The sequence below is a fragment of the Polynucleobacter cosmopolitanus genome (assembly GCF_002224225.1).
Classification (GTDB): Bacteria; Pseudomonadota; Gammaproteobacteria; order Burkholderiales; family Burkholderiaceae; genus Polynucleobacter; species Polynucleobacter cosmopolitanus.
Genome location: NZ_NJGG01000001.1, coordinates 1 through 56924, shown reverse-complemented (window position 1 = coordinate 56924; position 56924 = coordinate 1). Strand labels below are relative to the sequence as shown.

At 40.0% G+C, this 56924-nt stretch carries 65 protein-coding genes (1 of these 65 running past the window's edge); 25 read left to right on the top strand and 40 right to left on the bottom strand.

What is annotated here, in order from left to right:
• Window positions 1–132: the 3' portion of a lycopene cyclase family protein gene (locus AOC33_RS00335; protein ID WP_089514624.1), read on the top strand. It extends 1041 nt beyond the left edge of the window; the window shows 132 of its 1173 coding nt (coding positions 1042–1173); its start codon lies off the left edge, out of view; the stop codon is at window positions 130–132.
• Window positions 133–223: 91 nt separating this feature from the next.
• On the top strand, window positions 224–1021 hold the full coding sequence (locus tag AOC33_RS00330; protein ID WP_180738067.1) for a Brp/Blh family beta-carotene 15,15'-dioxygenase: 798 nt from the start codon (window positions 224–226) through the stop codon (window positions 1019–1021).
• A gap of 3 nt (window positions 1022–1024) precedes the next feature.
• On the opposite strand, the gene AOC33_RS00325 is transcribed toward AOC33_RS00330, so the two are convergent.
• From AOC33_RS00325 to flgA, 12 genes are all read right to left on the bottom strand, one after another.
• Window positions 1025–1936: a helix-turn-helix domain-containing protein gene (locus AOC33_RS00325; RefSeq protein WP_089514622.1), complete on the bottom strand. Its 912-nt coding sequence runs from the start codon at window positions 1934–1936 to the stop codon at window positions 1025–1027.
• Between the two features lie 26 nt (window positions 1937–1962).
• Window positions 1963–4119, bottom strand: coding sequence for a response regulator (locus AOC33_RS00320; protein WP_089514621.1), 2157 nt, complete (start codon window positions 4117–4119; stop codon window positions 1963–1965).
• Between the two features lie 3 nt (window positions 4120–4122).
• A complete protein-coding gene (locus tag AOC33_RS00315) occupies window positions 4123–4512 on the bottom strand; it encodes an Hpt domain-containing protein (RefSeq protein ID WP_089514620.1) in 390 nt (129 codons plus the stop codon).
• Between the two features lie 25 nt (window positions 4513–4537).
• Entirely contained in the window at window positions 4538–5284 is a 747-nt protein-coding gene (locus AOC33_RS00310) for an RNA polymerase sigma factor FliA (RefSeq protein WP_089514619.1), read from the bottom strand.
• Window positions 5284–6132 carry a MinD/ParA family ATP-binding protein gene (locus AOC33_RS00305; RefSeq protein ID WP_089514618.1) on the bottom strand — a complete coding sequence of 283 codons (849 nt, stop codon included), beginning with the start codon at window positions 6130–6132 and terminating at the stop codon, window positions 5284–5286. The genes AOC33_RS00310 and AOC33_RS00305 overlap by 1 nt, the downstream gene beginning before the upstream one ends.
• Complete coding sequence (gene flhF, locus AOC33_RS00300; RefSeq protein WP_089514617.1) at window positions 6119–7336, bottom strand: flagellar biosynthesis GTPase FlhF; 1218 nt, start codon at window positions 7334–7336, stop codon at window positions 6119–6121. Before flhF ends, AOC33_RS00305 begins: the two co-directional genes overlap by 14 nt.
• Entirely contained in the window at window positions 7333–9402 is a 2070-nt protein-coding gene (gene flhA / locus AOC33_RS00295) for a flagellar biosynthesis protein FlhA (RefSeq protein ID WP_089514616.1), read from the bottom strand. Before flhA ends, flhF begins: the two co-directional genes overlap by 4 nt.
• Entirely contained in the window at window positions 9399–10583 is a 1185-nt protein-coding gene (flhB, locus tag AOC33_RS00290; protein ID WP_089514615.1) for a flagellar biosynthesis protein FlhB, read from the bottom strand. The genes flhA and flhB overlap by 4 nt, the downstream gene beginning before the upstream one ends.
• A gap of 143 nt (window positions 10584–10726) precedes the next feature.
• Window positions 10727–11362 carry a response regulator gene (locus AOC33_RS00285; RefSeq protein ID WP_089514614.1) on the bottom strand — a complete coding sequence of 212 codons (636 nt, stop codon included), beginning with the start codon at window positions 11360–11362 and terminating at the stop codon, window positions 10727–10729.
• 137 nt (window positions 11363–11499) lie between these two features.
• A complete protein-coding gene (locus AOC33_RS00280) occupies window positions 11500–11973 on the bottom strand; it encodes a flagella synthesis protein FlgN (protein ID WP_089514613.1) in 474 nt (157 codons plus the stop codon).
• 7 nt (window positions 11974–11980) lie between these two features.
• Window positions 11981–12295 carry a flagellar biosynthesis anti-sigma factor FlgM gene (gene flgM / locus AOC33_RS00275; protein ID WP_089514612.1) on the bottom strand — a complete coding sequence of 105 codons (315 nt, stop codon included), beginning with the start codon at window positions 12293–12295 and terminating at the stop codon, window positions 11981–11983.
• A 96-nt stretch (window positions 12296–12391) separates the two neighbouring features.
• Window positions 12392–13096: a flagellar basal body P-ring formation chaperone FlgA gene (flgA, locus tag AOC33_RS00270; RefSeq protein ID WP_089514611.1), complete on the bottom strand. Its 705-nt coding sequence runs from the start codon at window positions 13094–13096 to the stop codon at window positions 12392–12394.
• A 169-nt stretch (window positions 13097–13265) separates the two neighbouring features.
• Here flgA and flgB point away from each other — a divergent pair, with 169 nt between their 5' ends.
• From flgB to flgL, 11 genes are all read left to right on the top strand, one after another.
• Entirely contained in the window at window positions 13266–13664 is a 399-nt protein-coding gene (gene flgB, locus AOC33_RS00265) for a flagellar basal body rod protein FlgB (protein ID WP_089514610.1), read from the top strand.
• An 11-nt stretch (window positions 13665–13675) separates the two neighbouring features.
• Window positions 13676–14080 (top strand): flagellar basal body rod protein FlgC, encoded by a 405-nt coding sequence (gene flgC, locus AOC33_RS00260; protein ID WP_089514609.1) that lies wholly within the window; start codon window positions 13676–13678, stop codon window positions 14078–14080.
• An 8-nt stretch (window positions 14081–14088) separates the two neighbouring features.
• Complete coding sequence (locus tag AOC33_RS00255; protein ID WP_089514608.1) at window positions 14089–14742, top strand: flagellar hook assembly protein FlgD; 654 nt, start codon at window positions 14089–14091, stop codon at window positions 14740–14742.
• Window positions 14743–14769: 27 nt separating this feature from the next.
• Entirely contained in the window at window positions 14770–16239 is a 1470-nt protein-coding gene (locus AOC33_RS00250) for a flagellar hook protein FlgE (RefSeq protein WP_089514607.1), read from the top strand.
• A gap of 32 nt (window positions 16240–16271) precedes the next feature.
• A complete protein-coding gene (gene flgF, locus AOC33_RS00245) occupies window positions 16272–17015 on the top strand; it encodes a flagellar basal-body rod protein FlgF (protein ID WP_089514606.1) in 744 nt (247 codons plus the stop codon).
• Between the two features lie 25 nt (window positions 17016–17040).
• Window positions 17041–17823, top strand: a complete 783-nt coding sequence (gene flgG / locus AOC33_RS00240) for a flagellar basal-body rod protein FlgG (RefSeq protein WP_089514605.1) — start codon at window positions 17041–17043, stop codon at window positions 17821–17823.
• Window positions 17824–17837: 14 nt separating this feature from the next.
• Window positions 17838–18503, top strand: a complete 666-nt coding sequence (locus AOC33_RS00235; protein ID WP_089514604.1) for a flagellar basal body L-ring protein FlgH — start codon at window positions 17838–17840, stop codon at window positions 18501–18503.
• Window positions 18504–18561: 58 nt separating this feature from the next.
• Window positions 18562–19686 carry a flagellar basal body P-ring protein FlgI gene (locus AOC33_RS00230; RefSeq protein ID WP_089515541.1) on the top strand — a complete coding sequence of 375 codons (1125 nt, stop codon included), beginning with the start codon at window positions 18562–18564 and terminating at the stop codon, window positions 19684–19686.
• Window positions 19686–20594: a flagellar assembly peptidoglycan hydrolase FlgJ gene (gene flgJ / locus AOC33_RS00225; protein WP_089514603.1), complete on the top strand. Its 909-nt coding sequence runs from the start codon at window positions 19686–19688 to the stop codon at window positions 20592–20594. The genes AOC33_RS00230 and flgJ overlap by 1 nt, the downstream gene beginning before the upstream one ends.
• A gap of 101 nt (window positions 20595–20695) precedes the next feature.
• Window positions 20696–22366 (top strand): flagellar hook-associated protein FlgK, encoded by a 1671-nt coding sequence (gene flgK, locus AOC33_RS00220; protein WP_089514602.1) that lies wholly within the window; start codon window positions 20696–20698, stop codon window positions 22364–22366.
• Between the two features lie 20 nt (window positions 22367–22386).
• Window positions 22387–23280, top strand: a complete 894-nt coding sequence (gene flgL, locus AOC33_RS00215; protein WP_089514601.1) for a flagellar hook-associated protein FlgL — start codon at window positions 22387–22389, stop codon at window positions 23278–23280.
• A 4-nt stretch (window positions 23281–23284) separates the two neighbouring features.
• Here the strand turns inward: flgL and fliR are convergent, their stop codons facing one another.
• From fliR to fliF, 13 genes are read right to left on the bottom strand one after another with little or no spacing between them, the layout of a single operon-like run.
• Window positions 23285–24070 carry a flagellar biosynthetic protein FliR gene (fliR, locus tag AOC33_RS00210; protein WP_089514600.1) on the bottom strand — a complete coding sequence of 262 codons (786 nt, stop codon included), beginning with the start codon at window positions 24068–24070 and terminating at the stop codon, window positions 23285–23287.
• 29 nt (window positions 24071–24099) lie between these two features.
• Window positions 24100–24369: a flagellar biosynthesis protein FliQ gene (gene fliQ, locus AOC33_RS00205; protein ID WP_089514599.1), complete on the bottom strand. Its 270-nt coding sequence runs from the start codon at window positions 24367–24369 to the stop codon at window positions 24100–24102.
• Window positions 24370–24376: 7 nt separating this feature from the next.
• Window positions 24377–25171, bottom strand: coding sequence for a flagellar type III secretion system pore protein FliP (gene fliP, locus AOC33_RS00200; protein WP_089515540.1), 795 nt, complete (start codon window positions 25169–25171; stop codon window positions 24377–24379).
• A gap of 16 nt (window positions 25172–25187) precedes the next feature.
• Window positions 25188–25529 carry a flagellar biosynthetic protein FliO gene (gene fliO, locus AOC33_RS00195; RefSeq protein WP_089514598.1) on the bottom strand — a complete coding sequence of 114 codons (342 nt, stop codon included), beginning with the start codon at window positions 25527–25529 and terminating at the stop codon, window positions 25188–25190.
• A complete protein-coding gene (fliN, locus tag AOC33_RS00190; RefSeq protein ID WP_089514597.1) occupies window positions 25526–25903 on the bottom strand; it encodes a flagellar motor switch protein FliN in 378 nt (125 codons plus the stop codon). The genes fliO and fliN overlap by 4 nt, the downstream gene beginning before the upstream one ends.
• 11 nt (window positions 25904–25914) lie before the next feature.
• On the bottom strand, window positions 25915–26901 hold the full coding sequence (gene fliM / locus AOC33_RS00185; protein ID WP_089514596.1) for a flagellar motor switch protein FliM: 987 nt from the start codon (window positions 26899–26901) through the stop codon (window positions 25915–25917).
• 2 nt (window positions 26902–26903) lie between these two features.
• A complete protein-coding gene (gene fliL / locus AOC33_RS00180) occupies window positions 26904–27380 on the bottom strand; it encodes a flagellar basal body-associated protein FliL (RefSeq protein ID WP_089514595.1) in 477 nt (158 codons plus the stop codon).
• 26 nt (window positions 27381–27406) lie between these two features.
• Window positions 27407–28768: a flagellar hook-length control protein FliK gene (locus AOC33_RS00175; protein ID WP_089514594.1), complete on the bottom strand. Its 1362-nt coding sequence runs from the start codon at window positions 28766–28768 to the stop codon at window positions 27407–27409.
• A 1-nt stretch (window position 28769) separates the two neighbouring features.
• The gene (gene fliJ / locus AOC33_RS00170; protein WP_089514593.1) at window positions 28770–29201 is read right to left on the bottom strand and encodes a flagellar export protein FliJ; all 432 of its coding nucleotides are present in this window, start codon (window positions 29199–29201) and stop codon (window positions 28770–28772) included.
• Between the two features lie 33 nt (window positions 29202–29234).
• Window positions 29235–30638: a flagellar protein export ATPase FliI gene (gene fliI, locus AOC33_RS00165; RefSeq protein WP_089514592.1), complete on the bottom strand. Its 1404-nt coding sequence runs from the start codon at window positions 30636–30638 to the stop codon at window positions 29235–29237.
• A 2-nt stretch (window positions 30639–30640) separates the two neighbouring features.
• Window positions 30641–31294 (bottom strand): FliH/SctL family protein, encoded by a 654-nt coding sequence (locus AOC33_RS00160; RefSeq protein WP_089514591.1) that lies wholly within the window; start codon window positions 31292–31294, stop codon window positions 30641–30643.
• A complete protein-coding gene (gene fliG / locus AOC33_RS00155; protein WP_089514590.1) occupies window positions 31294–32289 on the bottom strand; it encodes a flagellar motor switch protein FliG in 996 nt (331 codons plus the stop codon). The genes AOC33_RS00160 and fliG overlap by 1 nt, the downstream gene beginning before the upstream one ends.
• The gene (gene fliF / locus AOC33_RS00150; protein WP_089514589.1) at window positions 32286–33992 is read right to left on the bottom strand and encodes a flagellar basal-body MS-ring/collar protein FliF; all 1707 of its coding nucleotides are present in this window, start codon (window positions 33990–33992) and stop codon (window positions 32286–32288) included. The genes fliG and fliF overlap by 4 nt, the downstream gene beginning before the upstream one ends.
• Before the next feature lie 180 nt (window positions 33993–34172).
• Between fliF and fliE the strand changes: the two genes are divergently transcribed.
• Window positions 34173–34520 carry a flagellar hook-basal body complex protein FliE gene (fliE, locus tag AOC33_RS00145; RefSeq protein WP_089514588.1) on the top strand — a complete coding sequence of 116 codons (348 nt, stop codon included), beginning with the start codon at window positions 34173–34175 and terminating at the stop codon, window positions 34518–34520.
• A gap of 5 nt (window positions 34521–34525) precedes the next feature.
• On the opposite strand, the gene AOC33_RS00140 is transcribed toward fliE, so the two are convergent.
• From AOC33_RS00140 to AOC33_RS00110, 7 genes are all read right to left on the bottom strand, one after another.
• Window positions 34526–34831, bottom strand: coding sequence for an EscU/YscU/HrcU family type III secretion system export apparatus switch protein (locus AOC33_RS00140; protein ID WP_089514587.1), 306 nt, complete (start codon window positions 34829–34831; stop codon window positions 34526–34528).
• Entirely contained in the window at window positions 34824–35819 is a 996-nt protein-coding gene (gene fliK / locus AOC33_RS00135) for a flagellar hook-length control protein FliK (RefSeq protein WP_089514586.1), read from the bottom strand. Before fliK ends, AOC33_RS00140 begins: the two co-directional genes overlap by 8 nt.
• Window positions 35820–35833: 14 nt before the next feature.
• Window positions 35834–36172: a flagellar protein FliT gene (locus tag AOC33_RS00130; RefSeq protein ID WP_180738066.1), complete on the bottom strand. Its 339-nt coding sequence runs from the start codon at window positions 36170–36172 to the stop codon at window positions 35834–35836.
• Complete coding sequence (fliS, locus tag AOC33_RS00125) at window positions 36169–36633, bottom strand: flagellar export chaperone FliS (protein WP_089514584.1); 465 nt, start codon at window positions 36631–36633, stop codon at window positions 36169–36171. The genes AOC33_RS00130 and fliS overlap by 4 nt, the downstream gene beginning before the upstream one ends.
• A gap of 27 nt (window positions 36634–36660) precedes the next feature.
• Window positions 36661–38034 (bottom strand): flagellar filament capping protein FliD, encoded by a 1374-nt coding sequence (gene fliD, locus AOC33_RS00120; RefSeq protein WP_089514583.1) that lies wholly within the window; start codon window positions 38032–38034, stop codon window positions 36661–36663.
• Between the two features lie 5 nt (window positions 38035–38039).
• On the bottom strand, window positions 38040–38444 hold the full coding sequence (locus AOC33_RS00115; protein WP_089514582.1) for a flagellar protein FlaG: 405 nt from the start codon (window positions 38442–38444) through the stop codon (window positions 38040–38042).
• 86 nt (window positions 38445–38530) lie between these two features.
• Window positions 38531–39346, bottom strand: a complete 816-nt coding sequence (locus AOC33_RS00110) for a flagellin (protein ID WP_089514581.1) — start codon at window positions 39344–39346, stop codon at window positions 38531–38533.
• Between the two features lie 875 nt (window positions 39347–40221).
• On the opposite strand from AOC33_RS00110, the gene flhD reads away from it, so the two are divergent.
• The 6 genes from flhD to motB all read left to right on the top strand — a co-directional run bounded on the left by flhD (window position 40222) and on the right by motB (window position 44309).
• Window positions 40222–40539: a flagellar transcriptional regulator FlhD gene (gene flhD, locus AOC33_RS00100; RefSeq protein ID WP_089514579.1), complete on the top strand. Its 318-nt coding sequence runs from the start codon at window positions 40222–40224 to the stop codon at window positions 40537–40539.
• A 15-nt stretch (window positions 40540–40554) separates the two neighbouring features.
• A complete protein-coding gene (gene flhC, locus AOC33_RS00095; RefSeq protein ID WP_089514578.1) occupies window positions 40555–41115 on the top strand; it encodes a flagellar transcriptional regulator FlhC in 561 nt (186 codons plus the stop codon).
• 11 nt (window positions 41116–41126) lie between these two features.
• Window positions 41127–41915, top strand: coding sequence for an SAM-dependent methyltransferase (locus AOC33_RS00090; RefSeq protein WP_143743998.1), 789 nt, complete (start codon window positions 41127–41129; stop codon window positions 41913–41915).
• 39 nt (window positions 41916–41954) lie between these two features.
• Window positions 41955–42365, top strand: a complete 411-nt coding sequence (locus AOC33_RS00085) for a CBS domain-containing protein (protein ID WP_089514576.1) — start codon at window positions 41955–41957, stop codon at window positions 42363–42365.
• A gap of 109 nt (window positions 42366–42474) precedes the next feature.
• Window positions 42475–43374, top strand: a complete 900-nt coding sequence (motA, locus tag AOC33_RS00080; protein WP_089514575.1) for a flagellar motor stator protein MotA — start codon at window positions 42475–42477, stop codon at window positions 43372–43374.
• Window positions 43374–44309: a flagellar motor protein MotB gene (gene motB / locus AOC33_RS00075; protein WP_089514574.1), complete on the top strand. Its 936-nt coding sequence runs from the start codon at window positions 43374–43376 to the stop codon at window positions 44307–44309. Before motA ends, motB begins: the two co-directional genes overlap by 1 nt.
• 129 nt (window positions 44310–44438) lie before the next feature.
• Here motB and AOC33_RS00070 read toward each other — a convergent pair whose 3' ends face one another.
• Genes AOC33_RS00070 through AOC33_RS00060 form a run of 3 tightly spaced genes read right to left on the bottom strand, consistent with a single transcriptional unit; the run spans window position 44439 to window position 45735 of the window.
• Window positions 44439–44894, bottom strand: a complete 456-nt coding sequence (locus AOC33_RS00070) for a bactofilin family protein (RefSeq protein WP_089514573.1) — start codon at window positions 44892–44894, stop codon at window positions 44439–44441.
• A 29-nt stretch (window positions 44895–44923) separates the two neighbouring features.
• Window positions 44924–45256 carry a bactofilin family protein gene (locus AOC33_RS00065; RefSeq protein WP_089514572.1) on the bottom strand — a complete coding sequence of 111 codons (333 nt, stop codon included), beginning with the start codon at window positions 45254–45256 and terminating at the stop codon, window positions 44924–44926.
• Between the two features lie 23 nt (window positions 45257–45279).
• Window positions 45280–45735, bottom strand: a complete 456-nt coding sequence (locus tag AOC33_RS00060) for a bactofilin family protein (RefSeq protein ID WP_089514571.1) — start codon at window positions 45733–45735, stop codon at window positions 45280–45282.
• Between the two features lie 340 nt (window positions 45736–46075).
• Between AOC33_RS00060 and AOC33_RS00055 the strand changes: the two genes are divergently transcribed.
• A complete protein-coding gene (locus AOC33_RS00055) occupies window positions 46076–46756 on the top strand; it encodes a hypothetical protein (RefSeq protein WP_143743997.1) in 681 nt (226 codons plus the stop codon).
• 73 nt (window positions 46757–46829) lie between these two features.
• On the opposite strand, the gene AOC33_RS00050 is transcribed toward AOC33_RS00055, so the two are convergent.
• On the bottom strand, window positions 46830–47552 hold the full coding sequence (locus tag AOC33_RS00050) for a tetratricopeptide repeat protein (RefSeq protein ID WP_089514569.1): 723 nt from the start codon (window positions 47550–47552) through the stop codon (window positions 46830–46832).
• Between the two features lie 17 nt (window positions 47553–47569).
• A complete protein-coding gene (locus AOC33_RS00045) occupies window positions 47570–48610 on the bottom strand; it encodes a tetratricopeptide repeat protein (RefSeq protein WP_089514568.1) in 1041 nt (346 codons plus the stop codon).
• Between the two features lie 243 nt (window positions 48611–48853).
• On the opposite strand from AOC33_RS00045, the gene AOC33_RS00040 reads away from it, so the two are divergent.
• The 3 genes from AOC33_RS00040 to AOC33_RS00030 are packed head-to-tail and all read left to right on the top strand — an operon-like array spanning window position 48854 to window position 50558.
• Window positions 48854–49459, top strand: coding sequence for a FlgO family outer membrane protein (locus AOC33_RS00040; protein ID WP_089514567.1), 606 nt, complete (start codon window positions 48854–48856; stop codon window positions 49457–49459).
• A gap of 2 nt (window positions 49460–49461) precedes the next feature.
• Window positions 49462–50079 carry a FlgO family outer membrane protein gene (locus AOC33_RS00035; RefSeq protein ID WP_180738065.1) on the top strand — a complete coding sequence of 206 codons (618 nt, stop codon included), beginning with the start codon at window positions 49462–49464 and terminating at the stop codon, window positions 50077–50079.
• Between the two features lie 20 nt (window positions 50080–50099).
• Window positions 50100–50558, top strand: coding sequence for a hypothetical protein (locus AOC33_RS00030; RefSeq protein WP_143743996.1), 459 nt, complete (start codon window positions 50100–50102; stop codon window positions 50556–50558).
• 303 nt (window positions 50559–50861) lie between these two features.
• Here the strand turns inward: AOC33_RS00030 and AOC33_RS00025 are convergent, their stop codons facing one another.
• Window positions 50862–51551: a glycosyltransferase family 2 protein gene (locus AOC33_RS00025; protein ID WP_089514564.1), complete on the bottom strand. Its 690-nt coding sequence runs from the start codon at window positions 51549–51551 to the stop codon at window positions 50862–50864.
• Window positions 51552–51676: 125 nt separating this feature from the next.
• Here AOC33_RS00025 and AOC33_RS00020 point away from each other — a divergent pair, with 125 nt between their 5' ends.
• On the top strand, window positions 51677–52438 hold the full coding sequence (locus AOC33_RS00020; protein ID WP_143743995.1) for a hypothetical protein: 762 nt from the start codon (window positions 51677–51679) through the stop codon (window positions 52436–52438).
• A gap of 361 nt (window positions 52439–52799) precedes the next feature.
• Here AOC33_RS00020 and AOC33_RS00010 read toward each other — a convergent pair whose 3' ends face one another.
• Window positions 52800–54761 (bottom strand): O-linked N-acetylglucosamine transferase, SPINDLY family protein, encoded by a 1962-nt coding sequence (locus AOC33_RS00010; RefSeq protein WP_089514561.1) that lies wholly within the window; start codon window positions 54759–54761, stop codon window positions 52800–52802.
• 19 nt (window positions 54762–54780) lie between these two features.
• On the bottom strand, window positions 54781–56924 hold a 2144-nt coding region (locus AOC33_RS00005; protein WP_219349888.1), incomplete at its 5' end, for an autotransporter family protein.

The window sequence follows — 56924 nt, the reverse complement described above, 5'->3', positions numbered from 1 at the left end:
TTTATGTCGGATCATTCAAGCTTTTGGCAAAAATTGAAGATTATTGCTTCGCTACCTGCATTAACCTTTCTTTCAGCAATTCCTGAGTTAATACGTTCAAAGCGTCGTCTTGGTGGATCGATTGATGCGTAGGATTCTTCTATTTCAAAGTAATCTTGCAATAGTAATATCCTTATTGGTTGCATTACTAACATTGGGCATGGATTCGCACTTGAATTCAGCCATGTTGTTGGTCGCATTGTCACTGGTTGTGCTTTTAGGCGTGCCCCATGGCTCCCTAGATGTCCTTTTTGCTAGACAAACATATCAATTAGTTCATGTTAAAAAATGGATAAAATTTCTAGGTCTTTACATGGTCAGTTCTTTGTTGATCATCGCATTATGGAATCTTGTACCAGGACCTTTCTTCGTGATTTTCTTAATGCTGTCGGCAATACATTTTTCCGATGATATAAATTTATCAGGTCATCAGTTGTTAAAGTTAAGCTATGGCTTCGCAATCATTTCTTTGCCGTCCTTGATTAATGGCGAAGAACTAACGAATCTTTATGGAATGATTGTAGATGCAGAACTAGCCCAGCAAATAGTTCTGATATCTAAGTATGTCAGCTTATTGTTATTGCCTTTACTTTTAATGTTGTTTTATATAAACAAAGTAAATTTAAGGAATCAGCTGGAAATTTCCTCAATCTCTATTCTGTTTTTATTAGCAACGCCTATCTTGGCTTTCACAATCTATTTTTGCTTCATGCACAGTGCTCGCCACCTGGTAAGAAGTCACTTCTTTCTTGATAGCTTTAAAAGACAGCATTTTATCTATGCGTTAATTGTGCCAACAATCGCTGTCATTATGATGGGAGTGAGCGTTTGGTATTGGAAATTGAGCCCTTCATTTGAAAAAGATCTGATTCAAATCATCTTTGTTGGACTTGCTGCTTTGACTGTTCCACACGCATGGGTCTTAAACAAAGCAAAGTTTTCAGAATGGGCCACAAGTAACTATAAAAAATCAATTTTTTAAAAGTTAAAACATATTGAGTAATTTTATATATGAATTCTTATTGGAAATATCTAAATCAACGCCATCTAGACTAATGACAAGTGTCTCTGGCTTTTCAGCTATAAGAAAAAGAATTCTTGAATTAACATCAAGATTTATTGGCTTAGAAGAAACTTCAGTATTCTTGACTGCATAGTCTGAAAAAACCAAACAAATATTTGATGGGGTGGTGTTGCTCAGTTCAATCACCGCTGATTCCTTAACTACCGTAAGAACATGAAAGTTCAATTGCAAGTCATTTGCATACGAACAAGAGTCGGTAATCAAAGGAAGAATTTTTTTAAAGTCCTCTTTGGCTATCTCAGACAGATTGACCCGAACATCTTTAGGGCCTTCTTGAGGCTTAGAAAAAAATGAATGACCTGTAGAAACTAAGTAAAAAATGTAGATACCAATACACAAGATAGATGCAAAAGAGAAGAAAGCCAATCTTTTATCAAAGTCAGGCTTTATTTTTGGTAAATCATCAAGAGTTTGCGGTGTCTCAACAAGACTGTGGTGGCTAACAACAAGATTCACATTAAGATTTCTACTTAAAATGTCATTGATTAAAGCTTCACCTTTATCTTGTTCTTTGTTCTTGTCAATGAGGATAGAGTAATTTTTATCCTCAATGGTGAAGCCAATGCTGAATTTTCTTTTAAAAAGATCTTTTTCTTCGATGCCTAATTCAGCTGCAACCTTCCGCGCCACTTGATTTTTGTGATGGTAACTATAAAACTTATCTTTTTGGCCATTTTCAATCTGTTCTAGTTGGGCCTCAGTGATACAAAGTTTTTTTGCAAGTTCAGAGCGAGAGATGTTAAGGCTCTCCCTTCTGGCCTTGATAAATTCAGCTTCAATTTCTGGCAGGATATCAACTGATGGATTAGACATAAATTTTGATCAAAATCTATATTTAATTAGCTTCTAATCCAAGTGTTGATAACCTGGTGTACTTTATTGAAATCCGTTGGCTTTTCAATAAAGTCATCCATCCCAGCCAAAATACAATCCTCAATATTCTTATCAGAAGAATTGGCTGATAAAGATATGATTGGCACACGCTGAATTTGATTTTCATCTTCATAGAGCCTGATAATCTTGGTTGTTTCAATGCCTGATAAGCCAGGCATTTGAACATCCATGATGATCATGTCAAAACGCTTATTTCTTGTTATTTCCTTGATTGCGCTTTCACCATCTGATGCAGTTGTCACACGCAAACCAATTTTTTGTAAGAATTTCTCCATTACTTCTAGGGTTGTTGCATGGTCGTCAACAAGTAAAACTCGTCCGTTCATATGCAGGCTATCAAAATCAATCTTTGCTGGACTGCTTTTAACGGTTGAAACGATGGATTCAGTTTGAGTCGCATCTTCAATTTTAAAATTAAATTCAATATCAAAATAAAAGCAGGAACCAACACCTTCTTCTGACGTGAGCTCTAGTTGACCGCCTAAACGTTCAACGATTCTTTTGGAAATTGCTAAACCAAGTCCAGTGCCACCGTAGTCTCTAATAATTGATGGGTTGGCTTGTTTGAAAGGTTCAAAAATAAATGCCTGTTCGCTCTTTTTAATACCAATGCCCGTATCTGATACCGAAAATCTTATTAATACAGTCTCTTCACCTCTGGAGAGTTCTTCAGCATCTATTTCTATAGAACCTTGACGTGTAAATTTCAGGCTATTTTCTATTAAATTGGTGAGTACCTGTTGTAATTGAAAGTCATCACATTCAATAAGCATATTTTTAGGAACATTGTTGCCAAAAAATATTCTCACATCCGGTTTGTTTCTGCTATTAAATAAAGATTGAATGTTGCTAAATATGTTTTCTATTTTATGAAAATTTTCATCAAGATCAAAACCATTTGCCGATAATTTATTGAATGTGAGAATTTCATTTAGCAACTTAGTGAGATATTTTGTAGCAGATTTAATAGATACATTATTTTTAATGAGTTCTTCTCTTGTAATTGAAGATTCCTCGGAAAGCTGACTTAAGCCATAAATTACATTGAGGGGCGTTCTTATCTCATGAGAAATTAAAGAAACCACATCCTCCTTTGCTTGGATATTATTTTTTAACTCAATTAAGTTTAGTTGATTGACTCGCTCAGTTTTTATAAATTTTCTAAAAAAATAAAACAATAATGCTGAGGATATAAGCATTGCAACTATTACAAGAATTGTATTTCTCACTCTACTTTTTTTAGAAATTAGCCAATCAGATAAAAAATATTCTTTACTTGAGAAAACTGCCCAGGAAATTGGCGAATCAACGATTGGAGGGCCATTAAAAAAAATGCCGCCGTCTTTTTTAATGCTCACCAATGATGAAAAATCATTAATTTTTATTTTTTCACTACTTGAATTACTCTGAAGCGATTCCCCATACAAGGCCATATTTTTTTTATCAAATATATAAATATATTCAAATAAGTTTGTCTCTTCATCATCTAAGGAGCTTATAAGAATTTTGGGGCTAATTGCTATGGACAAGAGGCCCGCAATATTTTTATTTGGAAGTTCAAGCGATCTTAAAAATACAATTTTTTTTGTATCTTTTTTTGTAAAAATGTATGCGTTATCCTTATTTAAGTCTGCTCTAAACTCATCAAGAACACTTTTATCAATAGCCACCTTATCGGCATATGCTGGATTCTCCTGATGTTCTAAAGGAGCTCCTTGAGGGTCAAGCAATACTAATTCAATATTTATATCGTCTAGTTTAGGAAATTTTTCATAAATTTTATTGATTGATACCTTCTTTAAATTACCATTTTCTTTGATGAGCTGTTGTTCGATTTCTTTTTTAATATTTAAATTTAGTTGATCTATCTTTTGCATTTCTTTTTTTAAAGAGCTATCAATTTTTTCCCAATTATTGGTATTTTTAATTGTTTGGATGGTAATTGCTTGTTGCTCCATATATACGAGTGCTGCTATTCCTCGCCAGCCTCCAAAAACAAAAATTAAGCACGTTAAAAAAATAGTGGCTAAATGATACTTATATTTAAAAAATATTTTTCTTTCAATATTTTTAATATTTTGTAATGTATTGTGCGATTGCATTTTTTACTCTTTACTTTGGTTATCTTTATAAAATCTGGCTTTGCTTCTATTGAGTATATTCTTGAGATTTTCAATCATCTCTTTTTTATTCAAAAAATCATTTCTGTTAACGGATTGCTCTATTGATTCAATAAGAACATTGAATCCAATCAGTCCAATCATTGATGTTGCCCCTTTAAGGGCGTGACATTCCTGAAGAATGGCAGATGATTTTTCATCCTCTAAGGCAGTAATTAAAAAATCAACCCGATGATTTTTCTCAAAAAAATCTACAACTATTTTTTGATAAGAGCTTTTAGATATTAATAGGCAGCAACTCATCACGCGATCGTCATCCCACAATCCATCATCATTTTTTGTGGCCGATAAATTGAGTTTCTTCGTTTGCATCATCTTTAGGCTTAGATCGAATGGGTTATTACGTATTGCTGGATAAACCTGTCCATTTCTGATTTCTTAAAACACCACGCATACGAGCAATTGCTTGGCTATGAATTTGTGAGACTCTTGATTCTGAGATTTCTAAAACGACACCAATTTCTTTTAAGTTCAATTCTTGCTCGTAATAGAGACCCATTAACAACTTTTCTCTCTCTGGAAGGTTTTCAATCGCTTTGATAACTGCAGCACGAAATCCATGATTTATAAGAGCTTGCAATGGATCGCTTGATGTGTCGGAATAAAATCTATCCAGAAAATGATCGCTATCTTCTCCACCACCCCCATTAAAGTCATCAAAGTAGACTAACTGGTGGCCTGCGCCTTCAGAAAGCATCTTTTGATACTCTTTCAGTGATACCTTCAGCTTTTTAGCAGTTTCAATCTCGGTTGGATGTCTAGAATACTCTTGTTGTAGTTCATTGAGTACCAACTCAATTTTTTTCATGTTTTTACGCGTTCCGCGTGGCATCCAATCATTTTCCCTCAGTTGATCAAGCATTGCCCCACGGATTCTTTGGACGGCATATGTTTCAAACTGAGCTTGAACTGTTTCCTCATATTTAGATAAAGCATCCAATAGGCCAATCATCCCTGCTTGTATCAGATCATCTACTTCGATATTGGGGGGTAGCTTGGCTTTCAGTTGATGAGCTAACTTTTTGACCATGGGGGTGTGTTTGGTCAATACCTCTTCTTTGATTGTGCGCCCCTTTGAGTCGTACATCACTGTACCTCTATGGGGTGATAGTTCTCAGAGAGCGATACTTGAGATTTTCTTGTGATTGTTGGTTCTTTGAGTATGTTGCTGGCTATTTCCTTAAAGACATCAACTGATTGTGATTCCGGAGAAGTCTCAAACACTGATTTACCAATTTTGCTCGCTTTTGCCAAGTCTTCATCGTGGATGATATTGCCCAGTGAAGCTATGGATATTGATAAATAATTACTTGCGGTTATTGCGATATTTCTTTGAATCAACTGAGATTCTTCCTTGTCACTGCCATTGACCACTATGTACACCTTCAGTTCTGAAATCTTTTTGCTTAATTTCTTAAGAAGTGTGTAGGCCTTTTTGATTGAATTTTCTTGATTGTTCACTAAAACGATCACTTGGCCACCAGTTATTTCCTCTAGGTGTTCTGTAATTTCATCATTAATATCAATATCAATGAATGAAATCGTGCATTGCTCAGTGTTTTCTTCAATCAAGCTCAGTATTTCATTTAAAGGCCTGAGTTGGTTTTCTGGGGCCTCTGCAGTTTTAAAAACTTTGGTAACCCCAATCCTGTTTACATTACTTTTAATTGATGGGGTGATTAAAGACAAATAATTATTTGTTTTAGCTGGCGAGTTGGCTGGTTTATTTTTTAAGATTGAGCTGATGCCATCGGAATTTCTATTGGCATCAATTAGATTGACCGATTCACCGCCATGAATAATGGCAGCGCTTATATTCAATAAAATGGCATTTCTATCAATAGGATTGAGTGCTGAAAGAACTATAAAGCTCTTATTGCCTCGGTTTCCCAATAGGGTCCTAAGACCCTCTGCTTGATCCTTAAGATTTAACATAAGCAGATGTTTTTTGAGTTAGGATTTGTTGGCTGGTTGAGGCTATAGCGGGTAACTCAACTTCTTCATAGAGAGTTGCGCTGGTGAACTTATTGACCACAAAAGCCTGATTAATTAATTCACTCGGATTTACTGCGCTGATATCCTCAGGAACTCTTTGACCGGTACTGAGATAGTAGAGTCTTAGTTTTTGTCTAATGATGACATCTAGGGCATTGCCAAGATTAACTGCTTCATCAATCTTGGTTAGTACGCATCCGTCAAGTCCTGAACCGCTGTATGCACTGACCACCTCATACAGTGTTTCAATATTCGTTGTTGCATTGACGCACAGTAAACGTTTGAGTGCCACATCTGTTGCGGAAAGCATGGCGATCTGCTCGCTCACCTTTTGGTCTCTTTGACTCATGCCAACAGTATCAATAAGAACCATGTGTTTAGATTTCAATTGATTTAGGGCAAGATTTAAGTCCGCTTCATCTTTGACTGAGTGAACCATGACGCCAAGAATCTTTCCATAAATACGCAGTTGTTCCTCAGCACCAATTCTGTAGCCATCTGTTGTGATCAAGGCTAAATTACTTGAGCCATGGCGCATGACATAACGGGCTGCAATTTTTGCCGTCGTGGTTGTTTTGCCAACACCTGTTGGGCCAACCAGGGCATAAACCCCGCCTTGGTCTAAAAATTCATCTTCATTCGGTAATGTAGATATATTTCTTACTAAGCAGTTTTTCATCCACTCTAGTGTTTGGTATTTATCAAGTTCCAGTGGAGATTTCTCTATCAGATACCTAGAAAGACTGGCACTGAATCCAAGTCCAAAAAGCTCTCTGAGTAATTCTGATTTAATGGGATTCTGCTCTTGGAGTTTGCCCCAAGATAATTCTGAAATTTGAGCTTGTAGAGAATCTCTTATCGACCTAATTTCCCCCATGAAGTCACTCATGTCAAATGTGGGAGTGGAGGTGGTGTTGATAATGATTGGAGATTGAGGCTTAGGGAAGACGGTCTTATTGATAGGCTGTATTTCTGGGTCATGCCTATGAACCACATCTTTAAAGTCATTTTCACTACAGGCCAGGATTTCTATACCTTCCTCGATACTTCTATTGGAAAGAATCATTGCATTAGGCCCTAATGCATTTCTGACATGATCCAGCGTTTCCCCACTAGTTGATCCTATGAATCGTTGAACTTTCATCCTAGTGCTCCTATGAGATTTGTTACTCTAATATTTCTTGTGCTTGGTAGTTCTGAATGAGATAAAACTTTCAGTTGTGGCAACTTGCGCCTTAAAAATTGAGACAGCATGCTTCTCATGGGCCCCGGCACCAAAAGTATCGGTGTGAATCCAAGGTCCTCTTGAATTCTTGTTGCCTTTGTTGTTTCGTTTGTCAGAGTCTCAGCCAAGCCTGGTTCAATGGCGCTTTCATCTGAATTATTCATAACAGCCTGTAATAGTAGTTTTTCAAGCTGTGTATCCAAAGTCATGACTGGAATCTCTTGAGATCCAGGAGAGATTTGATTGACGATCGCTCGACCAATAGCAATTCGAACGACTGATGTTAAATAAATTGGATCTTGAGATTTACCGATATTTTCTGAAATGCTCTCAATGATTGTGTAGATATCCCGGATATGAACACCTTCTTCAAGAAGGTTCTGTAGTACTTTTTGCAATGTTGTAAGAGGGATAACTTTTGGAACCAAATCTTCGATAAATTTCGTTGATTCTTTTCCGATATGTTCTACCAAGGTTTGTACTTCTTGACGACCAAGTAGCTCTGCAGCATGGGAAGACATGATGTGGTTAAGGTGTGTGGCAATGACTGTGCCAGCATCAACCACTGTATAACCCAATGATTGAGCGTGTTCTTGAAGGCTGGCATCAATCCATGTGGCATCTAGTCCGAATGCTGGATCTTTTGTTGGGGTTCCCGGTAAGGTGCCTGTGACCATGCCTGGATTAATGGCCATGAATTGATTTGCATTTGATTCGCCAAAACCAACCTCAACACCTTTGAGGGTGATTCTGTATGCATTTGGACGAAGTTCAAGGTTATCTCTGATATGAACGGTGGGTGGAAGAAAGCCTATTTCCTGGGCAAACTTTTTACGTATGCCCTTGATGCGCCTTAATAACTCACCATTTTGATTCTTATCAACCAAGTTAATGAGGCGATAACCAACCTCTAAGCCTAAAACGTGTAAGGGGGATACATCTTTCCAACTTGCTTCCTCCATCTCAATAGGTGGAGCAATGACCGCTTCATTAGATTGTGTCTCGGCTAATTTTGCTTTCCTTGAGAGGTTGTAGCCCAGGCCAGCAATGATTCCTGAGAATAATAAAAATGCTAAGTTTGGCATTCCAGGAATGAGTCCTAGACTTCCAATAATGATGGCGGTGATATAAAGAACTTCTGGCCTCATAAACACTTGATTGGCCAATTGACTGCCAATATCTTGATCGCTAGCAACCCTTGAAACAACGGCACCGGCTGCTAGAGAGATAATGAGAGATGGTATTTGAGCGACCAATCCATCACCAATCGCAAGTAATAGATAGGTATCCATTGCTTTTGAGAATGCCAAGTTATGTTGAAGCATTCCAATGGCTACGCCGCCAATGATGTTAATGATTGTGATGATGATGCCCGCTACTGCATCGCCTCGCACGTACTTACTCGCACCATCCATGGCGCCATAAAACTCAGCCTCTTGACCAACTTCAGTTCTTCTCTTTCTGGCTTCTGCTTCGCCAATCATGCCAGCGTTTAAATCAGCATCAATGGCCATTTGCTTACCTGGCATAGCATCTAATGCAAATCTAGCGCCAACTTCAGCAATACGACCAGCACCTTTTGTGATCACCACAAAGTTGATGATTGTCAAAATGATAAAAACAATGGCTCCGACCAAATAATCACCAGCGATTAAAAAGTTACCAAAAGATTCAATGACTTTTCCTGCGGCGCCTGGCCCGGTGTGACCATCACTCAGCACGACTCGCGTTGAGGCAACGTTCAATGCCAGTCTCAAAATCGTTGTAACCAACAACACCGTTGGGAAGACCATGAAGTCGAGTGGTCTTACCGTGTAGAGGGCTGTTAAGAGAACAATGATTGATAGAGCAATATTGAAAGTGAAAAGTACATCCAAGATGAATGGCGGTACAGGTAATACCATCATTCCTAAAATCAGAACAACAATGATTGGCGCAGCTAAGCTTTTGCCTTTGATGGTTTTGAGTAATTCACTAAAGTTCATGCAGGGCTCATTACTCTCGGTTGTTTATTAAGATCAGGACTGGAAGGAGCTTCTAAAATATCCATGCCAGCTGGTATGGCAATTTGAGTTGGTTTTTGTGGTTGTGTGCCACCTTGTTTTTGATAAATACGAAGCTGAAAAACATAAGCTAGTACTTGTGCCACCGCAGTGAATAACGCACTTGGTATCTCCTGGTCTAGCTCAGCATGCTTGTAGAGCGCACGAGCCAATGGAGGCACTTCCACAATTTCAATATTATTTTCTTTTGCTAACTCACGAATCTTCAAGGCAACTTCACCTTGACCCTTTGCCAAAATGATGGGGGCTTTGTTTGAGTTATCTGGGTATTGCAAAGCAACTGAGTAATGCGTTGGGTTGGTGATGACGACATCTGCACTAGGTACCTTAGACATCATTCTGCGACGTGACATCTCTCTTTGTTGCGCTCTTATTTTTGCTTTTATTTCAGGGTTACCTTCAGTTTCCTTTGACTCATCTCTTAGCTCTTGCCGAGACATTTTCAATTTATCTGTGTATCTGTAAATTTGATATGGAACATCGATCATGCTGATGACAGATAGTGAAACCACCATGAATGTCAGGCACCACAAAATAATGTATCCCTGTTGGCCACTACTTTCTTGAATACTTTTTGATAGCAAAGAATGAATGCTATCAAGCTGCGAACTGACCAGTAACCAAGAAGCAAATCCAATAAACACTGTTTTTAAAATTGCTTTTAATAATTCAACCAAAGAGTTGATTGAAAAAATATTACTGATGCCTTGAATGGGATTTAGTTTTTCAAAGCTTGGAATGAGTTTCTCTGCTGAAAATGTCCAGCCACCAATGAACAATGGAGCACCAACTGCAGCCAAGAAAATAATTCCTAGCAATGGAAAGAAAGTGATGCCTAGATCAATTAAAAAGGTTTGATAACTTAAAAATATTTCTGCCGAATTTAATTCTTTGATTCTGGCAAAACTTAATGTCTGACTCATGCCAGCTTGAAGATTTTTTACTAGGCTGTCACCAATTAACCAAATCGCGATGGTGCCTGCTAGCAAAATGAAGAATGTTGAAAATTCTGTCGAGCGAGGAACATCGCCAGACTCGCGTGCTTTTTCTAATCGTCGGGGGGACGCCGACTCGGTTTTTTCTAAATCACTTTCTTCAGCCAAAATCTTCTCCTAGCTGAGTTCACTCAAATATTCTTCAACTCAGACTATGTTGATATTATTCAGGAACTTAGCGTCTGGAATGACTTGAAAAGCTTTGTTTATTGACCGCTATTTAAGGCATGCCTAAATGTTGCTCTTTAAGCTTAATCAACGATCTTATTTTTAATGGCGAATAAGATTAATTCAGAGTTATTTTGAAGGTTCAGCTTTGCCAAAAGACGGCTTCTGTACATGCTGACGGTTTTAACGGATAAGTTCAATTTTTCAGCAATCTTGGTCACAGTTAAGCTTGATGCTAAGAGCTGAAGTGTTTGCAATTCTCTGGTTGATAAATTATTGATGCCGTCTTTGCTGCCACCATCTTGATAACTTTGTGACATCAACTGAGATACTGCTGGATTAATGTAATTTTTACCCTCTAAAACCATTTCGACCGCAGTCAAATAATCTTCAAGTGCTTGAGATTTATTGATATATCCCGATGCTCCAGCTTTGATGGCTTTGAGTGCATAAAGTTGTTCAGGGTGGGTTGATACGACCAAAATCGATATTTTCGGATAGTATTTTTTGATATTCTTAATGAAATCAATGCCGTTATGCTCTGGAAATGAAATATCCATCAGCAAGATATCAGGTTGATTTTTTTCACAAATCTCTAATATGCCTGCGGGATTTGATCCTTCAGCCATGGCTTCAAGATCAGGAATTGTATTGATCAAAGCTTTTAAGCTTTGCCTGATGATCACATGATCATCAATAATTACAGCTCTTTTATTCATTTTTAGTTAGTTATTTACTTATTGTGTTATTTATCGAACAGATAAATTCATTCACCCTAAGGCTAACACACTTACAAATTAAAGTGCAATTTTCCTACATTTTCCTACGATAAAATCTTACGGCATAAATCTTTAAATCAATAACCCGTGATTTTGTTGAAGTTCGATGAACTCAAGCTTTGTCCTGACGATCCATACAGTCCATTTGAGTCATCTTGCCCTAATAATATTGCAATTGCGCGCTGATTTTTTGTGCTTAATTGGTGAATAATCAGGCCGTTTGTGCGATTTATTTGCTGTGAATTGGCCAAAACTTGATTTAATTTTGACCAAATATTGTGTAAGGGCTCATTTTTTTGGGAGATAACCCACTGCTCAAATTCAGCTTCTTTTAGGTCAATATCTGCTGATGATAGTTTTTTCCAGCGAATATCGCGAGTAAGTAAGTAATCGCTTATTAATTGAGATTTCTCAGTTGAGATGCTCTCTAACTGAGTTAAATCATTGTTTATTAGGGATTTTTCTTCTTTTTGAAGAATTAAGAAGAGCTTTTCAGAGAGTTCTAACTCAACTTTTAAATGATCTAATATGACAGATACTGGATCATTCATACACAGTTTAAGCTTTGTAAGATTGAGTTTGAATCAAGTCTTTCACGGTTGAAATGAGGCCATCTGCCACTAATTCAGCATTCACCTTGAATTGACCGCTAGAAATAGCTGCCTTGATCTCAGAAACTTTTGTGGTGTCAAATACCGCATCTGCGCCATTGATATTGCTCACTTTTTTGGCATTGGATGAGATGTTGACACTGGCCTCTGGCCCGATGGGAGTCGAATTTACTGGAGATGAGCTTACAGAATCAGCTTTCTTCTTTTCAGAAGAAACTAATTTGGAATCAACAGCTTGGGTGTTAATTTGGTTAATTTTCATCTTATCTCCAACTATTTAAACTATGTCTTGAGTTATTAACGACCTGTTTGGGTAAAGATTGAGCTATTTTTATCAATATAACCATGACATTTGTCTTTATTTAACAATTTCAGCAAATCCTTGTGTTTTTGCTACTGCTATGACGATTTGACCAGAATTGAGTTTAATTTTCACAAATTGTCCAGCGCTGGCATTTCCAAGGGCTTTCCCATCGCTGGTTATTTTGAAGCCGCTTCCTTGAACCAGTACTTTTACAGCTTGGCCGTTTGAAATCACTGATTGATTGGAAAAGTGTCGCGTCAAAATAGGGGCATTTTCTCCAACTATTTCAACAACGCTTCGCCCAACAGCTTGCCGCAAATCCAAAACGGCATCCATTGGAATATTGTCCGGAAAGTCTTGCGCAGGAACGAGATCCTCTGCCTTTAGGATTTCCCCATATGGGATTTGCCGCTTAGCCACAAAATATGTTTTTTTCTGCTGGACATTGGCCGATAAAAATATCGTCCAGCCATTGGTCTGAAGGCATTTCACGCCAACTCGAATATTTCCGTTGATAGATGAAGGTCCGCCAGGGACTGAAATATCTAATTTATTGCAAGGAGCTAAATTCAGTTCTGTTTCAGGGGGGAATACCTTGATTGATGCATTGTTTGGGCCACCAAATTTTTGTTGTAAATGAGATGTCACCTTGCTCATGAGTGCATCAACATTCTGATTTTGAGCAAAACTAGACATTGGCATTCCTGAAAACACAAGGAAAACCAAGAAAAAGCGAACCATCAAAGATTTTTTATCCACTAGAATATTTTAGGGTAAATAAATTAGCCGTGGTTGCCAACGATTAGCCAAGGTAAACAGAAAACTCGGCTCTCTTCGAGCTTTTGCTGGCAAAAAATCTAAATATGATTCAAGTTATATAAATTTCTGCCGTAAGAGGCGGTCGATCAACTTGGAGCAATGAAGAGTTATGTCTGATATGCAATTGAGCCCAATTAATTTCTATGAGCAGGTTTTAAGCCTCAGAGCTCAGAGACAGCAATTGCTTGCTTCAAATATTGCTAATGCTGACACGCCTAATTATAAGGCGGTCGATATTGATTTTAATAGCGCAATGCAGACTGCCTTACAACAAGCGAACCCTGCAGAATTAAAGCTCACAAGCTCAAATCATTTGCCAAACACGGGAACAATAGGTACTGCAGAAATTAAAGAAAGAGCCAGTAAACAAAATAGTCTAGACGGTAACACCGTTGATATGGATATTGAACGAGCCCAGTTTACTGAGAATGCTTTGCAGTATGAGGCGGCAATTACCCTGATTAATAATCAGTTTAAAAACATTGCATCAGTCATCCAAAATAACTAAGGAAATTCATCATGTCTTTACTCAATGTATTTGATATTGCCGGTTCTGCGATGACTGCCCAAGCTCTTCGCTTGAATACTGTTGCAAGTAACTTGGCGAATGCGGACAGCGCGACCGGTCCTGATGGCAAGCCCTATAAAGCATTGCAAGTTGAGTTTTCTGCAGTCCCCGTAAAAGATGGTCAAGGTGTTGGTGTCAAGGTCGAGAAGGTTATTGAAGATACAGCAGAGCCAAAACTGATGTATATGCCAAGCCATCCGCAAGCCAACCCTGCTGGATACGTGGCAATGCCAAACGTCAATCCGGTTGAAGAAATGGTGAACATGCTTTCAGCATCAAGATCCTATCAAAACAACGTTGATGTCATGAACGCAGCTAAATCCATGACATTAAAAACACTCACCATTGGCCAATAAGGATTTATATGGCAATCACACCTATTAACAATACCTCAGCAGCAGGCGTATCAGCTGGGACGGCATCAAGCGTGAAATCAACCAAAGATGATTTCATGAAGTTGTTGGTCACCCAGATGAAATATCAAGATCCAATGAACCCGATGGATAACGCCCAGATGACCAGTCAAATTGCTCAGTTAAATACTGTTGAGGGCATTAATCAATTGAACGCGACAGTCAGCAGCCTACAAGCTAGTTTGATGGCAACGCAATCAATGCAATCAGCTTCTTTGATCGGTAAGACTATTCTTGCGGACGGTAATTCAATCAACTTATTGAATGGCTCTGCCAACTTATCCATGCGTTTAGAGGGTGCGGCTGAGAGCGTGGTTGTTGATGTGATCAATTCAAGTGGTCGAATCATTAAAACTGCGGATTTAGGTGCTAATGCTGCTGGTATTAAAAGCTTTACTTGGGATGGCTCAATGAATGAGGGCGGTACTGCTCCAAATGGGCAATATACCTTCCAAGTTAATGCAAAAAAACTGAATCAAACTGTTGCAGCAACGCCATTAACTCAAGCCACCGTCAGTGGAGTGGAATTAACTTCTGCTGGTCCACAACTTTCATTAAATAACGGCACAAATATTGCAATGAGCACTATTCGTGGTGTTCGTTAAGTAGCAAATTTTTCTGGAGACTAAAACATGTTTCAATTGAACCCAACATTATTAAATACCGCTTCTTTAAATCTTGAAGTTGTTGGTAACAACATCACCAACTCAGGTGTGAGTGGCTACAAGTCATCAGACTTCGAGTCAGCTTTGGCTGGAGCGGTGCGAAGCTCTCAGGGTGCTCAGATCAAGGGCGCGAAGATTAACATGTCTCAGGGTTCAATCGTTGCAAGTGTGAGCCCTTTAAGCATGGCCATTAACGGTGGCGGTTTTTTCAAAGTTCAAAAAATTGATGGCTCTTATACATACACAAGAGATGGATCATTCCAGATGGATAAATTGGGATTCATCATTAATGCTAATGGCGATAAATTGATTGGCTTTCCAGATGCTGCAACGAATGCTCAGGGCGTGTTACAAATTGATACAGCAAAAAATCCCCCTGAAGTATCAACACTGGCAAAGATTGAAATGAATCTGCCTGCTGAAGAAACTCAAATAAGTAATGCTATTACATTTGATACTGCAGACACCACTTCGTTCAACAACACCACATCTAGTATTGTTTATGACCCAGTAGGTGTTGCAAAAGTGATTCAGACTTACTACCGCTATGAGGAAGAAAAAGTCAAAACAGCCAGCCTCACCGCTGGAGTTGCATCCATGACAGTTCCAACTGCAAATTTGCCTGGATTAAAGGTCGGCCAAAGAGTCACTGGTACGGGTATTCCTGACAATACGTTCATTCAATCTATAAATACAAATACTGGGGTTGTAGGAATTAGTAACGCAGCAACAGTAACCTCAGGTAGCGCAACCATCACAGTTCCAACTCATTGGGAGGCTTATATTTATAGCAACTCTCAAGAAATTGCAAAATTAAATTTTGTATTTAATGCAGATGGAACAATCAATAAAAACGATACGCATGTTGCATCTACTTCATATTCAAAGGAGCTCGATCTACCTACGCCGCAACCTGTTGTGGCTGCTGTTTGGGATGTTGCGAAGGGGCAGCTAACATTTGATATTCCTCAGGGATTATCAGGCGAGGCAATAACTGCATTGCCTTTGGATTTTTCTGATGTCACAAAATATGCAGGCGACTTTACAGCATCTTCTACTCAAATAGATGGTTACCCACCAGGTTCCCTTTTAGGTATTTCTGTTGAGCGTGACGGTAAGATTTTGGCAAGATACGGTAACGGTCAACAACAAGTTCAAGCTCAAGTGATGTTAGCTAACTTTAAAAATCCTAACGGTTTAGAAGTTGCTCGTGACAATCAATTCTTATCAACCTTGGCATCAGGTGTTGAAGATGCTGGTGCTCCTGGTCAGTATGGTACGGGCGCCATCGAGGGCTCTTCTGTTGAACAGTCAAACGTCGACTTGACAGGTGAAATGATCAAATTGATTGCAGCTCAACGTAACTATCAGTCAGTCGCTCAATTGATTAAAAAGCAAGACGAAGTTTTACAAACTGCTATCAACATTGGTCAGTAAGTTAATCAATGATTACAGCATGAGGAATCATTTTGGATAAGTTGATCTACACAGCGTTAACTGGTGCAAAACAGGTCATGGACCAACAGGCAACTGTTGCCAACAATTTGGCCAACGTTTCAACGGCTGGATTCAGAGCTCAAATTGATAGTTATCAAGCTGTTCCGATTGTTGGTGATGGAGAGCTAAAGACCAGAACTCAAGTTGTGTCTGGAAATACCAGCAGTGATTATTCATATGGTCCGATTCAGAGAACTGGTCGCGATTTAGATATCGCCATCAGTGGCCCAGGCTGGTTTGCTGTGATAGATAAAGAAGGTAAAGAGGCTTACACGCGCAATGGTTCGATGATGGCCACAAGCACAGGATTGTTGCAAACGCAGCGAGGCTTTAACTTGATGGGCGAAGGTGGTCCAATCACAGTTCCACCAGATTCAACCATCAATATTGCTAAGGATGGTTCTATTTCAACCATCATTCCTGGAACAAATCCTGCTATCAATAACGAGCTGGGCAGACTTAAGTTGGTCAACCCAGCAGTTGAAACATTGGTCAGAGGGGATGATGGCTTATTCAGAACAAAAGATGGCAACCCAGCTCCAATTGATCAGACCGTGACTGTGGTTGATTCATCCATTGAGGGAAGCAATGTGAACGTTGTGGATGCAATGGTTCGCATGATTCATTTGAGCCATCAATACGAAATGCAGATTAATTTATTAAAAAATGCTGAAAACAATGCCGCTAAGGCATCTCAGCTCTTCAACCTAAGCTGAACTAGATAACTTCAAAGGTAAAAAAATGATTCGATCATTATGGATAGCAAAAACAGGTTTAGAGGCACAGCAAACGCAGATGGATGTGATTACTAACAACCTATCTAACGTTAATACAACTGGTTTTAAAAAATCGCGAGCTGTATTTGAAGACCTTCTCTATCAAAATACTCGTCAACCAGGCGCTGTGTCTTCTCAAAACACACAACTACCATCAGGTATGCAATTTGGTACTGGTGTGCGAGCTGTTGCAACTGAGCGCATGCATACTCAAGGAAATCTTCAAACAACGGGTAATGCAAAAGATGTGGCAATTGATGGCCAAGGTTTCTTTCAAGTTCTTTTGCCAGATGGCACAACTGGTTACACACGTGCTGGATCATTCCAAGTGGATAACCAAGGTCAATTAGTCACAGCAAGTGGATACGTCTTACAGCCTGCCATCACAATTCCAGCGGATGCACAGTCACTGACCGTGAGTGTGGATGGACTTGTTAACGTGACATTGCCTGGTGCTGCTGCCCCTACCCAAGTAGGTGCTATTCAGTTGGCTGCATTTATCAATCCAGCCGGTTTGGAAGCAAAGGGCGGAAATATTTATATTGAAACCAACGCTTCAGGCGCACCCGCAGTCAACGTTCCAGGCACTAATGGCTTGGGAACAGTGGTTCAAGGTTACATTGAAACAGCGAACGTGAACGTTGTTGAAGAGATGGTCAATATGATTCAGGCTCAACGTGCTTACGAAATCAATAGTAAGGCTGTTACTGCATCTGACCAAATGTTACAAAAGTTAGCTCAGTTATAAAAATAGGTAAATATATGAAGTATTTGATCCTCATCGCCACATGTGCCACAACGCTTATAGGTTGTGCTGGTGTAACGCCATCAACGATTACTTCAACTTCAGCAACCGTTCGCCCAATGCCCGCTGAAAGAGCTTTGCCTATGAGCGGCGCAATTTATACCGAGAGAACTTATCGATCAATGTTCGAAGATCGTCGCGCAAGTAAAGTTGGCGATGTCATCACCATCGTGATTGCTGAAAAAAGTTCAGCAAATAAAGCAAATAATACAAAGTCGGAAAATACAGGATCTGCAGTTAATAGTTTAAGTGCATTGGGCGGCTTGTCTGCTGGTGCAATGAAAAATGCCAATGTCAACGGGGCAGGCGAAAGAACTCTTGAGTCAACTGACACTGGCAATATTACCAATGCATTTAATTCATCTTTGACTGTGACGGTGGTCGATGTTCTTGAGGGCGGTAACCTTGTGGTTCAAGGTGAAAAGCAAATTGGTTATGACCGTGGCGCTGACTTTATCCGGTTTTCAGGGATCGTATCACCACAGTTAATAGCCAAAGGTAATGTGATTTCATCGACTCAAGTTGCTGATGCTCGAATTGAATATAGAACCAATGCTCAAGTTGATCAGTCAGCGATTGCAAGCATGATGAATCGACTTTTTTATAGCATTTTGCCTTTCTAGAATTGCTTAACTCCCATCTATGTTTATTCAACAAGCTCAACATCAAACACTAACTCACATGAGCTCAAAACAATTTTTTAAAAAATATGTCTTTGGACAAGTGATTTGCTTGGCATTGTTAGCCAGCTTCATTTATTCGCCTTTAGCCAGCGCTGAGCGAATCAAAGAATTAGCAAGCATTCAAGGGATTCGTCAAAACCAATTGATTGGTTACGGCATTGTTGTTGGTCTTGATGGCACGGGTGACCAAAGCCCAGTGACTGTTCAGGGTATTACCAATATGTTGACTCAAATGGGGATCAACACTCCGGCAGGTGCAAATTTACAAGCCAAAAACGTTGCAGGTGTTGTGGTCACTGCAAACTTGCCATCTTTCGCCCAGCCTGGACAAACCCTCGACATCACAGTGTCATCAGTTGGCGCAGCTAAAAGTTTAAGAGGTGGCACCTTACTCATGACCCCCTTAAAAGGTGCTGATGGTCAAGTGTATGCAATGGCCCAAGGAAATTTATTGGTTGGTGGCGCTGGTGCGGCCGCTGCTGGTTCAACAACGACAGTCAATCATTTGAGTGCTGGAAGAATCAGTGCTGGTGCTACTGTTGAGAGAGCCGTGAATATGATGGTTGGTGAGGGCAGTGTTATCACTCTCGAATTGAAGGACTCTGACTTCTCGGTTGCAGCCTTGGTCGTTGCAGAAGTTAATAAGAAATTTGGTGAAGGCACAGCAAGTGCTAAAAATTCCAGAGTGATTAATGTCCGAGCGCCAGTTGATTATGATCAAAGAGTCTCCTTTTTGGGTGAGCTTGAATCTGTCAGAATTCAAGCAAAACCTCAAGCTGCCAAAGTTGTGTTGAATGCTAGAACAGGTTCAATCGTTATGAATCAGGCCGTAACACTGAAGCCTTGCGCAATTTCGCATGGCAATCTCTCAGTGGTTGTCTCTGCAACAAATGAAATCAGTCAACCTGGCGCATTATCTGGTGGGGAAACAGCAGGTGTGACAAACGCTCAAGTGAGTATTGAATCTAAGCCTGGCTTGGTGGTTTCATTACCAAACTCAGCTTTACTGAGTGATGTTGTGAACGCACTAAATTCTATTGGAGCCACCCCTCAAGATTTGTTAGCAATATTGCAAGCCATCAAGGTTTCAGGGTCACTTAACGCAGAGTTAGAGATCATCTAATGACTACGCCAGTGGGTGCTGACTTTCAAACCAGCCAATCGGTTGCGATTGATGCAAAGAGTTTGGGTAATTTAAAAGCAGCAGCCAAGAAAAATTCACCAGAAGCATTAAATCAAGCAGCAAAACAATTTGAAGCGCTTTTCTTGAACATGGTTCTTAAGAGCATGCGTGATGCAACCCCAACGGATGTAGATCAAACCAGCACGGATAGAAAACTATTTACCAGCATGTTTGACCAGCAAATGAGCCAGGTGATGGCTGAAAGAGGTGTTGGTCTTGCAGATATGATGATCAAGCAACTGCAAAATGCAGCTAACTTTAATCAAGCTGATCCAAAACTAAAGGAAATCAAGGAAAAAGGTTCACCTGAACCGATGCCCTTGAATGTTCCAAAGATATTTGAGCTAAATAAACCTTCACAATCTGGATTTAATTTATCCAGTGTGACCAGTAAAGTAAAAGAATTTATTGAGCCATTGATGTCTCAAGCCAAAGAGGCGAGCCAGAAAACTGGATTGCCACCTCAGTTCATCTTAGGGCAGGCAGCCCTTGAAAGTGGCTGGGGGAAGCGTCAAATATTGAATGCAGATGGGTCCACCAGTCATAATATTTTTGGTATTAAAGCTAATTCAAATTGGAAAGGCAAAACCACTGAGATATTGACCACGGAATATATCAACGGTAAGCCTGAAAAAGTCATGGCCACATTCAGATCTTATGACTCATATGCTGAGGCTTTTTCTGATTACGCCAATTTGGTATCAACTAGTCCAAGGTATAAAAACTTAATTGAGAATGGTCAAACTTTATTGGGGTTTGTTCAAGGTTTAAAAAAGGCTGGGTATGCAACTGACACAGCCTATGCAGAAAAGTTAAGCAACATCATCAAAACTAACTTTAAGACCTAAGCAATAAACCAAAGAAGATCTTAAACAAATCAATATTTATAAAAGTCTCATGTTTTCTATAAATATGTCGTTGTAAGTATACGTAGTACTGAAAGGTGTAAATGGCTGATATTTTATCGATCGCACAAAGTGGATTACATGCCGCCCAGGCAGGTATTAACACGACAGGTCAAAATATCGCCAACGTTTCTACACCTGGATATTCAAGACAGGTTGTGGAGCAACAGCCCAGCCCTTCAGTACAGTATGGATTGACATCAATTGGTCAAGGTACCAACGTTACAGGCATTCATCGTATTTATAGTGAATTTTTGGCTGCGCAGGCTAATACTGCCAGAACAACAAGCAGTAATTTGGCGACACAAAGCGCTGAAATGCAGCCGATTAATAACTTATTGACTGACTCTAGCTCTGGTTTGTCCACAGCTGTTTTAGACTTTTTCAATAAATTACAAAACTTATCATCTAAGCCTTCTGATACATCAAGCCGTCAGACAGTCATTTCTGCATCTCAAAACTTGGTGGCAAGATTTAATGATGCTCAAAAGCAGTTGACCAATGTCAATAGTGGCTTGAACATCCAAATCAAAGACAGTGTGACAAAAATTAATGAAGCGGCTTCTCAAATTGCCTCATTAAATCAACAAATCGCTGTTTCTCAAACAAGTCGAGGCGGATCAAACGTCAATGGTCTTTTAGATCAGCGTGATCAGGTGGTTGCTAATCTCAGTAAACAAATCAAGCTCACGGTGAATGAGCAAGACGGTAACTACAACGTCATGATTGGTAATGGCGTGCCATTGGTACTAGCATTTAATACATACAAGCTGGAGACAGTGGCCAGTAAAACTGATCCCACCCGATTAAATGTGACTCACACCCCAAATGGTGGCGCAGAGGTTGATGTTTCTGATGTTTTGTTGGGCGGTTCTTTAGGTGGTATTTTTGACTTTAGAAAAAATATTCTTAATCCTACCCAAAATACCATCGGACAAATCATCTTAGCCATTACATCCGATATTAATGCGGTCAATAAAACGGGTCTTAAGGCAAATGGCATGCTGGGCGGAAACATCTTTACCCAACCTGCAAGCCTAGCCACCCCTTACACAACAAATTCGGGCACTGGTGGCATAAGCATTACTATCACCGACACTAATTTACTCACTAACAGCGATTACATCTTAGAGAAAACTGGTGCAGGAGACTCATATAATTTAACTCGAGTTTCTGATGGGGTGAATGTTTATTCCAATAGCGCATTAGCATCAATCACCAATGCTGGATTTTCATTATCAATCAATGCGGGTGCGGTATCTTCCGGTGATCAATTCTTGTTAAGGCCAACGTATTCCGGAGCTAGTAGCTATTCAGTGACGGCCACCATTAATGACATCGCAACAGCAGCGGCAGGAACTTCAATGCAGCCTAACCCAGTTGTAGCTCCAGCCCCTGGTGATAATTCAAACGTCCTTGCCATGCTGGCCAAACAAACGTCATTGGGTATGAATGGTGGTTTAAGTAGCTATCAAGACACATTGGGCGGATTAATTAGCACTGTAGGCAATAAATCAGCAGAATTAAAAGCCACAAGTGCTTATGCAGATCAGTGGCAGCAGAGCTCAAGTGTTGCCATGGAGAATTATTCTGGCATCAATCTTGAAGAAGAAGCTGCTAACTTATTGCGCTATCAACAAGCTTATCAAGCATCAGGCACGGTATTACAAATGGCCAGACAAATGTTTGATAGTGTTCTTAATATCATGCGGTAATCAAACCCATTAGGTAACCTATGCGTATCAGTACCAACACAATTTATCAGCTCAGCACTAGCCAAATGAGTGCCCTACAAGAGAAAATTTCACAAACTTCTCAGCAGGCCAGTACTGGTAAAAAAGTCATGACTCCACAAGATGATCCTGTTGGTTCAGCCAAGTTATTAGAGGCAAAACAAGCGATCACCATGAATGATCAATATTCAGTGAATCGCAATGCCTTGAAATACACCATTGGGATTGCTAATGTGGCTTTGAATGGTATTCAAGACACCATGCAGAGTATGAATGAGCAGATCGTGAATTTAGGCAACGGGACCTTGAGTAGCTCTAATCGTCAGTCAATTGCTTTGACGTTGCAGTCTCATTTAGATCATTTGGTGTCTCTATCAAATACCAAAGATGCTGCAGGTCATTACATTTTTTCCGGTTATAAATCAGATACTGCCTCTATCAATGCATCGACGTATGCCTATGGTGGTGATGCCAACAATGCCTTGATTCAGGTAGACAGTTCAACCCAATTGGGTTTAGGTGTCAATGCAAACTCTATGTTTTCAAGTGGGTTCCTTGCCCAAGTTAAAACAAGCATCAATACATTGAGTAATGCAGCATCAACAGACGCTCAAATAGCGACAGCGATCAGTGATTTATCTACGGCATTCAATGCTTCTCAGATAACCGTCAATGCTGCACAGGTGACGCTTGGAACATCTGAAAATAGATTAACCAGCATGGACTCGATTGGCAGTGAACGCGCTTTAGCCTATAAAGACGCAGTTTCATCTTTAGAAGACGTTGATTACAACAAAGTTTTATCGGATTTAGCGAGACAGCAATTGCAACTTCAGGTTGCTCAAAAGACATTCACCCAGATCAGTAACTTGAGCATCTTTAATTACATCAAGTAAGTAGTTAAGTGGCAAGAGTGGCTGTTGCCTGCCTGATCATTTGAATGCCCATATCAAGTGAATTGATGATTGGGCTACTCCAATAAGGCATATTGATAGACAGCATCAAAAAGCCAACGCCAATGGTGATGGGAAAGCCAATACCAAACAGGTTCAGCTGAGGGGCAGCTTTGGTCAAAATCCCAAGAGCAATATTGGCTATCAACAAGGTTGTCACGATCGGCAATGAGAGTTGCAAGCCAATACTGAAGATATTCGAACCCCAATAGGCAAGATCCCTGAATGCAACTGGGGCTAGAGAAATCTGATTGATGGGTATTGTTTTAAAGCTATCAAAAAAGGATTCAAGCATGACGAGGTGCAAATTGGTGCTTAAAAATATCGCTAAGGCCAATAACGATAGGAATTGAGAAATAACAATCGTTTGACCTTGTGTTTGGGGGTTGTAAAACGTTGCAAAACCCAAACCCATTGATACGCCAATTAATTCGCCTGCCATTTCAATGGCTGCAAATATCACTCGCATCACAAACCCGATTGAAATACCAATTAAAAATTGATTGATCAAAATCAGCAGACCATCCATTGATAGCGGGTCTTTTGTGACCGTGAGTGACATGTCAGGCATGATCAAAATGGTCATGGCAATCGCTAAACCAATGCGTGTCGTGACTGGAAAAGAATTCTGGCTCAGCAGTGGGGCGCTTGAAAAAAGGCCCAGTATTCGGCTAAAAGGCCAAATAAATGTTGCGACCAGGGTGATCAGTTCTTGACTGCTTATCTGGAACATGGCCTATTCAATCAACATGCCTTTGTGTATCAACCGCCAAAATTGGCAATGTTAGTCAGTACCAGTTTGAAGTAGTCCTCAAAGGATGTCAGCATCCAAGGGCCAGCAACAACTAATGCAATCAAAATCCCTAAAAGTTTTGGGATGAAAGAAAGGGTTGATTCATTGATTTGAGTGGCTGCCTGAAAAATACTGACCACCAGTCCAATCACCAAAGCCACTAATAGCAATGGGCCAGCCAGCATGATTGTCAAATCAATTGCTTGTCTACCAAGCATCATTGTGTCTTGTGGGTTCATGAGTTTTTCAAGAAAAACTTTGGGCTAAAGAACCTAACAGTAATTGCCATCCATCTACAAGAACAAAGAGCATTAATTTAAATGGTAGCGACACAATGGATGGTGGAACCATCATCATACCCATGGCCATTAATATTGAAGCGACCACCATATCAATGATTAAGAATGGCAGAAATACTGTAAATCCAATTTGAAAAGCGGTTTTTAATTCACTGGTTACAAAAGCAGGAACTAAGATTGTTAATGGGATATTTGTGACATCAAATACCTCATTCGATTTTGACATTTTTACAAAAAGGGCAAGATCAGCTTCTCTTGTTTGTCTTGTCATGAAAGCTTTAAGTGGTTCTGCCGCTCTATCAATGGCCACTGTGGTGGAAATCTTGTTGGCGGCCAATGGCTCGTAAGCGTTTTTGTAAATATCATCAATCACTGGGCTCATGATGAAAAAAGTCATGAACAAAGCCAAACCAATCAATACTTGATTGGGTGGTGAGTTTGTTGTGCCCAAAGCTGATCGAAGAAAGGATAAAACTATGATGATCCTGGTGAAGCTGGTCATCATCAAGATAACGGCTGGTAAAAACGTCAGCGATGTTAATAATATGAGTAGCTGTAAAGTTAAGCTATACGTTTGGCCACCGCCAGCATTTTTACTAACATTCAGACCCGGTAATTCTTGAGCTAGGGCTGGTTGAATGAGGAAAGTGAACAATCCAGCGAATAAAACACTTGAAATCACCAACAACTTCAAACGATTCTGTTTGTATTTGGTCAAAGTTTCAAGAAAAGATAATTTCATCAAAGTTGATACGCAATTATTTAACATTATTTTTTCTTAGGTAAGTGTCTAACCAAGATTTAGCGTTAAATGGTGCCGGAGCCGGCACTTCATTTTCAGCGCTAACAATGTCTGCTGTTTTCTGAAGAGTCGCAATATGATTAACCTGACCCGCTGCCACTCCAACAAGAATCAATTGTCCGGAAACCTCAATCAAAGCAACTTTCTCACGTGGACCCAGTGAGCTGATGGCTTTTAATTGAATTAGATTTGAGTGTCCGCCACGAACTGTCTGCAATTTACGAAGTAGGTAAGCGCAACCCCAGATGACCAATAAAACTGCTGCAAGTGCAAAGGTTGTTTGAAATAAAGCACTCATTGACGGCTTAACCTGCGCATGCGTTCAGCTGGAGAAATGATATCGGTCAAGCGAATGCCAAACTTATCTTGTATGACCACGATCTCAGCTTTTGCAACAAGAGTGCCGTTGACATAGACATCCAAGGGCTCAGCAACATTGGTATTGAGTGGTACGACTGAACCTTGGGTTAGGCGGACTAAATTTTTGATAGGCATTTTTGTGCGGCCTAATTCAACCGTTAACTGAACGGGGATATCTAAAATAAAGTCGATGCTTTGAGGATTCTCTTCAGAGACATCTCCCATGTTCAAATCTTTAAAAACACTGCTAGAGTCAGCTGGTAACTCTGGTGTAATGTTTCCTGGGGAATCTGGATTATTTTCTTCTGCCATATAAAAACTCTTTAAGTGAGATGTGTGAAGGAGTCAAAATTATGAATAATCTTTTCTACTTGAATACATAAACGATTATCTTTTTGACCATAAGTGCACTCAATGACGGGTAAACCTTCTACCTTTAAGTTAATGATGTGTGGAAGCTCGGCATATAAAACATCCCCAATCTTTAAATCTAAGACTTTTTTGAGGGTGCTTGGGATGTGGCAAAGCTCGGCAACAGTTGTGATTTCTGCATCCGACATTTGCATTTTTAATGATTCATACCAAACCGACTTGATTTCAGAGCTAATAGAATGAGAGTCACTAGAAATGATTTCTCTTGCAGGTTCTAGCATAGAGTTTGGTAAACAGAAGCTGATTCTGCCACTGATGTTGCCAACCTCAATCACAAACGTTGTCACTGTTGTTAATTCAGTTTGAGGCGCGATATTGGCGAAAGTAGGATTCATCTCGGTTCGCACAAATACAGGGTCAATAGCGTAGTACGGTTCCCAAGCGGTTTGATAATTTAATAGGAGCAGATTGAGGATTCGTTGAATTGTTCTTAATTCGGTTGGGGTAAATTCTCGTGCAATCCCACCCATTTCAAAGCGACCATCACCACCAAAAAAGCTATCAATGAATAGGAACGAAATATCAGGATCAAAGACGCAAAGGCCCAGACCATTTAAAGGTTTAAATTGAACTAAATTTAAACAAGAAGGATTGATGACGGATTGTAGAAACTCACCGTACTCAATAACCCTGATTGTTCCTGTTGAAATATTGGCTGATCTCTTTAAGAAGTTATAAAGAGTGATCCTTGCCAAGCGTGTAAAGCTGTCATTGATCATCTCGAGTGTCGGCAGCTTTTGTGCCATGTACCTCTGTTTGAGAGGGTCGTACTTAACTACATCAGCCTCATTAAATTGTAATGGGGCCTCTACCTTTGAACTTGAAAGTCCAGTCAGTAGAGCGTCCATTTCATTTTGAGAGATAGATTCTTCAGCCATGATTATTGAATGATGAAACTCGTCAATGACACATCAAGAATCTCGATTGGTTCTAACTTGTCTGTAAAAGGCTTTTCTGTGATCGTTTTAAGCTCTTCTAGTAAAGCTAACTTACCTTCTGAAGTGATGACATCCTCTGGCTTTTTACTGGCCAAGATGATTAATGCCCTTGTACGTACTTGAGGCATATAAAGTTTAATCAGTGCTGAGTCATCCCCATTTTTCAATTGAAGACTGATGGTCAGTTGAAGATATTGACGACTATCTTTTAAATTAACAGTCAATGTATCAATTGGCATATAAACTGGAATAGCCTCGAGAGCACTGGCCTTCGCCTTTGCTTTTTCGTCAACTTCAGCATCACCCTTTAGAAAAAACCAAGCGCCACCTCCAGCCAAAGCTAACACGACAACTGCAGCAATGATGATGAGAGGCAGTTTTGATTTCTTTTGCCCTTCTTCTGTTTTTTCTTCAGCCATTTCTTAAACCTTCATTATTTTGTTTGTTAAACGTATGTATTAATTAAGCCTTGCCCCTGAATGGACACTGATTCAACCTGATTAATGATGGCCTCAATGTTCTTAATTTGAGTTTCAGTCTTGGCGTTTTCTCTATTTTGGCTATAACTTCTTGAATTAATATCTGCTTGTCCTAGCTGTAACCCACTGCTCTCTAACATCTTGCCTAGAGATGGAATGGCATCCTGAATGGCTTGTCGAACTTCTGAGCTAGAAACAATGAATTGAACGTTGGTTTTATTTTGGTCAGTTTGAATATTGATCTCAAGAGGACCAAGATTTGGTGGGTTGACCGTGATATTTGCATTCTGTAAAGAATTCGCCACCATCCAGGTGATACGCTGATTTAAAGCTGGACCCCAATCTGGACTTGAGACAGGGGTTTTTATTTCAGGTAAATTCACTGAGTCTATTTGTGCAGATCTAAGATTGGTGCCGATGTTATTAATGCTGATATCTTGGTTTGTTGCATCTAAAGCCAAATCAGAAGCCAGCACTCTCTGAGAAATTGCTGCAGCATTGATTGAATTGTTCAATTTCAATGAATTATTAGCCTTCAACTCTGTCAATTGATTTTCTAGATCAAGAAGATTTGAAGTTAATAAACTGTCAGCATTGTTAACTGTTCTGCTATCTGCATTGTTTCTGGCATTTTGGAGGATTGCATTTCTCAAGTCATTCTCTGACATGACTTCTGAACCCATGACTTCTGGAGTAAAGCCAGTGGTATTTGTGGCGCTTGTTTGGTTAAGGCTATTTTGAATACTGCTATTCAAGGCTTTAGCATCTGCAATGATCTTTTGCTCCGATAAACTCAAGGGACTCTCTTGAGCATTGGATTGAGGCATCACCTCTTTATTGATGACAGAATCAACCCCTGTTGAACCCAATAATGCATTTTTAGCCATTGCGGTATTTATTGAGTCTGTACTGATGCTCTTTTCAGTACTGCGGGCTTCTGATACGGATGTCACCCCATCAATTTGTGCTGCTGAATCAGAGCTGGTTAAACGGTCGATGACTTTTGCGGCAAGGTTAATGCCACTGATCAGTGACGGCGCAACAGCCATGCCAGCCATGGCTTCTACTATCTCAGAGTTATCGACATTTTTCTCATCAGACTCGTTCGCGGCTTTACTTGTTAACTTGGCTTCTTGAGATTGATTAGAGTCAGTAGCTTTTGATTCAGATGTCTGAATTGTTGAAGTTTGTTGATTAAGTTTTTCGGTTTGAGCCGTCAACTGTTGATCAAAGCTCATGCCAGAGTTTGACTGTTGACCATTGTCAATTTGATTCAAATCAAGCTGCGGGCTGCTTGCGATGGTGCTGAGTATGCTTGGAAGATTCACTTTAAAACCCTTTTCTCATAACAGAAAGTTCATCAGAGTTTGCTTGCTCTCTTTGATTTGCTCGAGCTGTTGTTAACTTGATTTGTTTTTTCTGTAATATTTCGTATATCAGTCGTTTTTTTTCAATTTCTCTGAAGTCAGCCTGTCTTTGGGTCACGGCATCTTTTGCAAACTGGATGTACGCTGACTGTTGCACTGCGATTTTTTCAATATTGGTGATAAATTGACGGGTATTTCGATATTCCGAAATGCTGATTCCGCTCAGCGCTTTCTGGCTAAGATTGTCTTCATATTGATTGGCAAATTGGTACAAAGTGTTTGATTTCTCTTTACTTGACTGCTCATTTTTTAAAGCGCTGGCCAAAGCAATAGACGCCGCTTTTGCTTTCTGATCAGCTAAGTCAATAAGAAGTTGAATGACACTTGGGTTCATGGTGCCATTATGTTAGAAACTACCGCTTTTTAATCAAGCGAATAGAGCAGAAAGTTCCCTTAAACTCTCCTCAATACCGTGTTTTTCATCAATTCCTTGCTGAAGAAATTGCTCAATAGCAGGGTATTTTTCAATGGCCAAATCTAAAATTGGGTCGTTTCCAGCAACATAAGCGCCAACGTTGATTAAATCGCGATTTCTTTGGTATTTTGAAATCAAAGCCTTTAATTGACGAGCCTCTTTTTGATGCTCTGCAGAACTAATGGTGGTCATGCTTCGACTAATTGACTGTTCAATATCAATGGCGGGGTAGTGCCCTGAATCGGCTAATTGGCGATTGAGGATGATGTGCCCATCCAAAATGGCTTTTGCTGAGTCTGCTACTGGGTCTTGTGACTCTTCGCCCTCGGTCAGAATGGTATAAAAAGCCGTGATTGAGCCGCTGCCACTTTCACCATTGCCTGCTCGTTCAATTAAAGACGGTATTTTGGCAAAAACGGAGGGTGGATATCCCTTGGTGGCCGGTGGCTCACCGATGGCCAGACCAATTTCACGAGCCGCCATGGCATAACGAGTCAAAGAATCCATGATCAAGAGAACATTTTTGCCTTGATCTCGGAAGTATTCCGCGATAGCAGTTGCATAAAACGCACCTTGCAATCTCATGATTGCTGAATTATCAGCTGGTGCGGCCACGATCACAGACCTGGCCAAACCTTCTTCACCCAATATGTCATCAACAAATTCTTTCACTTCTCGCCCTCGCTCACCAATCAGTGCAACTACCGTGATATCTGCAGTTGTATAGCGCGTCATCATGCCAATCAAAATACTTTTACCAACACCTGATCCGGCGATTAAACCCATGCGTTGGCCGCGGCCAACCGGTAACCCAGCGTTAATGGCACGTATCCCGGTGTCTAATTTTTCGACGATGGGTGATCGGCGCAATGGATTGATTGGTGCTACGTATAAGGGGGCAGAGGGATAGCTTTGGATAGCGGGTCCAGTGTCAAGGGCCTTTCCTGCGGCATCAATGACTCTTCCAAGCAGTTGAAAACCCACCGGAAGAGACCTTCCAGATGAAGGGGTGCTTTGCTCGTGCTGTGTTTCATGATCAAAAGAAAGTGGTCTTGGAATGCTGTCAGAAGGGATGACATAAGCTCCAGGTTTTACACCTTCAACGTTTCCGAGCGGCATTAAAAATAAACGATCGCCATCGAATCCCACGACCTCAGCGTCTACGCGCGAATTGTTCGGAAGAGGCACATAGCAGGGGCTTCCAACAGGCAATCTTAATCCAACAGCTTCCATGACCAAGCCTGCCACACGAATCACTTTTCCTTGGGTTTGTAATACTTGAGCGTCACTGATGCGTTCATGACATGATTTAACAAAATCACTCAGTTCTAAGTTATCTGTGGATTGATCAGGCATGCTCAGAGTTGATCTTTGGTGGGTTTTTTACCCATGGCTATGGCCAATTTTTGCCACTTTGATTCTATAGAGGCTTCGATGCGATTACTGCCCGTCTCAATCAAGCAATCTCCTCTTGAAATTTGCTCATTTGATTGAATGATCCAACCAGCTTTTTTTAATTCAGCCCCTTGAAATTCTTCAACAAGCAAAGCATCTTCTGGATGAAGTACGATTTTTGCGGGCAACTGCAAGACAGGTATTTCTTGCAATGCTTGATAAATGACATCATTGATCAGTTCTGGTTGAGCCTCTAAAGCTTTGCTGACAAGCGCGCGACTGGCATCAAGCGTTAAGTCAACCAATTCTTTTGCCATCTCTTCACGAACATGATGAATCTGTTGTGACAACTTGGCTTGCAGGGCAACCAGAATAGCTATTCTTTCATTGATTTCAATTTTTGCTTCGTCCAAGCCTTGTGCAAAGCCTTCTTCGCGACCCTGAGCAAAACCTTCGGCTCTGCCTTCTTTTCTTCCTTCAGAAAACTCAGCTTGTCGGCCATCAATGATTTCTTGAGCTAGTTTTGCAATCGATGGATCAGGATGTTTGAAGCGGTCTTCATTGAGTGAGACAAGCTCCCATCGTTCATACGCAGTCTCTATTTTTTGTTCGGACATTAAATGAACTCTTCTTCATCACCTTCAGACATGACAGAAATCGTTCCTGCGCCTAGCAAGCCTGTAACAACCGCAAGAATTTCTCTTTGTTGTTTTTCAACTTCTGATAATTTGACTGGGCCTTTTGCTTCAAGATCTTCGCGCAGAAGGTCGCCAGCACGACGTGACATATTGTTAAGAAACTTGTCGCGCAGTGCATCTGAAACACCTTTGAGAGCGGTGACCAAGCCTTCCGATGAAATTTGTTGAAGAACAATTTCCATATCACGATCACGAATTTTGATGATGTCATCAAAGATGAACATTTCATCTTTGATTTGTTGTGAAAGCTCTTCATCAATGCCCGCAACATATTGCATCACATTGTCACTGACCTCTGTTCCCAAGAAGTTAAGAATTTCAGCAGCAGGGCGAACACCACCCAAGCCTCTTTGTGAGTCATCCTTGAGCAACAATTTAGATAAAGAAATGTTCACTTCTGTCAGTGCTTCAGGAGGAATACCATCTAAGGTGGCAATTCTTGAAATGACTTCGTTTCGCACTTCAACGGGTAATTCAGTGAGAATTTCACCCGCTTTTTGTCGTGTCAAGAAAACCAATATGGTTGAAATGATTTGAGGATGTTCATTGACAATCAATTGTGCAGCCTGTTTGGGCGGCATATTTTTAAGTACATCAAGACCGGAAGAGTAATCTTGTTTATTTAAGATTCGACCTAGTACAAGACCTGCATCCTCTTCACCAAGAGTCTTTTCTAAAATGTCTTTTAAGAACTCATCATTATTAACGCCCAATGCAGATTGAGATTTGACGTCTACGCTAAAGTCTCTTAGAACTTTGCGTAAATAAGCGTCATTCACACCCTTGAGTTCAGAGATGGCTCGACTGATGCGCTGTAACTCATCTGCAGTGAGATTCTTGAGAACCTCCGCAGCTTTCTCCTCGCCAAGAGCAAGTATCAATACAGCAGATTTTTTTAAGCCTTCAACGCTCATTCGTTAATCCAATCTTTCACTACTGCAGCCACAGCTTTAGGATTTTGAGCACCAAATTTTTGAACTGCTTTTAGGTCACTGCCAGAGTTGCGACCAAGACCAGAAAGATCGGAAGCAATTTTCTTGGCTTCCGCATCAAGTTCTTCATCAACTTCTTCTTCCTCTTCTTCTTCAGCATTGCCTCCAGCACCTGTGCCGCCAGCCCCATTTGCGAAACCTCCTGCACCCGCACCTGCACCTGCACCTGCTGCGCCAAATGCAAAGCCGCCACCTACAGATGCATTACTCATGCGTGTCATGAGTGGTTTGAGCACTTTGGAATAAAGTAAGAACAAGACAATCGCAGTTACTAAGTATTGAAGAACAGTTTTGGCTGTTGATAAATTGGCATAAGGTTTCCAAAATGGATCTACTGGAATGTCTACCTTTTCAGCTTGCTTGAATTCGCTGTTGGTCAGATTGATGGTGTCGCCACGGTCTTGGCTGAATCCAACGGCCTCTTTAATCAAAGCAGTAACTTGTGCTTTTTCATCATCCGTCAATGGTTTCTGAGTGGTTTTACCTTCTTCATCTACCGATGATTTTAAATTCACCACAACGGCCACCGCCAAGCGTTTGATGCCGCCAACAGGCTCTTTGGTGTAGCTGACTACCTTATCAACTTCATAGTTGACAATATTTTCTCTTTTCGCATTGGTTGCGGCACCAGCTGGGCTTGCATTAGCATCTTTACCGGCACCAGCTTGATTACTGGCCGCTCCTGGAATGCCGCCTTTCACTGGGTCTGAGCTGGTTGATTCATTGCTCTTTTGACTGCGAATGGTATTTTTCTCTGGATTGCTATTCGGGCTATATGTTTCGGTTGCTTTTTCTACGGAAGCAAAATTAACCTCTGCTGCCACCTGTGCTTTAACGTTTCCTTCTCCAAGGAGAGGAGTCAGAATTGCTTCGATGCGTTTGATGAGATTGTCTTGAATGTCTCTGACATACTTTAATTGTGATGGATCTAGTTTATTAGGATCGTTGCTATCACTGGTTTTGCCGGACAGTAAGGAGCCATTTTGATCAACGACCGTCACATTTTTGGCAGGTAATTCAGGAATACTGCTCGATACCAAATGAACAATCGCATTGACTTGCCCCATATCAAGAGTTCTTCCCGACTGAAGATTGATCATCACTGAAGCAGTGGGGTATTGTTTTTCTCGAACAAAAACAGATGGTTTAGGGATTGCTAAGTGAACGCGGCTGGATGCCACAGACCCAATCGAGTTAATGGTTCTTGCCAATTCGCCTTCTTGAGCCCTTTGATAGTTAACTTGCTCAATGAACTGAGAGGTCCCCATTTTTTGGTTTTCCATCAACTCAAAACCAATGTTTCCTCCTCTGGGCAAACCTTGCGCCGCTAATTTCAAGCGAGCATCATAAACTTGACCAGATGGCACCAATATAGTGCCACCATCTTCTGAAAACTTATAAGGAACTGCCATTTGAGCAAGCGCTGCGACGATAGCGCCACCATCACGATCAGAGTAATTGGATAAAAGAACCCTGTAATCTGAAGTTTTCATGCTCCACATAAAAACAGCGGCCATGATTCCGACCGCTAAAGCAATGCCTGCACCCAAGGCAATATTGAGTCCAAAACTACTCTGAATAAAGTTGCTAAATCCACTGCGTTGTTGGTTCTCTTGATCTGGCATCGTTTATTTAATTAAGGGTGAAAAAAATGTTACAAATTGACACATAACATTCTCCTACTTGCTCATCCAGCTATAAGCTTAAATAGGGGTGAAAAACCCCCTTTTATCAGAGGGTTGACTCAGTTTTGACTTGATATAGTCATCAAATCTTGTAAAGGTAATAAAAGGCCTCAATTTAATATGACTTCACCAGTTGGAAGCTCTCAAATAGAGTCGATTTTGAGCCAGATACGTAACAGTTCTGCTGTGGTCAGGCCGCCTGTGGCAAAAACCATGGATGTTGCTAACCCTGCATCAACCACAAAAATTGATTTTGCTTCTGCTTTGCGTGCTCAATTAGATCAGCTTAATAGCATGGAACAAAGCTCAGTCAGCTTAGGGCAGCGATTTGCCCTTGGTGACACCAAAGTTAATTTATCGGATGTCATGATTGCATCTCAAAAAGCCAGTGTTGCCATACAAACCAGCGTTCAGGTGCGTAATAAGGTGGTTGCAGCTTATCAAAGCATCATGAACATGCAGATTTAAGCTGGTCAAGACTCATCATTTTTGACTTCTATTTTTTTAGCAGGCACCATGGCTGCATCTATTTGATAAAGCCAGGCCAATAGTTCTGCCACCACCTTGTACAAACTAGGTGGGATCTCTTTATCTAAATCAATACCCATCAATAAAGCCACCAGTTCTTTTGACTCATGCACGTAAATGTCATTGGCTTTTGCTAGCTCAATGATCTGCTCTGCAATCAAGCCTTTTCCTGCTGCAACGACCACAGGGGCTCTGCTGCCAGCTTCATAGGCAATTGCAACGGCAGTGCGAAGATCTTTGGGCTTATTCATCTTTTTGAATAATGATGCTGCTCACATCATGACCTAAGGCGCTGAGGGTGTTAATTAACGCTTGCTGAGAATCTTGTAAACGAGCGACTCCAGAATCTTTACCAATCAGCAGCTTCACTTGTGTTTGATTGCCAACGATGATCACTGAAGCCTTTACCTCACCCAAATGAGGTAAGTGAAACTGCATTCTGGTTTGCCATACCTTTTCGGCCGGTTCATTTGATTTGTTGGGGGTTCTGGGGGTGTCGTCCTTGATTTGCCAGGTAAAGTGCTGCCCTGGCCAAAGCTCACCCTGCCAAGTAAAACTTCGTTTTTCTAAAGCATTCAATTGTTGCGGGATAACTGAGTTATTCGTGCCACCCATGCCATCTTCTTGCGTGTCAGTAAAAATGACCGCACGCAACAAACTTTGTTGATTTTGTGGTTCTTGCTTGATTTGATCGGTTGTTCTTTGTCCAATCAACCAATCTTTTAAATGGGACTCATAAAAAGTACCACTCATCTCAACAGCTTTTGATAGCTGAGGAGGTAAGTCATCAACGCTTTCTGGGTGCGATAAAGATGATTTAAGCAGTGGCCGTGCACCTTTGATCGGGGTGCTGTCATTGGGTATCTGACCCATCAATTGACCTAAAGAACTGAACTTTTGCTCTGGATTTGGTAAGCGACCACTAACACCAAAACTTAAATTAGGGCTTTTGCCAAGCAAAGTTAACTCAAGAGACTCGCCAACCTCTAAGCCAGCAGGTAGCTGCATCTGCACAGTTGCCGAGTTTTTGCCAGTTTCTTTGGATGTTAGTTGAACAACTGCTGTGCCATCAGGCTGAAAGCTCAGAATTTGTGCTTTGAAATTTTTGCCAACCGCTATTTGATCAAGGCGGATAGCGGAGTCAATTCGGGGATCTCCTGCAATAGCACTTGAGCGCAGAATCTCAGTTGCTGAGATAGCTGTTTTATTTGCCAAAAGATTATTTGGCAGAATAGCCATAAAAAAACCTTAAGTTAGAAATCTCTTGAATTATAAAACCGTTCAATTTTCTTTTGGTTACTGGTGTTTCCAATCAAAGCATCTAGATTTTTCATCCAAGGTTCTGTGATGTCACGGATTGCACGATCAGTTCCAAGAATACTTTGTATCAATTTAAACTTTTTTTCAATTTGGTCAGAAGATAGGGGGGCTGACACTTCCTCTGTTTTTAGAATGCCAACTTCATTGGTGCATTTTGCGCCTAATTCTTCAAACAAAGCCCAATTTTTTTCACGAGCTGCTACTAACATCTCTTCTGTGATGTTTTGAACATTTTCATACAAAGTGATCACATCATCTTGCGTCAACATCATAGAGCCCTCGCAAAATTTTGAGCACTTGATTCGTTTGCAGCAGGCGTCCTTCTCATGGTCGCCACGTTCACGTTGGGATCGATGGCATTCCATGCGCCCCTGAGTTCATTGATCAAATGACGAACTTCCTGAATACGATTGATATCGTTATGTAAATTAGCCAAAGTTAATTGATGAGCCATGTATTGATAAAGCATGTGAAGATTTTCACCCAGCTTATTGCCAGATTCGTACTTAAGGCTGGCATCAAGGCCTAGCAAAATGATATCAATGGCTTTGCTGATTGAAGTGAATTTCTCAGTCAACTTATCGTTCTTAATGTCAAATTCAGCTTGATTCAAGGCAATAACGGCGCCTTCAAATAACATGCTGATCAATTTATGAGGATCAGCTACCAAAGCATTCGACTCTAAATTGATCATTGCGTAATGTTTTGCAGCATTGTGTGTATAAGTGAACATAAACTATTGCCCTATAAATGACTGCTATTAGTTATTCTTTGCGTTGCTCATGGCATCAAATTGATTAGTCAAATAACTGGCCATCGAATTTAGGCTCGCTACTGTTCTATCTAATGCTGTGTATTGTTTTTTGTACATTTGTTGTAAATCATCCAAACGTAATTGTTCTTGATCTGCTTTGGCCTGTAATCGACGAATATCAGACTGCAGGCTTGATTTTCTATTGGTGATTAAGCCATCGATGCCGGTAGCGTCTGCAAGAACAGTATTCAGCTGATAAGCAAAACCTTGCAAAGTTTTGCTATCACTTGAATCGCCTGTTCCTGAAAATAGTTTTGCTACTTTATTAAAGTTAGCGCTGATAGCAGTGTTTAACGCAGTGCTATCTAAGCTCAAGGTGCCATCACTTTTAAAGTTAACACCTACTTGGCTTAAGCGATTGTAAGAAGTCGTTGCATTGACACCAAGGGTGCTCGTGACGATGCTTCTGATTTCTCTGCGCAAACTGTTAATGGCGGAGTCGCCATACAACGCAGCCCCTTTTTTTGCAGTCGCATCGTAGCTTGAAATATCTTTGAGTGACTTGTCCAAGGTATTAAAGGCTTTGACAAATTCGGAAATCTTTGAAGATAAAGAGCTGCTATCTTGATTAACGGTAATCGTAGAGTTACCAGATCCAACAAGATTGATGGTCAGTCCTGGAATGAGATCTTTGATGGTATTGCTCGATCTACTGACTGTTGTGCCGTTGATTGTGACTGAGCCAGCAACCGCATTGGCACTTATAAAGTCAAGACCTGTGAAATCATTGCCAGCTGATAGGGCAATGGTTGCAGCAGTATCTGATGAGTTAACGATTCGTATTTGATAATCTGGCGCAGCGCTTGTGCCAAGGTTGGCAACGGTGGCGCTGACACCACTGATATTCGCGTTATTAATAGCATCCACTAAGCCAGCAACTGTGTAAGTTGTTGGGGTAATTGTGGTGCCTGAAATAGTCATGCTGCCAGTGCTACCAATAGAAGAATTGATGCTGGTGTAAGAAGTGTTGCTTATATCGCTGGTAAGAACCTGAGGCGATGCCAATGTGACGTTGGTGATTTTGTATTCACCAGCAAGAGCAGTGCCATCATTGCTAACCGTTAAAACGCCAGTGCTAGAACTGCTAGCCGTTGTTGCTTTGACGGTACTTGGTGTTATCAATCCAGCAATGGACGATTGGAATGATGAGATTTGGCTTGAGATACTACCGTAAGCAGATATCTGAGCATTATCAGTAGAAATTGATTTGTTGATTGAATTAAGAGGACCTTTTTCGGCATCCATCAAAGCAGTAACGATCTGGCTTACGTTTAAGCCAGATCCGATACCGCTTGATGAGATAGTTGCCGAAGAGGCCATTTAGTTCAAACTTTGTCGCTTACCAATAAGCCCTTGCTTTGCTGATTCTCAATTGATTGAGCGATCCTCAAAGAAAGTTCAGATGGAATTTGACGAATGACCGTATTGTTTGATGAGTCAATAACTGTAATGACTGAATCACCAGAACTTGGATCAATTTGGAAACTTAAACCAGCGGGTGAGCTTAGCTGTTTATTGATTTTAGAGACAGCCGCCTCGATTTGCTGGGTATTGATTTCAACTTTTTGAACTAATGGCTCGCCAGAGTTTGAGCCAACAATTTTTGGTGTTGAAATTGGTGCCGCAATTGGTGCAGTTGCTGCTGCAGGGTTTGGAGCACCGGATACAGTTGATCCACCACCATTACTGCTGGTCATGGGGATTGCTGTTGAACTGATTCCAGATATCATAAAAACTCTCCGATATATTAACTAAACTATAACTAAGTCTTAGTTTGTGGAAATACTGATTAAGAGGGCAAAGCCCCCTTTAATCATTACTTCAACAAAGTTAAAACGTTAGAACCCATTTGGTTAGCCTGGGCTAACATTGCTGTACCTGCCTGTTGCAAGATCTGATACTTAGACAACTCTGCAGTCTGAGCAGCAAAATCTGTATCAACGATACGGCTCTTAGCAGCAGAAGTGTTCTCAACTAAGTCTTTTAAGAAATCTTGAGCAAAAGTTAAGCGACTTTGAAATGCTCCCAACTCAGCTCCAACTGTACCAATTTCAGTTATCGCAGTATCGAGAAGACCAAGGGTTGTTACAGCTGTTGCAGTCGTTGCAATACCGACTGTTGTAGCTGATGCTGCTGCAACAGCAGTCATGACTGTTGGGGTCAGTGTTAGAGTTGTGTCAGCAGTTACTGATGAAACGCGAAACGCGAATGCTGTAGCAGTAAAAGTTGAAACACCGTTAAACTTTGTAGCAGCAATCACTCTTAGAGCTTCCGCTGCAAGACCTTTGTATTCTTTATCTAAGTAACCACCATTCACAGTGTTTGAATCGTTACCAGCTTGAATGGCAAGCTCTCTCATTCTGCCCATCAAGTTTGATAGAGTTTCTAAAGCACCACTTGTTGTTTGGGTTAGAGAAATCGCATCATTGATGTTTCTGATAGCTTGGTTGCTACCGCGAATAGTTGAATCCATGCCTTTTGCAATTGAGTATCCTGAAGCGTCATCTTTAGAAGAGCTAACGCGCAAGCCTGAAGACAATTGCTGAATAGTGTTATTCAAAGAAGCGGTTGTTTTTGAAAGTTGGTTCTGGGCTTGTAAAGAAGCCATATTTGTATTGATCACTGCAGCCATGTTGTACTCCTTGAGTTATTGAATATACAAACTACGTATTAAAAAAACTTTGGTCTGTATATCAAGTTGGACCATTGTTATATTCATTAACGAGCAGCTTTTAAAAAGCTTTAACTATTTTTCGATAACCCAGGAATTTCTAGCTGTTGTATTGGATTTATGACTATTAGTGTCCTTATATGTTGGCGCCACCACTAAATAGAGGCAAAGAATCGTTTTAGGAAAACCCTTACTAAGAGTCAACAAGCTTTTTATGGGCTCTCAAAAGATCAATGCCCCATCGATTGATCGAAGCTTATTCCTACAAATGGTGTTTGGCCCTAATGAAAGCTTGTAAGAGGCTGAAAGAGAGTGCTCTTGGAGCAAATGAATCATTGTTCGATGTGTTTCTTTTGCTTTTATTGGTGTCGTATAAGCCATAAAAACAGTTTGAGGCCTGGGATTGAGCCCCTGAAAACTTTGTAAGATAAAAAATTAAGAGATTTAGTCCTAAATATTAATTTCTTTAAATAACAATAACTTAAGAGGTTTTGTGGATCCAGGAATGCATGCTATGCATCTAAGCCCATATAAAAAATTGGTGCTAAAAAATAGAAAATAATTTATTTGCAAATATTTTAAAAAAATCCTCAAGTTTTGAAATTGGGCGCCGTAAACCTTTTTACCCCCTGAATGTTTAGGAGTGTTTTTAGAGGGTTATATGTTGAAATTTTGAATATTTCTAACAGGGAGTACTGTGTTTGTAAGACAAACACGGTAGGATCAAACTCATTTACTCCGTAGAAAAATACATCTTTTATCTGATTGTTGTCGATCTTGTGACTCATCACAATGGCATCACTTAGTTATAGAAATAAATTCTAACGGAGATAACAATGGGTACTGATGTCTTATTAGCCGAAATTAAAGATGCCAACTTGCGCTATCTATTGCTCACTCAGCAAATGATTCGTGATGATGTAGATACGGCCATGTTCCGTTTAGGTATTAGCAAGAAAATTGCAGACCTGATTTCCAGTTTGAGTACTGCACAAACAATTAAATTGGCGGCTAGTCCTAGCATGCTCATGAGATTTCGTTTTGATGATGCAACCATCTTGGGAATGTTGACTCATGACACCAAGGACTTATTTCAAGCACAAGCTCACGCAGCTATTTTGTTAGCGGCTCAGCCTGCTGTTGAAATGCATTGATACTCAAACTAATAAATGACTAAAAAAACCAAAAGCATACTGAACGAGTCCAAGGATATTCAGATTGCTATTGATCTGATCAGGCTTGGCGCCAGACTTCAATTGCTTGAAATGGAAACATCGCTTTCGCGTGATCGTTTGATTAGTCTTTATAAAGAGCTTCGTGGCGAGTCTCCACCCAAAGGGATGCTTCCTTTCTCATCTGATTGGTTCTTAACGTGGCAGCCCAATATCCACACTTCATTATTTTTGAGTATTTACAAACAACTCAAGCATAATTCTGATATTTCTGAAATATCAGCCATCATCAAGGCTTATAAGTTATACCTAGAGCAGTTCCCACCAGAATTTGGTGAAGAGCCAGTATTGTCATTAACAAGAGCCTGGACACTCAATCGCTTCATGAAATGCGACATGCTAACGACAGCAGTATGCAAATCTTGCACGGGTGAGTTTATTTCAAGACCATTAATGAAGCGCAATTACGTTTGCGGTCTGTGTGACGTACCTTCTCGTGCCGGTAAGACCCAGAAATTTATTGACGCCACTAATGCGGCCAGACAAGCCGCCGCATAATCATTTCCACCGTGAATAGTCGTCAACCAGTTCTTTCTTTCATTAAGAACCGACCACAATTTGCTTCACTTTTCTTATTGTTAGCACTGACGACATTTTCCTTTGTTGCTGAGCCATTTTTAAGCACATGGCTAATGGTTGAGTTTGATAAAACTGATCAACTCATTTTCATCGCAATAGCAGCAGCAGTCTTCAGTTATTGGATCGGGTTGCCAAAATGGTGGTGTTGGATCAATGCGCTATTCCCAATCATGGTTGGAATATTCCAAAGCTTTAATTGGTCATCTTCCATCTTTCTCGTGGGATTTTTGATATTGGCACTTTTTTACTGGAGTAATTTTTTAACCCGAGTACCTTACTATCCATCAACAGAGGTTGTTTGGTCGGAAATTGCGGATCTTTTACCCAGTGATCGAGCAGTCAATGTGCTTGAAATAGGCAGTGGTTTTGGTGGTTTTTGTTTATTCATTAAAAAGCAAAAACCCGATGCAACCGTTGTGGGGGTTGAGTTATCCCCCATCATCTGGCTTTATAGCCGCATACGTCAATGGGCATTGAAAATTGATTGTCAATTTTTGCGCCAAGACTACCGACGCATGAATTTTAGTCAACAAGACCTTATTTTTGCCTTTTTATCGCCAGCGGCAATGCCATCACTCTATTTGCAGGCCAAGAAACAGATGAAAAAGGGCGCCATATTGGCCAGCTACTGTTTTGAGATTCCCTGTCCTGACAGCGAACCCATTGAAAAAATTGAAATCAGTTACGGAAAAACTCTTCACCTATGGAGACAAGCCTAATTGATGAGTACTCAAAGTAGTTAAACCTAGGAGGGTTTTATGAAAATCACTGAAATTATGTCTTCACCCCCAATTACTGGCACTTTAGATGACTTTTTGAGTGAAGTTAAGGAAATGTTGGCCGTTAACAATATCAAGCATCTTGTGATTATTGAAGAAGGTAAGTTAATGGGTGTTTTGAGTGAGCGTGATCTTTTATTGGCGATAAGTCCTTACGTCAATTCAAATGTTTACACCACCAGAGACTTAGCAACACTGAATCAACGGGTAGGTCAGATTGTAGAGAGACACCCCTTGTATCTTGATGATCAATCAGAGCTTGAGGATGCTATTGATATGTTTGATAAAAACCATATCAGCTGTATTCCAATTGTTGATGCTGATTTTGTACCAGTAGGTGTTGTTACTAAAAGCGACATTATTCGCTTTTATAACAAAAAAAGAGCTTGAGTTAAGGCTGCTGAAAAGCGCTGAACCATGAGCAAGTAATTAAAAAAAATTAAAAAATAGTTTTAAACATGACATTGATTAAATTGACCAAACTTTCTAAAGGCCAACCATGCTAGTAATCATCGGATTTATTGTGGTTTCCTTTTCTGTATTTGGCGGATTTGTTATTGCAGGCGGCCATTTGGCAGCGCTATTCCAGCCCGTTGAGTTATTGATGATCGGCGGTGCTGCAGCGGGTGCTTTGGTTGCTGGTAATACGATCAAAGCACTCAAGGCCACTGGTGCCGCGGTGCCCACTTTATTTCAGGGTTCTAAATACAACAAAGAACTTTATTTAGATTTACTTTTGGTTCTTTATGCCATCTTCACAAAGATTCGTAATGAAGGCATGAAGAATATCGAGGAAGATATTGAGGAGCCTGAAAAGAGCAAAATTTTTCTACGCTATCCAAGAATCTTAGCAAGTCATCACCATGTTGAATTTATTTGTGATTATTTGCGCTTGATGGTATCTGGAACGATGGATCCATTCCAGATTGAAAACTTAATGGATGTTGAAATAGAAACTCATCATCATGAGGGCGAAGTCCCAGTTCACGTATTTGCAAAGATGGCTGATGCCATGCCCGCCTTTGGTATTGTGGCCGCGGTTATGGGTGTGGTTCACACCATGGGTTCGGTCGGTTTACCGCCTGCAGAACTCGGTATTTTGATTGCTCATGCGCTGGTGGGTACCTTCTTGGGTATTTTGTTGTCATACGGTTTCGTGGCACCTCTGGCCAACTTGTTGGAAAGCAAGTTACACGACTCGACCAAATCTTTTGAATGTATGAAAGTTGCGATTTTGGCAAATATGAACGGATTCCCGCCTGCCGTGGCCGTTGAGTTTGGCCGAAAAGTTCTATATTCAACAGAGCGTCCTGGATTTAAAGAGCTTGAAGATCAGGTCAAAGCCACCAAAGTTGATTATGCCGAGAAGCCTAAGGAAGCCGCAAAGGCAGCAGCATAATGGCGGGAGCTAATAAAAAACCCATCATTGTTGTAAAAAGAATCAAGAAGGTTGCCGGCGGTCATCATGGCGGCGCTTGGAAGATTGCTTATGCTGACTTCGTAACAGCCATGATGGCGTTCTTCTTGTTAATGTGGTTACTGAGTAATGCTGATGAAAACAAACTCAAAGGCATTGAAGAGTACTTTAAGCAACCACTGAAACTGACTATTTTAGAGATTGGTCAGACCATCGGAGACTCATCATCTGTCATTAAAGGCGGCGGTACTGACTTAACCCGTAAAGATGCGCAAATGAACCGCTCAAATGATGACACCAGAACATCTGTAGAGGTTTTTAAGAAAGAGTTAATGCCTCTTGCTCAAAATTTAGCGGCTGAATCAGAAGCGGTTGATCAGCAAAGACTTGAGCAATTGAAAAAACAACTGGATAGCTTGCTTCAAAACAATGAACGCTTAGCGCCTTATAGCAAGCAGCTCAATATCGAGATCACTACCGAGGGTTTGCGAATACAGATTGTTGATGAGAAAAATAGACCGATGTTTCCGTTGGGAAGCTCGCAATTGCAAAGTTATGTCAAAGTTATCTTGAAAGAGTTGGTGCCAGCCATCAACACATTGACGAACCCGATTACCATTTCAGGTCACACGGATTCCATTCCTTATCCAAAGGCCAATAAGAGCTACTCAAATTGGGAGCTATCCGCAGACAGGGCTAATTCAGCGAGAAGATCGCTGGTTGAATCTGGTTTGGAGGAGAGCCGAATCATGAAAGTTGTCGGCTTATCATCGGCCATATTGCAAGATGACAAAGATCCTCAAAATCCTATCAATCGCCGCATCAATATCATTGTGATGAATAAGCGAGCCATTGAATTTGCAAAAAATGAAGTTAACAGCAAAGAGGTTTCATCAATACCATTCGGGAAAAGATGATTAGCCAAAACACAATCAAGTGACAAGGAATGACTGATTCAAAATAAATACTTTGAATCAGTCAATACTCAATACATCGGTCATTTTGAAATTAGACAAACGTTGGATCAACAAAGACCCTCAAGATCTTTAAGACTTGGTCAATTCGCCTTGAATCATCGCACCACGTTGAATAGTGAGTGAGGAGTAATTGATTTTTGCATTAACGTTGGCTTGACCGCCAATCGTTAAATCTTGGCAAATTGCATCGCCTGTGAATGATCCCCGAACTTGGATGGTGGTAGCTTTGATCGAGCCATTCACTTTTCCACTGCTACCTATCAAAAGATTTTGCACATTAATGCTTCCACTGAGTGTGCCATCCACATTCAATGTACCTTGAAAGTTAACATCACCTGTGAACTCAAAGCCTTCACTGATCACAGAGGGTTTTGTTAGCTCTGGAAGGACAGACCTGGTTTGTTGTTGCTCGGTATAAGTATTTTGGTCTTCTTGACCTTGATCTACTGAATCATTCATATCATCGTTATCCATTGGTATGCCATTGTCATCAGTATCTGATTGATTTGTTTTTCGATTAAACATATGGGTTCTCGTGGTGATTAAACTGAAGTTTAAGTGTTAATTTTTGTGAGGCTGCCTTGTAGATTGCCGCCTTTTTCCACTTCAATTTCTGAGAACTCTACATTGCCTGTTACTTTGCCTGAAGAGCGAATAAATAAAGACTTCTTGGCAGAGATATTTTCATAAGCTTCACCACGAATATCGATGATTTCAGCATTGATGTTTCCTTTGAGAACGCCTGTTGGGCCTATCAAGATTTCTCTAGCAGTTAAGTCACCCTCGATTGTTCCAGAGATAGAGGCAATATCTGGGACCACGAAGTTTCCTTTAAGGGTCACACCCTCACCAACAGTTAAACATCCATTTTGATTATCGCTTGACATATATTTCTTTCTTGAACGGTTGGTTAGCTATTTTTAAAACTGGTTTCTTGAATTTTTTTGATCAAGCTAGAAGCATGATTAATTTGTTTTTTTGAATCTACTTTTTTAATCATTAAACCAAGCACTTCTGCGCCATGTTCAATGCCTAATTGGTTGTATGTAATATCACCAACAACAATCGCAGATTCGTGTAGCTCAACTTTTTCGGCGGCGTAAATATTGCCTTCTACTTTGCCAGCAACAAGCACTCTGTAGGCTCTGATGTCACCATTGATCTTGCCGGTTACGCCAACAGCGACAGTGATATTTTCATTTTCACTTTCGTTTGTGCATTCAATATTTCCCATCACAGTTCCATCGATGCGAATGGAACCCTCGATTGAAAGACGTCCGTGGATGGTGGTTGTTTTATCAATGATGGTGTCAAAAGACTCTAATTCTGGTTTTAGTAAACCGTGTTTTTTATTTGAACCAAACATGAATCGCTCGTCATTAATAAGTATGTTGATAAGTATAAGGATTGAGAAAAAACTTTTAGGCTGTTTTTTTTGTAGGTTTTTGTCTTACAAAATTTTAAATAAGAAAAATAATGCATACAAATTAAAGCATTTAATTGATTAATACTTTTTTGTCATTAATAATCAATCACCCAACTATTTTTTGTAACTTTTAAATTTTTTAGCGGCCCTCATTTTGTTCAAAAATATTCATACTTCAGACGTAATTGATATACGCGGAGATGTTATTGCTTACGTCAGAAAGCAACAACATTACTCAGTGAGTCATATAGTCAATATTTGTTGTATCTCGGAAAAAATGTTGAGCCAAATTGAAAATGGAGGCTTAGATTCTTTTTATAGCTTCGCTATCAAAGTTCAAGTGGCAAGAAAAATTGGGGCCTACCTTAAATTACGAGATGAAGATTATTTGGTAGTAAAGGAAGCATCCTTATTTAGCGACGATGCATTAGAGCAAATTCAATCAACTGTTCCTGATGTTAAGTTAGAGCAAATAACACAGAAGTTTGAAAGTAATGTTGCAAAGGCGCAGAGCAGTGATGTTGGTCTGGAGAACTCAAACAATATTATCAATGAGATAGATAAGATCATTGGTATATACGAGAAGTCCTCTGGGGCCAGAGAAAAAATTCCCTTCAATGAGATTTTGATTTCATCTGTGGATCCGAAGATATCCATGGATATTCCTGATGGTAAAAAAGGAAGGCCGTTAGGTTCCCTTATCCTTGCCAGCGCCTTGGGGCTAACAGTTTTAGCGAGTGGGTATATTTATTCTTCAGAGCTTTACGATTACAGTACTAAAACATTGACTTCTGCAGGCATTCTCAAAAAAGAGCCGGTGGTTCTCATAAGTGATGAAGATTCAAACGCAACACCGCAGCAGGTAGTTCTTGAGCCCGTCGACAATGTTGTCAAACCAGCCATGCAGACAGTTGCTCCAGCAATAGCTCAGCCCATCAATAAAAGTGACGTTGGACGCTAAACATAGTTAAGTAGCTAGATAGATAGGTAGCTAAATATCTAATTGTGTCCATCGCTCCTCAGCTTTTAGAAGTTTATGTCTTATTAATATCCAAAACTATTTCATAGTCTTTGATGGCTTTATCAAAGTTTCCAAGACTATGAAAGCACAGCCCACGATTAAAGTAAGCATCTGATTCTTTTGGTTTAATTTTTATTGCTTTTGTGTAGTTATCAGCTGCTTCGGTGTATTGCTTAAGTACCTGTAAGCACATGCCAATGTTAAAAATAGTTCCAAAGTGATTGGATCTAATGGCCAATGAATGTCCGTAACTTTTAAGAGCATCTTCAAATCTGCCTAATTCGTAAAAGCACAGGCCTTGATTAAAAAAAGCATCTGCAAAATTTGGCTTCATGGCCACCGCTGCTCTGGTGCAGGCCAGTGCAGCATGGTATTGCTTTAGATAGTAATAATTGGCTGATATTCGTAATTGAATATAGGGGTCATTGGGTTGAATTTCCCCTATCTTTTGATAATAGGCAATCGCCTGATCATGGTTTTTATTGTATTCATAAACAAATGCGGCGCGGAGAAGGGCATCCACATCATAAGGATTTTCTGCGATGGCTTCTTCGAATTTTTTCAGTGCTTTATCGAACTGGTTGTCGTTAGCCTCATTGATACCTTCAATCACCAGCGAATTTGCATCGGTGATTTTGATCTTTAAAATTTTGATGTAATTAGCAATGCCATCATCGTTGAAGCTTTGTGCTATGTCGGCCATTCCATATTTTTTAAGATCTGCATGGGTAATCATGGCAACTGATGGGTGGCTTACAGGGTTCTAATTTTCTTTATGGCTGATAGGTAGATGATTCTTAGATTGATGCCTACTTTGGACTGTTGAGTGACATTTTCATATTGAATCAACATCCCTTGTTTGTCTGGGGCGAATTGATAGCCAATCACCAGGGCATTGACGGCCATTTCCGTTTGATTCTTATCTGCATAGCACCTGGCTAGTTGACGCCAAGCGTAAGTTAATCTTGGATTGATGGCAATAATCTGTACAAGTGCTTTGTGCGCTTCATCAATCAAGTTTTCTTCAAATAATGTGTCCACAAGATTGAGATGAATCGCCATGGATGCTGGGTCTGCTTGAAGGGCTTGCTTGAATAATTTAATGGCTTGTAAATTATTTTTATCTTTCGCTTCCGCAATACCCTGTTGGTTCAAGCTCCATGCCACTCCAATGTCGCCTGGCCTAACATTACTGAGGCTAGATATTCTTTGTGCGGCTATTTCAACTGAATTTAGATCTAATTTTGTCGCTGAAGTCAGCATGCTGGACATGCAAGCTTGCTGGTCAACACAATTTTCTGGCAATAATTTTTTAGCTTGAGCCAATTGTTGTTTTTTCTGAAGAAGTCTTTTTTGCTCTAGAGCCACTGACTCTTCAAAGGCTCTCGTCTCCTCGGCAACCCTCTCGGCCTCTTCGGTTTCAGCGGCGATTCTTGCCTCTTCCTCTTCCTCTATTAGAGCCTGTGCCTGCGCTTCTTTTTCTTGCTGTAGTTTTAAAACGGCTGCAAGGGCACTTTCTTTTTTATGCTGATAGGCATTCCAGGCAACATATGATCCAGCCACTAAGGCGATGGAGAGCAGGACCAGGCCTGCCACCAAGATGATCTTTTTGCGTTTATTTTTCTTAGGGGGCTCTTCTATTTGAATCTCTTCTTGAGGTTCTTCAACGACTGATTCCAATGGGGCTGGTTGCTCAACAACCGTGTCAAGTTTCTCCAAATCGGTTGTAAAGCCGCAGTTAGAGCAAATGATTTCGTTATTGAGGAGCGCAGTCCCGCATTGCTGACAATTCATGTCGATTTATATCTTTGTTAAATGTTGTGTATCTATTAACGACTCAATTCATGGACACTTTAATAATGCAAATATGTGCATTAAATACAATAACTTAATAAGATATTGCTGAATCCTTCAAATAAGAGGGGAATCACGCTTTGTGAGGATATTAAGAATAAAAAACTAATTATTCCTGGCACCCTGCCGTAAACAGTTTGAATTTATGACTTTCACATACGCTTTTAAGACAGGGATTTAATTATGAAAATGACCTTTAAAACTCCAATCATGAGTTTGGCCCTTGGGGTTACCCTTTTGGGAGCTATGTTTAGTTTTCCAGCGCTTGCTGAGACGATCAAAACAAGTACTGGTGCCACTGCCAATGTGGCTCCAAATAAAGCCTTCAACGACAAAATGCTTTCTTTGGCGGTTCAGCTAGAGAAAAACCTGGATGTTAATAAGCGTTTTTCGGTGTACGCAGTAACTACTTTCGTAGACCTTGATAAGTTTGCTAGCTCAAATTCAGTTAGTCGACTCATGACAGAGCAGTTAGTTCATGAATTGCAACTGAAGCAGTGGAACATCATTGATTTGCGCTTGAGCAAAACCATTGCGATTTCAGATGGCGGAGAGTTCTCCTTATCTCGTGATGCAAGAAAATTAAGAAGCCCACAGGAGGTTTCTGGTGTTGTGAGTGGCACATTCTCTGTTGTAGGTGAAGACATTTTTATCAATGTCAGAGTCCTTGATTACACAACAGGAGCCATATTGTCTTCAGCCCAGACTCATTTTGATATCAGCTCTGTTGCAGGTCACATGCTTGACCGACGCACTAATTTAACCAGAGTGAACATCGTTCCTAACTAATGATGTCAACAACAAGAAGATTCTTCCTAACAGGTCTAGCTGCTGGAGCCGGCTCGATTCTCTTATCGGGGTGTCAGACACCTCGTTTTGGGGTTGAAGATGTTTCTTGCGACACAAAATTAATAACAAAATTAAGCGCTCTTGATCTTTCAAGTCTTTTCTCAGGCATTGCCGAAGAAATTTGCACTTACTATGGCGGCAGTTGTACCAAGGGCAGTCTTGCTGCGCCCAAAGGTGTTGCGCCAATCATGGTGACTGATTTTGTAGAGCTTGAATCTCTCCAGTCTGATAAATCTGGCTTGCTCATGGGCGAACTCATGAGAGCTTATCTGATGAAAAATTGTTGCAGAACAGTGATTCAGGCTGAGGTAGGTAAAGACATTCGAATCAATGATAAGGGCACGGTTTCTTTGACAAGACAGCCGAACCAATTAATGAAGTCTGAGCTCGATGTTAGAGAGATTGTGATTGGTACTTATCACAACTTTACTGATAAATTGGTGATCAACGTCAAGATCATAGATATTCAGACCCAGGCAATTAAACAATCTGTTGTAAAAGAATTGAAATTCAGTTGTAGCAATCGAACCCTCAAAACTCAGGGCGTATTGTTCAAATAATCTTGATAGTGGAGTGTGCCGTGAAAGTTTTTGCCGTTTTATTGATCTTTGTCTCTCAGCTGGCTTTTGCCCAAGGCGATGTTGCTAATTGTACTGATGAGAAAGGCTACACCTACTATCCGAACTTTGGTGGAGTCACACCTAAAAACAAAAAAACTTGGCGAGAAGAGTCAACAACCGGCAAGAAAATTGTGGTTACTAATAATAATGGTCAATATGATTTGATTTATTCAGACACAAAACGTAATCAAGTTTTCTCGGCTCTTCAAGAGGGCGCTAAGATTTCTCTCATCAGCAAAACTCCCAATGAATTTTCTTTGTTGGTTGTATTTATAGGTTCTAACGAGATTTATAGTTTTAGAACTTCTGATGATGGAAAATTTGAATATGTGCACACACTGATTCGTTCAGAAATGATTCCTAAAATCTCTGCCGCCATCGGGGCCTGTCAGCAAATTAACTTTCAACTAGTTCACTGATTTAGTCTCTTTATAAGAAAAGATTAGAAATTCTTAAATGTAGATGGTAGATATCAGTATCAATACTTTGGCCAATGGCTAAGGTTTATCAAATCCAGCACTAATTCAAAAGCCACCTAATATCTGGGTGGCTTTTTTGCAAATTCTAATGCCTAAGAGTTTCAATTTTACTGGTGAGGAAACTGGTTCTGTGACTATTGGTGACCCTGATTTGTGTGATCCAAATAATTTCAAAGAGAATTGCTTGGAGAGATTAAATTAGTTGGAGACCGGACTTCTCTAAAGTCATCCAAGTTACTTACCTTAACTACCCCATTTTCTTAAATACATTTGATATGCATTTTTCCACGATGGGTTTCCGAAGACGCCACTGCTTTGATGCGTGAGGGCAATGGGCCAAGTGCCAAGTTTAAGCCCTTTAGTTTCCGCAGTTCTGCAAAAATCAAGATCGTAAAAATTAAAGTCAAACTGCTCATCAAAAAAAACTTGAGATAGTAGAGCGGTTTCCTTTTTTAGCGCTAAGAAGACACCGTCTAAAAGTAAAACATTTTTAGGTGATACGCCAAAAAAGTTAACTTGTCCAAAGGGACCTTCTCCATGGGCAACGGCACCTGATAAATTATCTTCTGAATCCGGGGTAAAACTTCCATCAGGGAAAATCCACGCTGGTTGAAAGTCTCGTCGTACTAAACTTCCAGCAACGCCAATTATGTCAAACGTATTAAGGCCATCAATGACCCGATCAACTAAAAAATAATCATCTACCCAAACATCGTCATGGATAAAAACCAAATAAGAATTATTGTTAGCAGAATGTATGGATTTGTTATATAAAGTAGGTAAGCCAATATTGTTGTTAAAGTGAATTAAGAAATTTAATCTTTTATCAAATTTCATCCTTGATATTGAAATACCCAGCGGTGTATTTGTCCAAAACTCTTCTGGTGAACATCTTGTTGCACAGATTAAATGAATAGTTATACTGTTTTTCATTCAAAAAACCTCAATGATTAAATTTAAGAATTGTATTTGTGTCCAAAATAATGCCTCAAACTAACATATTTCAGATTTTCTACAATCAAAAAACTATGGGGATGCTGGATAAAGGCTTTCTCCCAATGAATAACTCTGAAAATTTGCGCCCTGATTGGCGAGAGTACTGGTCGATTAGACACTATTTGTTGTCGCAAAAAATAGACCTTGATTCATATTACGGTTTTTTTTCTCCAAAATTTTATGAGAAAACAAATCTAAATTCTGCCGATGTGTTTGAATTTATGAAAAAGCAAACTGATGATGTGGTGTCTTTTTCACCATATTTTGACCAAATTGCATTTTTTATTAATCCATTTATTCAGGGTGAAATCAATCATCCCGGATTAATTAATACAAGTCAAAAATTCTTTAATCACGTAAAGACTAATATCAATATAAACACGTTTGTTTCAGACCAATACACCAGCATCTATTCTAATTTTTTTGTTGCCAAAGGAAGATTTTGGATTGTCTGGTTAGATTACTGTGAAAAATTGTTTCGCATTTGTGAAGAGGGTACTCATCCCTTGGCAAAGGAACTAAACAGACTCGTCAGCTATAAGCCAGGTGAAGATGTGGCAATGAAGATTTTTATAATAGAGCGGATGGTTACAGTTATTCTCAAAGCAGAAAAATTTACAAGTAATTGTATAAATAACTTAGTGCTTCCATATGCAGGTAATTTTCTGCTGCCTCATCATAAAGGAATGGTGCACTGCGAAGCATTAAAGCAAGCATATTTACGAACTAACAATACAACTTACCTTGATTTCTTTTACGAACAGGCGCATGAAATTGGTGATTCAGTAAAAAGACATATTGAACTTTTAGACTCGACAAAATGATAAATACTGATAGTGAAGTTTTTATATTTTTTAAGATAATTTTTTGGGCGGCAATTTTTTTTACTTTTTATTACCCAGTTCCAAATTTCTTAAAAATAGTGGACTTCAAAAAGAAAAATAAATTTTGGAATGAGTGGTTGTCTAGAGGGCTTAGTCACGAAGAGTACGTTCATAAATATCATCAAGATAAAGACAACGTCGTATGTCATTTCTGTAATTTTGAGGGCCGAGGCCATCAACTTCATCAAGCCTTACCCAAAGAAATGACTTTCGGGGGCATCCAAAATAGCATTAGCGATAAAAAGATTCACTTCTTAAGTTTTTATTGTTCAAGATGTGGAAGTGAGCTTTACCGTCATAGTCATGAGGTGTAGGTCTTATACATTTCATCAATTGTTTTTACTAAGCTTCCTGTGATTATCTTTGGGTCACACAGTGCGCTAGAGCTTAAGATGCTTCGTAAATTATTCCTTAGGTAATCTAGTTTTTTTGTGTCACCAGCTAATTTAATAGCGCAATTTAAATACTCGTCAGAAGAATCTGCAATCAAATCTTCTAAGCCTAGAGCTTTTAACATGGCAGAACTTTGTCTTGAAACTGCTCTATCACCTCTTAGTGTGATGACTGGCACTCCCATCCAAAGAGCTTCGCATGTGGTTGTGGCGCCAGTAAAGGGGTAGGTGTCTAATGCGATATCTATTTCAGAATATTCAGCCAGCATTACATCATGCGTGCTAACCCCTGAGAATTGAATTCTTCCCGGCGAAATGCCGTGATCCATAAACATAGATCTTATTCGTGACCTCATACCAAAATCAATGAAGGTTTTCCACTTAAGTATTAATCTACTGCTTGGCAGATTTTTTAATATATTGCTCCATAAACCAATTGTGAAAGGGTTTAACTTTGATGAATTATTAAAGCTACCAAAAGTAATATATCCATTTAAAATAGCTGGAGGCGGGGCAGCTTCTGGGGCATATGATGGGGGGCTGTAGCAAAGCCTAATTGGGTCAAGATATCTAATTTTTTCGGAGAAAAACTTTTCGGATCCGCTTGGAACATGCTCCTTATCCATGAGTACATAGTCCATTTCGGGCAAGCCTGTTGTGGCAAAGTAACCTAGCCAACTTACCTGGATAGGAGCTGCTCTTAATGAAAAGATACTCAGTCTATTGCCAGATGTGTGGCCGGACAGATCAAACAGTATATCGACTTTGTCATCTCGAATTTTCTCAGCTGCTTGAAAATCAGTCATTCCTAAAATTTGTAGCCAATCATTGCTGTGAAGCTTTAATTCTTTTGTAATAAAGTCATCTACTGATTGATTGGCGTAAACGTTAATTTTATATTTCTCTTTTATTAAAGGAAAAATTGATTTTAAAAACCAACCAACTGGGTGAGCGCGAAAATCTGCTGATACAAAACCTAAGGTTAATTTTTCTGAGCTGTTATTTTTATTCTTTTTCAAATCTTGATTAAATCTAAATACCATTTCATTTTCTGGATTTAACCTAACAGCCCAATCAAACATTTCAATAGATGAAACATCTGCATCATATTGCATAGACATTAGAAGATTAGAGCCAGCATCTTTTTGCGTTGGGTCTTTAACGACATCTTTTAAAACCAGAATTGCATCTTTTTGACATGATCCTTCTAATAAAATATTTGCCAAATTGATCTTTGACTTTGGATCATTGGGCGATATTTGAAGAGATTTTCTATAAGCTGACTCTGCGCTTGAAACATAACCTTGTTGATGGGAAATTAAGCCCAATCCATTATGTGCTCCAGCATGATTTGGGTTAATTGCAATTACCCTGTGAAAAGAAGCTGCTGAGTCGACATATCGACCTTGGGACATGAAAACCAATCCTAAATTTAAGTGAGCTTCTAGGAAATCAGGCTGTAGTTTTATTGCGCCACTCAATGCTTGAATAGCATCATCATTTCTTCCTAAGTAACTTAATGTTAGGCCCAAGTTAATCAGTAATTCTGTTTTATTTCCAGGGCACTGTAAGCCTTTATTGTAAATGTCGATGGCATCAACCAATCCCCCTTTTTGAGCTAATAAATTACCTAAATTTGAATAAAGTGGCAAAAATTCAGAATCAAAAGAAATTCCCTGCTTATAAATAGATTCAGCTAAGTTAGCCTCATCAAGCGATGCGGCTGCTAGACCTAACAAGTTATAGCTGTAGGCAGTTTTTTCTGCATGATCTAAGATCTCAAATAATCTTGAGCGTGCAGACTCTTTATTGCCTGCAGCTGTTAAGTGATTAATTTCAGAAAACCAAGTTGGTTCGATATTTGTGTTCATGATTCATGCGAAGTTAGACTTACCATCTATATTTGATGCCTAATTGAGTGCCCCATATCCAGAAGTCTGATTGTTTATCACTTCTAAGCATAATATTCATTGATAAATTTTTGGCTGAGATGGCATCAAGTGATAATGTAACTGAAGGGTACTTGTAGCTTCCCATATTGCCTGGCATTGCAACTGACCCGCTGCCATCAATAAAACTCTGTTGAACCATGACGTCTTTTGATGCAACTTGCCCTCTAACAGAAAAATCAGCGCTTGGTTTTAAAAGGTAACCTTTCCAATTTGTTGAATATCCATACTTCAATCCCACTTGATATGTTTTGGCACTTGCTTTTATTGAATTAACGGCCAAGTTTAAGGATTGAGATCCCGTTTCTTTATAGTCTTCGATATTGACAGTTCTATAGCCAACACCTACATAAGGCCTTAATTCAGAAGAATTTCCCATTGAAAAATGTTTTGATAGCCTTGTAAATATGTCGAGTCCATTATTTGAAATATTTGAACTAGCTGCCCGCGAGCTATTAATCAAATTAATTCTTCGCGTTTGCTTTGCATCTCCAAGTCCATAGGAAAGGGAGTAGTCAAATGAATAATCATGAATTTGTTTTTTGCCATAGCCCTGCAAAATATGGGTTGTACCAGCAAAACTTCCCCCATCTTTTATTCCTATGTTGGAATTAATTGCACTAAAACTTATCCCTAATAGATCGTAACCAAGTTCATTATTTGTTTTGTAATCGGCGCCAACGGTTATTCCATTTCCACTGACTGATTGTTCTGATGGTAGATATGGAGATGAATTTCTAGCCCCCATTCCTTGTAACACAACCCAGCCATTTATTTCATCATCTTTAACGCCGTTCAATTGATTTGAGTAAGAATAGCTATTTAGTCTATTGGCAACTGTTCGGGTGACTAGGTCATATTTTTGTTGTTCAGACCACGCGTAACCCAAAATTTGATTGGCTGTTAGTCTGCCAAAAATCAAGTCTGCATCCTCTGAACTTAAGCTAGAAATTGTATTCACGACTGACGCCAAGTCCCCGGTGGCAGTTAACTTTACTTGGTCTAACATAGAGCTAATTGCAAAGTTGTTAGGAGTTGTGGCAATAGATGATAAATCTCGATAAGTTAATTCAAATGAAATTGAATTTGAGTCAATTCTGTTGGCAATCGTGTAGCCAGCTGTAGAAATTGGTAAAAGATTTAAGTCGCCAACAATTCCTCCATTAGCTTGCAAAACTGTATAGCGATTAGTTGTTGAGTAGCCTCCAGAAGCTAAGTTATAACTTAGGTTGCCTGCAAGGACTGCCTGCCCATCAATTTGAAATAATGGTACGGCTGAAGGAGTGGCATTTATTATTAATGTTGAATTTGGCTCTGAGCTGTAATTTCCAGTTACTCTTATTGAGCCAGGAGCCCCTCCGATAGATACTGTGCCCCGATTTACTAAAGTATTAATTTGACCTGAACCCTGAAGCGCTCCACCAGAAGAGACGATTACGCGATTTGCCAAATTAGTATCGACCTGTAATACCCCTTGACTAGCAATTAAATCTCCTGCGATTGAAACGTTACCGGTTAAATTTAGAAGTCCGCTGCCAGATTTCACAAGCGACCCAGGCCCTGATACATTGCCTGATAGGGTGGCACTTATGCCGGGATTAACATTAATGTCAGTAGCATCAATGTCTAGTGACCTAGCTGATGTTAAGTTTCCAATAATTCGAATTGTTTTATTGTCTAGAGCTAGCGATGGTAAAGAACTGCCTGCTGCCCCATCATTTATTAGAGGTTCTGCTGTTGAAGCTAATTGACCCATGATGTAACTAAAGCTGGATGGGGTGGCAGCAGCGGCAGCAAAACCATTAACAAAATATCCTTCTGGTGCTGCAGTTTGTGTTGTTGCTCCGCTGGTGCTTACATAGTAACCAGGCGTAGCTGAAATTTGAGCTGATGCTCCTACTGTATTAACGTAATATCCAGGGCCAGCTAATGTCGCGACCGAAGCACCGGTCACAGCAACAAACCTTCCTAAGGGAGCAGCAGTTGCTATTGATGCTCCTGTCACGCTAACGTAATGTCCAATGCCAGCGGCTGTTGCTGCTGTTGCGCCAGTCGTTGAGACATACCGACCTAGCTCCGCGGCTG

Bases quoted from the DNA above. Each gene is read 5' to 3' on its own strand.
- AOC33_RS00235 (WP_089514604.1), top strand. From the start codon at position 17,838: ATGAAGTATTTGATCCTCATCGCCACATGTGCCACAACGCTTATAGGT.
- flhF (WP_089514617.1), bottom strand. From the start codon at position 7,336: ATGAAAGTTCAACGATTCATAGGATCAACTAGTGGGGAAACGCTGGAT.
- fliQ (WP_089514599.1), bottom strand. From the start codon at position 24,369: ATGAACCCACAAGACACAATGATGCTTGGTAGACAAGCAATTGATTTG.
- AOC33_RS00040 (WP_089514567.1), top strand. From the start codon at position 48,854: ATGAAAATGACCTTTAAAACTCCAATCATGAGTTTGGCCCTTGGGGTT.
- flgJ (WP_089514603.1), top strand. From the start codon at position 19,686: ATGACTACGCCAGTGGGTGCTGACTTTCAAACCAGCCAATCGGTTGCG.
- fliO (WP_089514598.1), bottom strand. From the start codon at position 25,529: ATGAGTGCTTTATTTCAAACAACCTTTGCACTTGCAGCAGTTTTATTG.
- motB (WP_089514574.1), top strand. From the start codon at position 43,374: ATGGCGGGAGCTAATAAAAAACCCATCATTGTTGTAAAAAGAATCAAG.
- AOC33_RS00070 (WP_089514573.1), bottom strand. From the start codon at position 44,894: ATGTTTAATCGAAAAACAAATCAATCAGATACTGATGACAATGGCATA.
- fliD (WP_089514583.1), bottom strand. From the start codon at position 38,034: ATGGCCTCTTCGGCAACTATCTCATCAAGCGGTATCGGATCTGGCTTA.
- AOC33_RS00230 (WP_089515541.1), top strand. From the start codon at position 18,562: ATGAGCTCAAAACAATTTTTTAAAAAATATGTCTTTGGACAAGTGATT.
- AOC33_RS00115 (WP_089514582.1), bottom strand. From the start codon at position 38,444: ATGATATCTGGAATCAGTTCAACAGCAATCCCCATGACCAGCAGTAAT.
- flgK (WP_089514602.1), top strand. From the start codon at position 20,696: ATGGCTGATATTTTATCGATCGCACAAAGTGGATTACATGCCGCCCAG.
- AOC33_RS00280 (WP_089514613.1), bottom strand. From the start codon at position 11,973: ATGAATGATCCAGTATCTGTCATATTAGATCATTTAAAAGTTGAGTTA.
- fliG (WP_089514590.1), bottom strand. From the start codon at position 32,289: ATGAGCGTTGAAGGCTTAAAAAAATCTGCTGTATTGATACTTGCTCTT.
- AOC33_RS00255 (WP_089514608.1), top strand. From the start codon at position 14,089: ATGGCAATCACACCTATTAACAATACCTCAGCAGCAGGCGTATCAGCT.
- fliJ (WP_089514593.1), bottom strand. From the start codon at position 29,201: ATGAACCCAAGTGTCATTCAACTTCTTATTGACTTAGCTGATCAGAAA.
- AOC33_RS00065 (WP_089514572.1), bottom strand. From the start codon at position 45,256: ATGTCAAGCGATAATCAAAATGGATGTTTAACTGTTGGTGAGGGTGTG.
- AOC33_RS00330 (WP_180738067.1), top strand. From the start codon at position 224: ATGTTGTTGGTCGCATTGTCACTGGTTGTGCTTTTAGGCGTGCCCCAT.
- motA (WP_089514575.1), top strand. From the start codon at position 42,475: ATGCTAGTAATCATCGGATTTATTGTGGTTTCCTTTTCTGTATTTGGC.
- AOC33_RS00060 (WP_089514571.1), bottom strand. From the start codon at position 45,735: ATGTTTGGTTCAAATAAAAAACACGGTTTACTAAAACCAGAATTAGAG.
- fliL (WP_089514595.1), bottom strand. From the start codon at position 27,380: ATGGCTGAAGAAAAAACAGAAGAAGGGCAAAAGAAATCAAAACTGCCT.
- AOC33_RS00315 (WP_089514620.1), bottom strand. From the start codon at position 4,512: ATGATGCAAACGAAGAAACTCAATTTATCGGCCACAAAAAATGATGAT.
- fliK (WP_089514586.1), bottom strand. From the start codon at position 35,819: ATGGCTATTCTGCCAAATAATCTTTTGGCAAATAAAACAGCTATCTCA.
- AOC33_RS00110 (WP_089514581.1), bottom strand. From the start codon at position 39,346: ATGGCTGCAGTGATCAATACAAATATGGCTTCTTTACAAGCCCAGAAC.
- AOC33_RS00250 (WP_089514607.1), top strand. From the start codon at position 14,770: ATGTTTCAATTGAACCCAACATTATTAAATACCGCTTCTTTAAATCTT.
- fliE (WP_089514588.1), top strand. From the start codon at position 34,173: ATGACTTCACCAGTTGGAAGCTCTCAAATAGAGTCGATTTTGAGCCAG.
- flhD (WP_089514579.1), top strand. From the start codon at position 40,222: ATGGGTACTGATGTCTTATTAGCCGAAATTAAAGATGCCAACTTGCGC.
- flgG (WP_089514605.1), top strand. From the start codon at position 17,041: ATGATTCGATCATTATGGATAGCAAAAACAGGTTTAGAGGCACAGCAA.
- flgL (WP_089514601.1), top strand. From the start codon at position 22,387: ATGCGTATCAGTACCAACACAATTTATCAGCTCAGCACTAGCCAAATG.
- flgB (WP_089514610.1), top strand. From the start codon at position 13,266: ATGTCTGATATGCAATTGAGCCCAATTAATTTCTATGAGCAGGTTTTA.
- AOC33_RS00310 (WP_089514619.1), bottom strand. From the start codon at position 5,284: ATGTACGACTCAAAGGGGCGCACAATCAAAGAAGAGGTATTGACCAAA.
- flgC (WP_089514609.1), top strand. From the start codon at position 13,676: ATGTCTTTACTCAATGTATTTGATATTGCCGGTTCTGCGATGACTGCC.
- fliS (WP_089514584.1), bottom strand. From the start codon at position 36,633: ATGTTCACTTATACACACAATGCTGCAAAACATTACGCAATGATCAAT.
- AOC33_RS00020 (WP_143743995.1), top strand. From the start codon at position 51,677: ATGAATAACTCTGAAAATTTGCGCCCTGATTGGCGAGAGTACTGGTCG.
- flgM (WP_089514612.1), bottom strand. From the start codon at position 12,295: ATGAAAATTAACCAAATTAACACCCAAGCTGTTGATTCCAAATTAGTT.
- fliM (WP_089514596.1), bottom strand. From the start codon at position 26,901: ATGGCTGAAGAATCTATCTCTCAAAATGAAATGGACGCTCTACTGACT.
- fliN (WP_089514597.1), bottom strand. From the start codon at position 25,903: ATGGCAGAAGAAAATAATCCAGATTCCCCAGGAAACATTACACCAGAG.
- fliI (WP_089514592.1), bottom strand. From the start codon at position 30,638: ATGCCTGATCAATCCACAGATAACTTAGAACTGAGTGATTTTGTTAAA.
- AOC33_RS00305 (WP_089514618.1), bottom strand. From the start codon at position 6,132: ATGTTAAATCTTAAGGATCAAGCAGAGGGTCTTAGGACCCTATTGGGA.
- fliF (WP_089514589.1), bottom strand. From the start codon at position 33,992: ATGCCAGATCAAGAGAACCAACAACGCAGTGGATTTAGCAACTTTATT.
- AOC33_RS00010 (WP_089514561.1), bottom strand. From the start codon at position 54,761: ATGAACACAAATATCGAACCAACTTGGTTTTCTGAAATTAATCACTTA.
- AOC33_RS00025 (WP_089514564.1), bottom strand. From the start codon at position 51,551: ATGAAAAACAGTATAACTATTCATTTAATCTGTGCAACAAGATGTTCA.
- fliP (WP_089515540.1), bottom strand. From the start codon at position 25,171: ATGAAATTATCTTTTCTTGAAACTTTGACCAAATACAAACAGAATCGT.
- AOC33_RS00140 (WP_089514587.1), bottom strand. From the start codon at position 34,831: ATGAATAAGCCCAAAGATCTTCGCACTGCCGTTGCAATTGCCTATGAA.
- AOC33_RS00085 (WP_089514576.1), top strand. From the start codon at position 41,955: ATGAAAATCACTGAAATTATGTCTTCACCCCCAATTACTGGCACTTTA.
- flhC (WP_089514578.1), top strand. From the start codon at position 40,555: ATGACTAAAAAAACCAAAAGCATACTGAACGAGTCCAAGGATATTCAG.
- AOC33_RS00045 (WP_089514568.1), bottom strand. From the start codon at position 48,610: ATGAATTGTCAGCAATGCGGGACTGCGCTCCTCAATAACGAAATCATT.
- AOC33_RS00320 (WP_089514621.1), bottom strand. From the start codon at position 4,119: ATGCAATCGCACAATACATTACAAAATATTAAAAATATTGAAAGAAAA.
- AOC33_RS00285 (WP_089514614.1), bottom strand. From the start codon at position 11,362: ATGAATAAAAGAGCTGTAATTATTGATGATCATGTGATCATCAGGCAA.
- AOC33_RS00160 (WP_089514591.1), bottom strand. From the start codon at position 31,294: ATGTCCGAACAAAAAATAGAGACTGCGTATGAACGATGGGAGCTTGTC.
- AOC33_RS00325 (WP_089514622.1), bottom strand. From the start codon at position 1,936: ATGTCTAATCCATCAGTTGATATCCTGCCAGAAATTGAAGCTGAATTT.
- AOC33_RS00035 (WP_180738065.1), top strand. From the start codon at position 49,462: ATGTCAACAACAAGAAGATTCTTCCTAACAGGTCTAGCTGCTGGAGCC.
- AOC33_RS00050 (WP_089514569.1), bottom strand. From the start codon at position 47,552: ATGATTACCCATGCAGATCTTAAAAAATATGGAATGGCCGACATAGCA.
- flhA (WP_089514616.1), bottom strand. From the start codon at position 9,402: ATGAACTTTAGTGAATTACTCAAAACCATCAAAGGCAAAAGCTTAGCT.
- fliR (WP_089514600.1), bottom strand. From the start codon at position 24,070: ATGTTCCAGATAAGCAGTCAAGAACTGATCACCCTGGTCGCAACATTT.
- AOC33_RS00130 (WP_180738066.1), bottom strand. From the start codon at position 36,172: ATGATGTTGACGCAAGATGATGTGATCACTTTGTATGAAAATGTTCAA.